At 39.0% G+C, this 57,671-nt stretch carries 47 protein-coding genes (2 of these 47 running past the window's edge); 21 read left to right on the forward strand and 26 right to left on the reverse strand.

The features are described from left to right. The 3 genes from FL972_RS08880 to FL972_RS08890 form a co-directional block, all read left to right on the forward strand. A protein-coding gene (locus FL972_RS08880) for a glycoside hydrolase family 113 (RefSeq protein WP_250161326.1) crosses the window boundary here: on the forward strand, window positions 1-983 show its 3' portion. 40 nt of this gene lie to the left of the window's left edge; only the last 983 of its 1,023 coding nucleotides appear in the window; the start codon falls outside the window, past its left edge; the stop codon is at window positions 981-983. A 102-nt stretch (window positions 984-1,085) separates the two neighbouring features. Then, window positions 1,086-1,298: a YgaP family membrane protein gene (locus tag FL972_RS08885; protein ID WP_144604897.1), complete on the forward strand. Its 213-nt coding sequence runs from the start codon at window positions 1,086-1,088 to the stop codon at window positions 1,296-1,298. A gap of 125 nt (window positions 1,299-1,423) precedes the next feature. Next, window positions 1,424-2,836, forward strand: coding sequence for a Gfo/Idh/MocA family protein (locus tag FL972_RS08890; RefSeq protein ID WP_144604899.1), 1,413 nt, complete (start codon window positions 1,424-1,426; stop codon window positions 2,834-2,836). Here FL972_RS08890 and FL972_RS08895 read toward each other — a convergent pair. The 4 genes from FL972_RS08895 to FL972_RS08910 all read right to left on the reverse strand — a co-directional run bounded on the left by FL972_RS08895 (window position 2,833) and on the right by FL972_RS08910 (window position 11,874). Beyond that, window positions 2,833-7,959 carry an adenylate/guanylate cyclase domain-containing protein gene (locus FL972_RS08895; protein ID WP_144604901.1) on the reverse strand — a complete coding sequence of 1,709 codons (5,127 nt, stop codon included), beginning with the start codon at window positions 7,957-7,959 and terminating at the stop codon, window positions 2,833-2,835. The genes FL972_RS08890 and FL972_RS08895 overlap by 4 nt on opposite strands. A 3-nt stretch (window positions 7,960-7,962) precedes the next feature. Then, window positions 7,963-10,155 carry a carotenoid oxygenase family protein gene (locus FL972_RS08900; RefSeq protein WP_144604903.1) on the reverse strand — a complete coding sequence of 731 codons (2,193 nt, stop codon included), beginning with the start codon at window positions 10,153-10,155 and terminating at the stop codon, window positions 7,963-7,965. A 175-nt stretch (window positions 10,156-10,330) separates the two neighbouring features. Then, complete coding sequence (locus tag FL972_RS08905; RefSeq protein ID WP_144604905.1) at window positions 10,331-11,167, reverse strand: 3-keto-disaccharide hydrolase; 837 nt, start codon at window positions 11,165-11,167, stop codon at window positions 10,331-10,333. Between the two features lie 2 nt (window positions 11,168-11,169). Beyond that, complete coding sequence (locus FL972_RS08910) at window positions 11,170-11,874, reverse strand: endonuclease/exonuclease/phosphatase family protein (protein WP_186300065.1); 705 nt, start codon at window positions 11,872-11,874, stop codon at window positions 11,170-11,172. A gap of 191 nt (window positions 11,875-12,065) precedes the next feature. Here FL972_RS08910 and FL972_RS08915 point away from each other — a divergent pair, with 191 nt between their 5' ends. Then, complete coding sequence (locus FL972_RS08915; RefSeq protein ID WP_144604909.1) at window positions 12,066-13,700, forward strand: DUF748 domain-containing protein; 1,635 nt, start codon at window positions 12,066-12,068, stop codon at window positions 13,698-13,700. A 62-nt stretch (window positions 13,701-13,762) separates the two neighbouring features. Next, window positions 13,763-16,021, forward strand: coding sequence for a helix-turn-helix domain-containing protein (locus FL972_RS08920; protein ID WP_144604910.1), 2,259 nt, complete (start codon window positions 13,763-13,765; stop codon window positions 16,019-16,021). Window positions 16,022-16,055: 34 nt separating this feature from the next. Here the strand turns inward: FL972_RS08920 and FL972_RS08925 are convergent, their stop codons facing one another. Next, window positions 16,056-17,696: a carboxylesterase/lipase family protein gene (locus FL972_RS08925; protein ID WP_144604912.1), complete on the reverse strand. Its 1,641-nt coding sequence runs from the start codon at window positions 17,694-17,696 to the stop codon at window positions 16,056-16,058. A gap of 83 nt (window positions 17,697-17,779) precedes the next feature. Here FL972_RS08925 and FL972_RS08930 point away from each other — a divergent pair, with 83 nt between their 5' ends. Beyond that, window positions 17,780-18,493 (forward strand): NUDIX hydrolase, encoded by a 714-nt coding sequence (locus FL972_RS08930; protein ID WP_091654129.1) that lies wholly within the window; start codon window positions 17,780-17,782, stop codon window positions 18,491-18,493. A 6-nt stretch (window positions 18,494-18,499) separates the two neighbouring features. On the opposite strand, the gene FL972_RS08935 is transcribed toward FL972_RS08930, so the two are convergent. Further along, entirely contained in the window at window positions 18,500-20,017 is a 1,518-nt protein-coding gene (locus tag FL972_RS08935) for a M20/M25/M40 family metallo-hydrolase (RefSeq protein ID WP_144604914.1), read from the reverse strand. A gap of 150 nt (window positions 20,018-20,167) precedes the next feature. Here FL972_RS08935 and FL972_RS08940 point away from each other — a divergent pair, with 150 nt between their 5' ends. Further along, window positions 20,168-20,872 (forward strand): class I SAM-dependent methyltransferase, encoded by a 705-nt coding sequence (locus tag FL972_RS08940; RefSeq protein WP_144604915.1) that lies wholly within the window; start codon window positions 20,168-20,170, stop codon window positions 20,870-20,872. 14 nt (window positions 20,873-20,886) lie between these two features. On the opposite strand, the gene FL972_RS08945 is transcribed toward FL972_RS08940, so the two are convergent. The 3 genes from FL972_RS08945 to FL972_RS08955 all read right to left on the reverse strand — a co-directional run bounded on the left by FL972_RS08945 (window position 20,887) and on the right by FL972_RS08955 (window position 23,243). Beyond that, on the reverse strand, window positions 20,887-21,663 hold the full coding sequence (locus tag FL972_RS08945; protein ID WP_144604917.1) for an NYN domain-containing protein: 777 nt from the start codon (window positions 21,661-21,663) through the stop codon (window positions 20,887-20,889). 130 nt (window positions 21,664-21,793) lie between these two features. After that, window positions 21,794-22,681, reverse strand: a complete 888-nt coding sequence (locus FL972_RS08950; protein WP_144604919.1) for a dienelactone hydrolase family protein — start codon at window positions 22,679-22,681, stop codon at window positions 21,794-21,796. Window positions 22,682-22,778: 97 nt separating this feature from the next. After that, window positions 22,779-23,243, reverse strand: a complete 465-nt coding sequence (locus tag FL972_RS08955) for a YehS family protein (protein ID WP_144604921.1) — start codon at window positions 23,241-23,243, stop codon at window positions 22,779-22,781. Window positions 23,244-23,352: 109 nt separating this feature from the next. Here FL972_RS08955 and FL972_RS08960 point away from each other — a divergent pair, with 109 nt between their 5' ends. Both FL972_RS08960 and FL972_RS08965 read left to right on the forward strand, forming a co-directional pair. Further along, window positions 23,353-25,545, forward strand: coding sequence for a B12-binding domain-containing radical SAM protein (locus FL972_RS08960; RefSeq protein ID WP_250161327.1), 2,193 nt, complete (start codon window positions 23,353-23,355; stop codon window positions 25,543-25,545). Window positions 25,546-25,611: 66 nt separating this feature from the next. Continuing rightward, complete coding sequence (locus FL972_RS08965; RefSeq protein WP_245756402.1) at window positions 25,612-26,193, forward strand: Pycsar system effector family protein; 582 nt, start codon at window positions 25,612-25,614, stop codon at window positions 26,191-26,193. On the opposite strand, the gene FL972_RS08970 is transcribed toward FL972_RS08965, so the two are convergent. From FL972_RS08970 to sdaAB, 10 genes are all read right to left on the reverse strand, one after another. After that, window positions 26,194-27,498: a polysaccharide deacetylase family protein gene (locus FL972_RS08970; protein ID WP_144604923.1), complete on the reverse strand. Its 1,305-nt coding sequence runs from the start codon at window positions 27,496-27,498 to the stop codon at window positions 26,194-26,196. It abuts the gene before it with no gap. A 100-nt stretch (window positions 27,499-27,598) separates the two neighbouring features. Continuing rightward, window positions 27,599-28,291 (reverse strand): SIMPL domain-containing protein, encoded by a 693-nt coding sequence (locus FL972_RS08975; protein WP_144604925.1) that lies wholly within the window; start codon window positions 28,289-28,291, stop codon window positions 27,599-27,601. A 138-nt stretch (window positions 28,292-28,429) separates the two neighbouring features. Then, on the reverse strand, window positions 28,430-30,655 hold the full coding sequence (locus tag FL972_RS08980) for a heavy metal translocating P-type ATPase (protein WP_144604927.1): 2,226 nt from the start codon (window positions 30,653-30,655) through the stop codon (window positions 28,430-28,432). A gap of 87 nt (window positions 30,656-30,742) precedes the next feature. Continuing rightward, window positions 30,743-31,303 carry a helix-turn-helix domain-containing protein gene (locus tag FL972_RS08985; RefSeq protein WP_144604929.1) on the reverse strand — a complete coding sequence of 187 codons (561 nt, stop codon included), beginning with the start codon at window positions 31,301-31,303 and terminating at the stop codon, window positions 30,743-30,745. A gap of 29 nt (window positions 31,304-31,332) precedes the next feature. Further along, the gene (gene madM / locus FL972_RS08990; RefSeq protein WP_144604931.1) at window positions 31,333-32,097 is read right to left on the reverse strand and encodes a malonate transporter subunit MadM; all 765 of its coding nucleotides are present in this window, start codon (window positions 32,095-32,097) and stop codon (window positions 31,333-31,335) included. Next, window positions 32,081-32,455: a malonate transporter subunit MadL gene (madL, locus tag FL972_RS08995; RefSeq protein WP_144604932.1), complete on the reverse strand. Its 375-nt coding sequence runs from the start codon at window positions 32,453-32,455 to the stop codon at window positions 32,081-32,083. The genes madM and madL overlap by 17 nt, the downstream gene beginning before the upstream one ends. A gap of 1 nt (window position 32,456) precedes the next feature. After that, entirely contained in the window at window positions 32,457-33,938 is a 1,482-nt protein-coding gene (locus FL972_RS09000) for an acyl-CoA synthetase (protein WP_144604935.1), read from the reverse strand. A 141-nt stretch (window positions 33,939-34,079) separates the two neighbouring features. Then, window positions 34,080-35,390 (reverse strand): efflux RND transporter periplasmic adaptor subunit, encoded by a 1,311-nt coding sequence (locus tag FL972_RS09005; protein WP_144604936.1) that lies wholly within the window; start codon window positions 35,388-35,390, stop codon window positions 34,080-34,082. Between the two features lie 3 nt (window positions 35,391-35,393). Continuing rightward, window positions 35,394-36,737 carry a TolC family protein gene (locus tag FL972_RS09010; protein ID WP_144604938.1) on the reverse strand — a complete coding sequence of 448 codons (1,344 nt, stop codon included), beginning with the start codon at window positions 36,735-36,737 and terminating at the stop codon, window positions 35,394-35,396. An 8-nt stretch (window positions 36,738-36,745) separates the two neighbouring features. Further along, on the reverse strand, window positions 36,746-37,423 hold the full coding sequence (gene sdaAB, locus FL972_RS09015) for an L-serine ammonia-lyase, iron-sulfur-dependent subunit beta (protein ID WP_144604940.1): 678 nt from the start codon (window positions 37,421-37,423) through the stop codon (window positions 36,746-36,748). Window positions 37,424-37,587: 164 nt separating this feature from the next. Here sdaAB and FL972_RS09020 point away from each other — a divergent pair, with 164 nt between their 5' ends. The 5 genes from FL972_RS09020 to FL972_RS09040 all read left to right on the forward strand — a co-directional run bounded on the left by FL972_RS09020 (window position 37,588) and on the right by FL972_RS09040 (window position 44,968). Then, entirely contained in the window at window positions 37,588-38,397 is an 810-nt protein-coding gene (locus FL972_RS09020; protein WP_144604942.1) for an aminotransferase class IV, read from the forward strand. A gap of 125 nt (window positions 38,398-38,522) precedes the next feature. Further along, window positions 38,523-40,166 (forward strand): sodium/sugar symporter, encoded by a 1,644-nt coding sequence (locus FL972_RS09025; RefSeq protein WP_091654103.1) that lies wholly within the window; start codon window positions 38,523-38,525, stop codon window positions 40,164-40,166. 3 nt (window positions 40,167-40,169) lie between these two features. Next, window positions 40,170-41,672 (forward strand): xylulokinase, encoded by a 1,503-nt coding sequence (locus tag FL972_RS09030; RefSeq protein ID WP_144604943.1) that lies wholly within the window; start codon window positions 40,170-40,172, stop codon window positions 41,670-41,672. A 30-nt stretch (window positions 41,673-41,702) separates the two neighbouring features. After that, window positions 41,703-43,016, forward strand: coding sequence for a xylose isomerase (gene xylA, locus FL972_RS09035; protein ID WP_091654100.1), 1,314 nt, complete (start codon window positions 41,703-41,705; stop codon window positions 43,014-43,016). Window positions 43,017-43,054: 38 nt separating this feature from the next. Next, entirely contained in the window at window positions 43,055-44,968 is a 1,914-nt protein-coding gene (locus FL972_RS09040) for a sialate O-acetylesterase (protein WP_144604945.1), read from the forward strand. A gap of 2 nt (window positions 44,969-44,970) precedes the next feature. Here FL972_RS09040 and FL972_RS09045 read toward each other — a convergent pair whose 3' ends face one another. Together FL972_RS09045 and FL972_RS09050 are read right to left on the reverse strand one after the other, a co-directional pair. Further along, window positions 44,971-46,032: an alpha/beta hydrolase gene (locus FL972_RS09045; RefSeq protein ID WP_144604947.1), complete on the reverse strand. Its 1,062-nt coding sequence runs from the start codon at window positions 46,030-46,032 to the stop codon at window positions 44,971-44,973. A 4-nt stretch (window positions 46,033-46,036) separates the two neighbouring features. After that, on the reverse strand, window positions 46,037-46,636 hold the full coding sequence (locus tag FL972_RS09050; protein WP_144604949.1) for a hypothetical protein: 600 nt from the start codon (window positions 46,634-46,636) through the stop codon (window positions 46,037-46,039). A 244-nt stretch (window positions 46,637-46,880) separates the two neighbouring features. On the opposite strand from FL972_RS09050, the gene FL972_RS09055 reads away from it, so the two are divergent. Both FL972_RS09055 and FL972_RS09060 read left to right on the forward strand, forming a co-directional pair. Further along, entirely contained in the window at window positions 46,881-47,444 is a 564-nt protein-coding gene (locus FL972_RS09055; RefSeq protein WP_144604951.1) for a hypothetical protein, read from the forward strand. 6 nt (window positions 47,445-47,450) lie between these two features. Next, the gene (locus FL972_RS09060; RefSeq protein ID WP_144604953.1) at window positions 47,451-47,954 is read left to right on the forward strand and encodes a hypothetical protein; all 504 of its coding nucleotides are present in this window, start codon (window positions 47,451-47,453) and stop codon (window positions 47,952-47,954) included. On the opposite strand, the gene FL972_RS09065 is transcribed toward FL972_RS09060, so the two are convergent. From FL972_RS09065 to FL972_RS09075, 3 genes are all read right to left on the reverse strand, one after another. After that, window positions 47,951-48,268, reverse strand: coding sequence for an antibiotic biosynthesis monooxygenase family protein (locus FL972_RS09065; protein WP_144604955.1), 318 nt, complete (start codon window positions 48,266-48,268; stop codon window positions 47,951-47,953). The two genes, FL972_RS09060 and FL972_RS09065, sit on opposite strands and share 4 nt — an antisense overlap. 6 nt (window positions 48,269-48,274) lie before the next feature. After that, window positions 48,275-48,871: a DJ-1/PfpI family protein gene (locus FL972_RS09070; RefSeq protein ID WP_144604957.1), complete on the reverse strand. Its 597-nt coding sequence runs from the start codon at window positions 48,869-48,871 to the stop codon at window positions 48,275-48,277. A 343-nt stretch (window positions 48,872-49,214) separates the two neighbouring features. Then, window positions 49,215-50,432 carry a serine hydrolase domain-containing protein gene (locus FL972_RS09075; RefSeq protein ID WP_144604959.1) on the reverse strand — a complete coding sequence of 406 codons (1,218 nt, stop codon included), beginning with the start codon at window positions 50,430-50,432 and terminating at the stop codon, window positions 49,215-49,217. A gap of 178 nt (window positions 50,433-50,610) precedes the next feature. On the opposite strand from FL972_RS09075, the gene FL972_RS09080 reads away from it, so the two are divergent. Both FL972_RS09080 and FL972_RS09085 read left to right on the forward strand, forming a co-directional pair. Next, a complete protein-coding gene (locus FL972_RS09080; protein WP_144604960.1) occupies window positions 50,611-51,858 on the forward strand; it encodes an NAD(P)/FAD-dependent oxidoreductase in 1,248 nt (415 codons plus the stop codon). An 87-nt stretch (window positions 51,859-51,945) separates the two neighbouring features. Then, window positions 51,946-52,557, forward strand: a complete 612-nt coding sequence (locus tag FL972_RS09085; protein ID WP_144604962.1) for a hypothetical protein — start codon at window positions 51,946-51,948, stop codon at window positions 52,555-52,557. A 39-nt stretch (window positions 52,558-52,596) separates the two neighbouring features. On the opposite strand, the gene FL972_RS09090 is transcribed toward FL972_RS09085, so the two are convergent. Beyond that, window positions 52,597-53,502, reverse strand: a complete 906-nt coding sequence (locus tag FL972_RS09090) for a ThuA domain-containing protein (RefSeq protein WP_144604964.1) — start codon at window positions 53,500-53,502, stop codon at window positions 52,597-52,599. 312 nt (window positions 53,503-53,814) lie between these two features. Between FL972_RS09090 and FL972_RS09095 the strand changes: the two genes are divergently transcribed. Beyond that, window positions 53,815-55,221 carry an NAD-dependent epimerase/dehydratase family protein gene (locus tag FL972_RS09095; protein ID WP_144604966.1) on the forward strand — a complete coding sequence of 469 codons (1,407 nt, stop codon included), beginning with the start codon at window positions 53,815-53,817 and terminating at the stop codon, window positions 55,219-55,221. Window positions 55,222-55,498: 277 nt separating this feature from the next. Next, window positions 55,499-56,446, forward strand: a complete 948-nt coding sequence (locus FL972_RS09100; RefSeq protein ID WP_144604968.1) for an aldo/keto reductase — start codon at window positions 55,499-55,501, stop codon at window positions 56,444-56,446. Between the two features lie 151 nt (window positions 56,447-56,597). Here the strand turns inward: FL972_RS09100 and trpF are convergent, their stop codons facing one another. Then, a complete protein-coding gene (trpF, locus tag FL972_RS09105) occupies window positions 56,598-57,218 on the reverse strand; it encodes a phosphoribosylanthranilate isomerase (RefSeq protein ID WP_144604970.1) in 621 nt (206 codons plus the stop codon). 102 nt (window positions 57,219-57,320) lie between these two features. Between trpF and FL972_RS09110 the strand changes: the two genes are divergently transcribed. Next, a protein-coding gene (locus FL972_RS09110; RefSeq protein WP_144604972.1) for a hypothetical protein crosses the window boundary here: on the forward strand, window positions 57,321-57,671 show its 5' portion. The gene runs 327 nt beyond the window's last position; only the first 351 of its 678 coding nucleotides appear in the window; it begins with the start codon at window positions 57,321-57,323; its stop codon lies off the right edge, out of view.

Genomic DNA, 57,671 nt, shown 5'->3' on the forward strand with positions numbered 1-57,671 from the left:
CTTCCTTTTTCTGGTTTTTTTCTTTTGATTCTAACCTTCCCGTATGGAAAGAAAAGTACAACGGCGTCTGCTGGGTAGGTAGTAGAAATCCACTACAAGGGGGAGAGTTTCAGGAATTGACTGCTAATGGTATTAATGCAATTTCTCAAACTCCATTTGGTTGGCAGTCAGAAATCAATAATCCCGAAATCAGGTGGCAGGTTGAAAATGATAGGCAATGGTGGGGAGAATCTGGTAGAGGAATCTCAGCTACGCTGGACTCTTCACAGAAGTTTAATATTCACAATATGCTCAAGCCGCATCTTTGGGCTCGTGGAAGTTGGCCGGGTGAGATTGAAATGACGAATGAAGCTGATTGGAAAATTTGGTTTGAAAATTATGAAAACTTCATAGTCGACTATGCCCGCCTAGCTGAAAAAGAGGGGATTCCAATGCTTTGTATAGGAACTGAATTGGAAAAAACCTCTCAAAGGGAAGCAGAATGGAGAAAAGTTATTCAAGCAGTGAAAAATGTCTATTCCGGTCAATTGACTTATGCTGCCAATTTCACGGAATATCAGCAAGTGAATTTTTGGGATGAATTGGATTTTATTGGAATCCAAGCTTACTTTCCTTTGTCTGATAAAAAGACTCCCAATCTTAAAGATTTGAAAAGATCTTGGGAAAATCACATTCAAGAAATTGAAAAGCTGGTTAGAAAAACCGGAAAACCTGTTTTATTCACGGAGATAGGATATTGTAATACAGTAGATGCGGCAAAAGAGCCTTGGGTTTGGCCGAATGAACGAAAAGAGATTGCCTTATCAGAAGATATTCAGGCCATGTGTTATCAGTCGTTTTTTGAAACTGCCTATCAAAAAGACTGGTTAGCAGGAGTTTATTTTTGGAAATGGTATCCTGAAGGAAAAAGGAGGGATCCTGACTTTACTCCTCAAGGACTTCAAGCCGAGAAGGTGATGCAACAATATTTTCTTGTTGACTGAATTCATTTCCTACTGTGACTTTTGTCATTTTTTTCATGTAATGGATAGGCTAGCTTTAATAAGCTTATTAAACAGTCCATTTCTAACCAAACTTCAAGAGTCATGAAAAAGAACATGGGTACCACAGATAGAGCAATCCGATTGACGATCGCCGCCATTCTTGTCGCTCTCTACTTCTCAAATTTTATATCCGGAATCATTGGAATTGTGGCAATTGTGATTGCTGCTATTTTCACTTTAACGACCCTAGTTGGTTTTTGCCCACTATATACATTGGTGGGAATCAATACCTGCCCAAGAGCAGAAAGTAAATGATAATGCGTAATAGTTGGGCGAAAAGCTAGAAGCCATGCTTCTAGCTTTTTTCTTTTGGGAATTTTTAGATGAACTTTTTTGAAAATTTTAGTAAATAGTATTTTCAAAATCAATAAAATCAAAAAATGAAGAATAATCCCAGAAGAGAGTTTTTGAAATCCACAGGTCTTTTTGGATTAGGCTTGGTTGGTGCAGGGTCAGCTTTGGCACAGGAGTCTAAAATTTTACCTTTTGAGGCTCAATATGGAAAGCAAAGAAACCAGGCTTTCAATATGTCTGGTTACGCTGCTCCCAAAATTGACACTGTGAGGGTGGGTATCGTGGGCTTAGGCATGCGTGGCCCTGGAGCTGTGGATAGGCTTAGTAAAATTCAGGGAGTTGAGATAAAAGCCCTTTGCGATCTTTTACCTGATCTTGTTGAAAAAGCGAAGGAAATGCTGAAGGGAACACCGCATCAGCCTATTTCCTACTCTGGAAATGTATATTCCTGGAAAGAAATGTGCGATCGGGAAGATTTAGATTTGATTTACATTGCTACACCATGGGAGTGGCATACACCTATGGCAGTTTATGCCATGGAAGCTGGAAAACATGCGGCAGTTGAAGTCCCAGCTGCCAGAACTTTGGATGAATGTTGGCAGTTGGTAGAAACTTCTGAGAGAACAAAGAAGCATTGCATGCAATTGGAAAACTGCTGTTATGATTTCTTTGAACTGATGACTTTAAAAATGGCTCGTGAGGGATTTTTTGGAGAGGTTGTTCATGTGGAAGGCGCCTATATTCATGATTTGCTTTGGTTGAACTTTGACAAAGACAAAGGCTACCAGAATATGTGGAGACTACGGGAAAATTACAGAGATGGAAATCTTTATCCTACCCATGGTCTAGGTCCAGTTTGCCAGATTCTTAATATCAACCGTGGAGATCAAATGGATTATTTAACTTCATTGAGTTCTAATGATTTCCAGATGAAAAAGAAAGCTGAAGAGTTGGCTCAAGAGGATCTTTTCTGGGCTGAATTTGCATCTAAAAATTACCGAGGGAATATGAACACAACCATGGTAAAGACGAAGCATGGTAAATCAATCATGATTCAGCACGATGTAACCTCACCAAGACCATACAGTAGATTACATGTGGTAAGCGGAACAGAGGGATATGCACAAAAGTACCCTCAACCTAGAGTTTCCAAAGGTCATGCATGGATGAAGGAGGAAGAGATGAAAGAATTGGAGAAAAAATACACTCCTGAGATTGTTCAGAAAGTGGGTGAATTAGCGAAAAAAGTAGGGGGCCACGGAGGAATGGACTTTATGATGGATTGGAGACTAATTGATTGTTTGAGAAATGGATTGCCATTGGATCAAGATGTATATGACGCGGCACTTTGGAGCTGTATCAGTCCATTAAGTGAGTGGTCTGTGGCCAATAGATCCAATTCCATTGATGTTCCAGATTTTACGGGTGGAAGTTGGAAAACCAATGAGCCAGTTAAAATAACTTTAGAAGGAGGGGGAAATACCCAAGTGCGGGTTTAAGTTTCCACATGACCTTGAGTACGGGGATGGTTGACAAAATACATGTTCATCATCCCCTTATTTTTTACATCTATTTCACCTCTAAATTCACATGCGTAGGTATTTTTGATCTCATTGAAAAAGTCCTCGGAGACATTGATTTTGCCAGTTTCAGAGTTACTCTCCATTCTCGAGGCGATATTGACAGTATCTCCCCATATGTCATAGGCAAACTTTTTGTGCCCAACTACACCTGCTACAACAGGACCCAAGTGAATACCTATGCGGATCTGAAATACAGGTTTGTTATGCAATCTACTTTTTTCATTGTATTGATCAGTGAATTTTAAAATATCCCTTGCAGCTTCTAATATGCGCAGCGCATGGTCCTCGCTTGGGATAGGAATACCTCCTGCTGCCATGTATGCATCTCCTATGGTTTTGATTTTTTCCAATCCGTATTCATCCATAATCTCATCAAAACGAGTGAAGAACACTTGGAGATTTTGAACCAATTCATCCGGACTCAACCTTTGAGCTATTCTTGTGAAGTCTTTGATATCCACGAACATGACTGAGACTTTTTCATACAGTCTTGCAGAGGCTTTGCCTGTTTTAATCAGTTCTGTTGCTATTTCTTTTGGAAGAATATTGAGCAAAAGGGCATCACTTTTTTGTTTCTCTTCTTCTAATTCCCTTGTTCTCTCCTGAACCAACTTTTCCATATTCTCATAGAGCAAAGCATTCTCAATGATTCCTCCGATTTGAGCAGCCATCAATCTCATCAAAGAGATTTGATTTTTTGAGAAAGCATTTTTTGTCAGAGAGTGAGTTAGGTAAATGATACCTGAAATCTTAGACTGATTGATAAAAGGAATACACAGAATTGATTTTAGCCTTTTGGACTTTACAATTTCATCGGAATCAAAAGGTTTGGTTGTAAATGCATCTTCAATCAATAGAGGCTCTTTACTCGCTTTAGCATAATTGATTATTGCGGGACTGACTGCTTCAGTTTCATCCAGATCCTCTTTAGGAAAATGGGTGTGAAGTTGGTGGTTTGCCATGGTTGACACCTCCAAAATCCACTTTCCATCCCGATTGATAAGAAAATGTCCTTCCTGTGCGCCGGTATTTTCCATGGCATAGGTAATTAGCTTTTCCAGGAGAGCTTCTAATTTGATTTCACTCACCAGTGCTTCCATGGTCTTCACCAGGGTTTGAGTGTCAATTTGTCCAATTTCTGTGGATGAGCTTGAAAATTCGTAGCGACTGGCTTTAGAGGAAGTGGAATCGTCCTCTTCATGAAGAAGGAAAATGGACTTTGACACACACCCAATTCTTTTCGCCTCTGCAGCTGCCTGATTACTCCAATATTCAGACTTAGGATTCTTTTCTTTTTTGAAAAATTGACTGATCAACTCAGCAAACAGGATGTAATATCGAGTATGCTTTAATTCCTTTAAATTTTCTGCACTTACCTCCAGCTTTTCATAATCCAACTGCTTGGTTTCATAATACTCTAAACTTGCCTCAAAAATATTCAAGTAAGGAGTGTAGCAGACTGGGTTAAGTTTGGAAAGTGATTTTAGGTCATCAATGGTTTCCTTAATCATTGCCTTTAAATCAGAATCCCGGAAAGTGGAACTTCCAATCTGAAACATCAGAAATACCGCATTGAGGCCACTGTTTATATTGTAATAATGGATAAAAAATGAAGTGGGTTGGTCTTTGCTATGTCTTGGCAATTTGTCAAAGTAATCGAATGCTTCGCTATACTTGCCAAAAAACATCAGGGTAGAACCTATATAACCATAATAAGACATCAGAAAAATATGATTGGTCTCTTTTAAGGCGATTTTATAGTTGTCCTCCAGCTTTCTTGGTAATTCTTTCAGTGCCTCGTTGATATTTTTACTTTCTTCCAAATAAACTGCCAGGCATTTTTCGATTATTTGGGTGATTGCCGCCTGATTGGCAAAGTTATATTGGATGGCAAACTTTTCTGTTTCCATTGCCTCCTTATGCTGGGCTTCGTAATCATCACCGACATGAAACTTCAGTGCTGTTCCGAAAAATAAATTCCAGCAGGCATACTCCATATTTCCATATTCCAGCCCCTTCAAATATCCCTCATAGGTTAAAGGAACACTGTCTACGATGTTCTTTTTGATATGGGAGGTAAATGAGACATACATCATATTGATGGTTGCCGCGTACTTCATTCTTTCCGGACGGGTAAGGAGTTCCATGGAGTTTTTTACCACCTCATATCCGTCTGATGGCTTTTTAAGGGCAGTTGTCAAGATCAATCCGTAGGAAGCTATTCCAATTACCGATTCAGGCCCCATTCCTTTTTTCAGAGTAAGTTGAATCATTTGGAAAATTAGAAGCGGATAAGTTGATATGTTGACGAAAAAGTAGGAAGACAGGGATGCCAATAAGAGCTTGAATGTAGCAAGCGCCAAAGGATCTGTGGCCTCAGGAATGTCTTTAATTTTACTCAGTTTCTTCCTTGGGAGTAATAATTGGATTTTGATAGCATGGAAAATAACCTGGATTTTGGATGCTTTATCCGGGATGTGGATTCCAACTTCTTTCAGTGCAACTTGGGCAACTTCAACAGCTTTTTTGGGTAAATTAGCGAAACCCAAGCATCTTACAATCACTTCATTGACCAATACTCGCTTGACTTGGTCATCCGCTATCTGAAATGCTAATTTTTCAAATTTTGCCTGCTTCACTGGGTCCCTTAGAAGATATGAGTACTCCAGTGCGCCTAAGTAGAGTTCAAATTTCTCCTCATTACCCAGCTTATCATCCAATAACTCAATTCCTTTCTCGGTAAAGCTTAAAGCTCCTTCAAATGAGGCTGATTGAGCAGATTTTCTTCCCGAATCCAATAAGAGCCAGCCGATTTGTTCCTTGTTTTTGGCTTTCAATACCTCCTTGTACCCAATGGAAAAATGAAGCCCGATTTCAATAGGTTTCTGGGCAATTTCTGATTGAGAAAGTTTATTTAAATAAATCTGACCAACTTCAAAATGAAATTTACTTTCTTCAGTTTCCTCTAATAATGCATAGACAGCTTGCTGAATTCTTGCATGTGCAAAGCGAAAACGTATGTCTTTATTGGTTTCTCCATAGTATTCTGGAATATACTTATAATCATTCCCAACAGGAATCAATGAGCCTTCCTGAATTAATGGCCATAAATATTGGTGAATCTGGGTCATATGCTGCCCGGTGATCAGGGATAACTGAAAAAGAGAAAACTCCATCCCAAAAACAGAGGCAACTTTTATAACTTGAAGTGCTTCCTCTGGTAATTCCCGAATTCTTAAAAGCAATAAATCGACAATATCTTCACTAAGGTTTTGGGCATTGATTGTTCTTATATCCCAAGTCCATTTATTACTGTCATAGTCAAATTCTAAGAGCTTTTTGATATAAAGCGATTCTAAAAATTTATTCAATGAAAAGGGATTTCCCTTGGTTTTAGAATAGATCAGTTCCGCAAGACTGGCTACTTCCAGTGACTCCAATTTTAGGGTGTCGGATATGAGCGCTCCCACATGATTCAAGCTCAATGGGGCCAAATGCAGCTCTTTGATAATCAGATAGTCCTCATCCAGATTATTGGACTTGATGGATTTGATGGCTTGGGTGAATGGATGGAATTCATTGGTTTCATTATCCCGATAAGCCACTAAAATCATCACATGAGAGAGACTATAATTATTGAATAAACTTTTCAATAATTCTATAGAAGCATCATTGGCCCATTGGTAATCATCTAAGAATAATACCAGGGGAGTATCTTCTGATGCTAAACTTTGCAAAAAAGCATTAATCGTAAATTGTATCCTTTGTTGGTTTTCATAACCAGTCAAGTTTACCAATTGAGGTTGAGGGGGAAGAATATGCTTCAGATTGGGAGCCATTTCCAAAATGATTTGTCCCAAACCCTTCAAATCTTTATTGAGCTTTTTTGCCCAATGAGCCTGCACCTCTGTAGTTTCTACCAAAAGCCACTCAGCAAATTGCCGAAAGGCTTTAACAAAGGCTAAATAGGGGGTTTGCCTATCCAAAACATCAAATGCTCCGGATAAGAAAAGTCCATTTTTCACCGAACTCTCTTTGTATAATTCCTGTGAAAGAACGCTTTTTCCTACTCCGCTAAAGCCACCAATTGTCATTAAGACTTTCTTTCCCTCACAAGCAAGTTTAAAATGCTTTGATAGCTCTTTGATTTCTTTTTCTCTCCCGTATAGCTTCTGAGAAATATGAAGTTTAGAGGCAATATCAGTGAGACCCGGCTCGAATTCAGGTATTTTTCCTGAAGCCTTCCAATTTTCTAAAGCGAAATTTAGATCTGCCAATAAACCAGGTATGGACTGATACCGTTCTTCTGCATTTTTTTCCAAAAGCTTGAGTACTATTTTGTCCAAAGCCTCTGGTATGTCCTTATTTATTTGACTAGGCGGTACAGGATTGATTGCAAGGTGACAATGAATCATAGCCAAAAGGTCCGAGCCCACGAAAGGAGGCTGGGAGGTAAGCATTTCATAAAAAGTAGCCCCCAAAGCATAGTAATCACTCCTTTGGTCCAATTTCCTATTCATTCTCCCCGTTTGCTCTGGAGATATGTATTCTATCGTTCCGGAAATTGTAGATAATGGCTCGTATTGTAATTCTATATTTTCAATAGAGGACCCAAATTCATAATCGATTAACTGACAGGCAGAAAGGTCTTCAGCTACAATGATATTTTTTGGATTAAGATCATTGTGAAGTGCTCCTTTGGAATGTAAATCCTGAACTTCATGACATAGTTTGATTGCCAATTCCAGAAAGCTTTTTGTGTCAAGTGATCCTTTTTCGAGTGCTTCTTTTAAGGTACTTCCTGGGATGAATTCTCGAACCATTACCACTCGGCCATTATAAAGAATTACCTGAGAATTGACTTCATTATGACTGGATCTACCGGAAATCATAGCCTCATTATGAAGTCTGCCCAAATCGCCGGTTAGATCTTCTTTTAGCAAGATGGTGTCACCAGATTCACTTTGACCTGTAAAAAGTTTACTCCTATGGCTTTCATAGTGCAGTTTTAACTGTTGTATTTGAGGGATTTCTTTCACTTTTTATTCAAAATGTGGATAGATATTTTTTTCGAAAAAGTCTTCCAGAAATTTAGTATCGGCTTTGATTTTTATGCCTTGGATTACTTCTCCATAATCCTCCCTAACCGGGATTTTATAGCTTTGATCTGTGGTAGATGCCTCAGGCATCCAAGAAGTATGAAGCGTAAAACTAAATTTCACTTCTTCGTTTTTCATTTTGCAAATTGGACCCTTTGAGATCGAAGTGGCATCAAAGACCCAAAATTCACTGCTATAAGTCCAGCCACCTTCGGGAATTTCAGTTCCTACCTGAACCGGGCAAAATAAATAGCCATCTAATTCTTCTGGAATACTTGGGTCAGGAGTTTTGCGGGGAATAAAATGAACCCCTCTTATATAAGTTTTTTTGGCACATTGATAATAATCTTCAGTCTCCATGGTCTCGAGATTTACTCGAGTAATACTGAATGGCAATTCTCTCTTAGTTGCCTCTTTGATGTCATCCAGAGAAAGATCCCGATGCGGATAATCCTTGTAAAGATTATAAACAAATTTGGTGAGCAAGTTTGAGTCAGTACCATCACTGACATACCAAAATTGTTTAATGGTCGGTACTACCTTGTCTGCAGAAAGAATATCTCTATAGGTATAAAGCACGATAGTCCAGGTATTTGGGCCTATCACATCTTCTTTCCACTTTCCAGGTTCTTCTAATACTTTGCTTTTTTCCTCTAACACCTCCAGTGAATTGCTATCAATTCTCCACTTTCCCAGTCTACTAATATCCATACTGCCTACTGCGAATAGTGAGTAGTAATTAGGATCGACAGGCTTGTTGTCCAAAGCTCTTTTATCGAAAGTTCTAACCCATTCAGCGATACAAGTTGCAGCATTATGAACTCCGTAAAGAGTGATAACTCCATCTGGATTTGCATAATCGCAGCTGTAATGGATAGTTTCCAAAGGAATCGGCTCTTTCAGTCTATAAGCAGTCAGTTTTTCTTTGGAAGGATCCATATCTTTCCTTTTGACAAGGTAGACAGTGGTAAAGGCTTCCATTTTTACAGTGCTTAAACGTCTTATCAACCTTTCTATCACCTTGCTTTCCGGGAATGGATTATCAAAAAGTAGGTCCATCGCAAACTTAAAAGAGCAATCTGTTAGAATGATAAAATCCTCGGTGATTCCCAATTGATGCATGCATTCATAAATGGCCAGTTTATCCCCAGTCTGGTCTTCAAGTTCCCAGCGCTTCATAGGACCGTTGCCATCCCATGCAAGTAAAAACATGAATACATCTCCTTTTGGCTCATCATTGTCATGAGGTTTTCCATCGACGTGATGATTTAGGTTGGTGAAAAAACCTTTCACTTCTTCATTCACATGATCGTGGTCGGGATGATCAACCAGTTTATGCGCCAGAGCTTCTAACTTATCTTTAAAAGACTCTTTATTATGCCTTAAATGATGAATAGTTTGCTCCATGTGAGTAAAGGAACCTTTATCTCTGGAGTAATTGACGGTGTAAACCTCCTTGGTAAGCGGATCAAATACGGGGTGCGCTGAGGTTTGGGCAATTCCAAAAGGCCAAGGAACCATGGGGGGCTCCGCGGTCATCCATTCAGTGCTTTTGCCCATTGGGGTAATAATTTCCAGACTTTTGGGATCCAGTAAATAGGGCCTTCCAACATCATAGGTGGCCATCAAACTTCCCTGTTTCTGCCCATTGAATTTGACAGGCTGAGTAGCTGTGTTCAGTTCGTTTCTAGAGCCGAAAACCATACTCATTCTAGTGATTCCCATATTATGGAAACCCATCAATCCATGATGTTTAGTCCCTTGTTTTGTTGCTTCATCTGCATAAAAACAAGGTGTTTTCATCAATTTGGTCTTAACCTCTGGGCTTGATTGGTTCAGATTGACCTGAATAACCATACCGTCTCCATTCATTATAGGTGAACCAAATTCGGGATTATTCTTTCCTTCTTCTGTTTTTTCCGGGAAAGGAAGGCCTTCGGAGTTAACTGTTCCTACAGGAAGTGAAACATGAAAAACCCCAAAAATATTCGCTGGAAGTTTCCCTTCAATTATCTTTAATTCACCAGTGATTTCTTTCCTTGAAGCTTTCAATAAGGGTTCACCTTGAATCGCCTTTATTTCAGAATTTTTCTTAAAAAAATTCAAAATGGCATTCCATGTCTTTTTCAAAATCATTAAATAATCAGGCTAGGTAAAAGTAAATTAATCATTATAATCTACTTTTTTTTAGCTTCTTAGCGAAAAATTAAATGAAAATAGTTTGATTTTCTTGACAGAATAGGTAGTTCGTCCAAGTTGAAAATCTCAAAAAATTACAATAACTGTCAATTCTGAATCGATTTGATTGATTTTAGCGTAAGGCCTTAGTTACCAGCTCTTTGATTTTAGTACGGTCATTTTGATAATCAGCTAGGTCAATTAGCTCAATTTTTCGAAAATCAATGGGATGGCTCTCACTTTGAAGAGCTATATAACCAGCTTTTAGAGGGGTTCCATCGAGTTTAATCAAACTATCTAAGGGACTAACAATCCCTCCTCCAATCTGAGGTTTGTAGTAGGAAATAACGGTGTCTTTTTCCACCAAATGATGAATTTCTTCATCTCCCAAAACTATCAAATAGGCCTGAACCCATTGATCTCCATGATATGTTTTGGAAGTGGAATTGATACAATGAGGAGTGAATAAAGTATCTGCCATAACCACATGGGTTCCCGGAGTACATAGATTACAAGTGCTTCTTTCATCACTGCCATTCCCACCCAAAAATTGTGCTTCGATAGATATTGGAAAATCCTGATCTGTTAAAATAGTACTCGGATCTTGGGAGTGTAGCATGGCTCCACTATTTCTGTATGCCCAATTTTCACCTTCCGGAGCTTGATCTCCAACAAACCTATATTCTACCTTAAGTAGGTAATAAGAGAAAGGTTTTTTGAAAAAAATATGCCCATATCTTCTTTGAAAAGCATCATATGCGTCATATCGAACTTGAAGCAGTCCATTATTTACCCGAAAGGTCTCTCCGAAATTATCATTCAATTCGTACCCCCTGATTTTTATATGCCAATCCTCTAAATTCTCTCCATTGAAAAGGGAAGTCCAGATTATATCTTCTTCACTTTTTTCACTGCTCTGGCAAGAGAACAAAATGATTGAAAAAGCAAATGCTAGGTATTGAAGTCTCATTTTTATTTAAATCTAAAGGTGGCGATTATTGGATAGTGATCTGAAAAGGGCTTATTTAAAACCTCATAAGAGATCAGTTCCAGTTTCTCAGGATTATACCAAATGTAATCTATTCTCCCTGTATAGGATTCGGATGAATAAGTTGCTTGAGTGTTTTTCGCCACTTGACCTGCATCAAGCCAATTTTCTGGGATGCTGTGATATTCCTCAGAATCAGGCTTGAAATTTAAATCCCCCATCCATAAGATCACATCCTGTCGACCTTGAACAAAGTTCAAAATAGAAGCTACTTGTGCCAATCGATTTTCAGGATATTCATGACAAAGGTGAGTTCCTCCGACTAGCCAGGTTTTCTGATCAATGTTTAATCTTGCCCATGCCACCGATCTGGGTTCGCCACCCTTGGGAGTTGGAAGTAATTGGGTTTCGAAATCTGCACCTCTTTTTACTAAAATACCTTCACCATATCCTCCATCTGAATAATCCATCGCCTTTGCAAAATAGCCCTGCATGCCCGTTTGCTTGGCCAGTTCTTTGACCAAATCGGTTTTTTGCCCATAGATGGGGGTTAGTCTATTCGTCATGCTATCTACTTCCTGAAGAGCAACTATATCAGGATTTAATTCATGGATCAGATTGGCCAAGCTATCTAGATTAGGCTTTCCCCTTTGGTAAGGATTTTCTCCATGGTAAATATTATAGGTCATTACCTTTATATTCTGTGGATATCCCTGGAGGTTCATAACTCCACAAAAAAAAATAAATAAAAGAAAATGAGGAAGTTTCATTGATTGAATATTAGTGCTTTGAATCGTGCATGAAATCAAGATAAGTCTTTAATATAAGCTAAGTAGTACATAATCGAATAACTCCTTATATTTCTCTTAATTTTTAGTAAATGAAAAAAGCTGTACTCTTCTTCATCATTTTCACTGTTGGTATAGGTTTGGCCTTCTTTGGCCTTGATTTTTTGTTGGCCAAGAAAATCGATAAACTGATTAATGAGAATCCGGAAAGGCAATATGACCTGCTTTTTGAAAATGTTGATGTCAATATTCTGAGAGGCAGAGTAGAGTTGAAGCATATTTTGTTGGACCCTTTAGAGGAGGGATTGCCAGTTGAAATCACTGGTTCTGTAGAACAAATAATATTTTCCTCACTCAGCATTTGGGATTTGATTTTCAACAATGCCGTGGACATAGGAGAGATCAAGCTGATCAATCCCTCTTTTAGACTGATTAAAATTGACTCACTTTCCAATTTGCAGGATAATTCAAAAGCCTTTCAGGATCTTTTTGGGGATTTAATATCCAGAGGGATTGTCAGGGATTTCGTCTTAGAGGGAGGCAAGGCAGAATTATTGATTCAGGAAGACAGCCTGAGATCCTTTGGGTTTTTTACAGATTTATTTATTCATGCTAAAGGTTTGAAAACAGATAAAAGAATTGTGACTCATGTGGTTCCTTTTGAGTTGAATCAGATTCAAACAGGGCTGAAGAATTTATTTTTACAAATGAACTCCAAGCAGTCAATAAAGATTGGAGCCATTGATTTTGATTTTTTGAATGAAAGCTTATCATTTCAAAATGTTGCAATGCGGTATGATCAGGAGATAGAAAAAATTTCTTTTGAAAAAACATATCAAAAAGACTTGATAGAATTTGAACTGAAGGAGTTGAATTTTGTGGGTTTAGATGCAGAGAGTGATTTGTATGGGAACTGGTCTATCATTGCAGATAAAATGATTTTGGACTCCTTGATTTTCACAGATGTTAGGAATAAGAATAAACCTAGAGAGAAAGAGATCAAAAAGCCGATGTTTGCAGGGATGCTTTCAGGTATTCCTATTCCTCTTCAAATTGATACCCTTCAAATTCGAAATAGTCAATTGACCTATATTGAAATCCCCGAAGGTCATTCAAAAGGACCAAAGATTTCATTTGAGAAATTCCATGCAGATATATATGGGGTAATTAGCATAGATTCACTTCGAAGGTCCAAGGAAATGACTATGGAGGTGAAAACAGAATTTTTAGGACAAACTCCCATACAGGCAAATTTTACTGTTCCATACAATCAGGAGCTTTTCAAAATGAATCTCAACTTAGGAGCCATGGACTTAACTATTTTAAATCCCATCATTGAGCCAATGGCGGCATTGAGAGTGGAATCAGGAAAGCTCCGCAAATTGAGCTTACAGATGGATTCTTGGGAAGTAGCATCCAACAACCAGATGGTCTTTGATTATGAAGGTCTCAAGCTAGAAGTGCTAAAAGACGGCACTTCCAAACAAAAAAACTCTTTGCTCAGTGTCATAGGAAACATTGCGATTAGGTCTGAGAACCTACCCGAAAAAAAGAATTATCGAATCGCTAATTATCAAACCAAAAGGAATGTATACCGCAGCCCTTTCAACTTTATTTGGGAAAGCACCAAAGGTGGCCTGCAGGAAATTACCCCCGGTGGGCTCACCAAATTGCTGACAGGAAGAAAAGATTCTGAAGGAAAGCAGGAAAAAAATCAGAAAAAATAAAGCTTTTTGCTTTCCGTCACATTTTGTCAGAGAGGAATACTAGGACTTTTATAAATTTAGGCATGAATCAAGAGTCCAATGAAAAGCTGGAACTGGCAGCGAAGTTTGTTAACAGTACAGCAGCCCCCATTTTTTTAACAGGAAAGGCAGGAACGGGAAAGACAACTTTCCTCAGAGAACTTGCCGTCAAAACCCATAAAAATTATGTAGTCGTAGCACCTACAGGGATTGCGGCCTTGCAAGCTAAAGGTGTGACCATACATTCCCAGTTTTTACTGCCTCTAGGAAGTTTCTTACCTGTTAAAGAACCTGAAGGGAATTACACGGATCAATATGGATTCTATACTCAACATACCTTGGGAAGAAGACATCCTTTGAATAAGATCAGAAAATCTGTATTGAGATCTATTGATCTACTGGTAGTCGATGAAGTCAGTATGCTACGAGCAGACATTTTGGATGCTATCGATTATAGAATGAAAAGTGTCAAGGGGAATTTTAATCAGCCCTTTGGAGGAGTCCAGGTCTTGTTGATAGGGGATTTATATCAATTACCTCCCATTGTAAAGGATCATGAAATGGCAATTTTGGGAAGATTTTATTCCAGCATGCATTTTTTTGAGGCCAAAGCTCTTAATCAATCCGGCTTGGTTTATCTGGAACTGGATAAGATTTTTCGCCAGAGAGATGAGGTTTTTATCAACTTACTGAATCATCTCAGAGATAATCAGCTAGACGCAGAAGATGTCAGATTATTGAATAAGCACTTTCGAACTCAGGAGGAAATCAAGGAAGAAAAGGATTGTATTACCATCACTACCCATAATTACAAGGCAGATCAGATTAATCAGAATGAGCTCAATTCACTTTCTGGGCCTTCTTTTTTTTACCGAGCTGATATAGAAGATGATTTCCCGGAATCCTTGTTTCCCTTGCCAGAAAAACTCGAATTGCGAGAAGGAGCTCAAATTATGTTTGTCAAAAATGACAGCTCAGGCTTTTCCTCCTATTTCAATGGAAAGTTGGCAACCGTTACAGAACTCAGCGATAATTCCATTACTGTGATTATGGCCGATGAAACCGAGGAATATACTCTGAGAAAGGAGGTTTGGGAGAACAAGAAATATCTTGTGAATCCTCAAACAAAAGAGCTTGAAGAGGAAGTCGTAGGAACATTCTCCCAGTTTCCAATCAAACTGGCTTGGGCAGTAACAGTGCATAAAAGTCAAGGCCTTACGTTCGACAAGGCAATCATTGATGTAGGAAACGCCTTTGCTCCAGGTCAGGTATATGTGGCTCTTAGCCGCCTGAGAAGCTTGGATGGATTGATCCTCAGAAGCAGAATTCAAAGCGGCTTGATTTATTCGGATCAGCAGGTGGTTAATTTCTCCCAAGGAGCCAAAACCCATCAAAAACTGGATGAGGCCTTGGAAGTTCATCAGCGAAATTACCTCCAGCAACTTTTGGAAAACACCTTTCAGCTAAGGCCTATTTATAAAGAGATCAATGATCATCTATCCGGTCAGGAAGGAAAGATGGAGTTCGCATTAGAGCAAATGCAACAATGTCTGCCTTCTATTCGGCAATTGATTCAATTGGAATTGGAAAATACCGAGAAGTTCTCTAGACAGCTCGTCTATTTGTTGTTTGAAAAAGACCAAGACAAATTAAGGGAAAGGTTAGAAAAAGGAGTAGCTTATTACAAAGGTCTCTTTTTGGATATTCTAGAGAAGCTTGCACTTCAGTTGGTGTTGGTTTCGAATTTTTCTAAAACAATGGCATATCAAGAAGAAGTGGAAGCTATAGAGGAGATGTTTATTCGAAAATATCTGGAAATCAATAAGATAAAAAGGATAGTTCAGGCTGTTTTAGAAAATGATATTCCTGGCAGGATGGATGATATCGAAGATAAGTTCAAAGGCTTGAGAAGACAGTTTTATGAGAAAGCAAAGGACTTGGCCTCTGATAAATTGAAAGACATCAAGTCAAAAACCGGAAAGGTAAAAAAGGGAACTGCACAGCCTAAAAGACAAAAAGGAGATTCTCAGGAGCTTACTTTTCAGCTTTTTGAATCAGGAAAGGGAATAGCAGCAATCGCATTGGAGAGAGGGTTAGCAGAGTCTACTATTAAGGGTCACTTGGCTGATGGGATTGTTTTAGGAAGAATTGAATTGGAAGATTGCCTTCCCGGTGAAACTATCATTGAGATTCTTGCCAGCATGGAAAAATTCAAAAGCATGAAAGAGCTAAGGGAGCATTTCTCAGGGAAATATGATTACGGAACCTTAAAGATGGTCATTGCAGGAAACAAGACTGTATAAAAAAGGGAAGCCATTTGACTTCCCATTTTCAATCTTAATCCTTCTTGCTGTAATATCGATCATGAAATTGATAGCGTGCTTCAACATTCGATTTCTCTTCTTTAGAAGTCACGTCAATAATAAGATAAGGAGGATTAGAAATATTGCCTCCCATTGAAGACCATTGAGCTAAACCTTCGCCATTCGGATTTCCAGTTTTGATAAAGTTGGCGAAATAGCTTTGCATTTGATTGGATACTTTATAATCCTCGGCAGTCCAAGCATATTCTTTGACCAGGGGGAGATTACCCATTGCATATTCTATTTCGCAAGCATGTGGTGCTCCAAGAGCCTTTGGGGCTTCCTGGCCATTTCTTTCCATAGTTCCTCCCGCCAATCCTGGCATTAAGTTTTGATCTTTTAGAGGAGGTCTTAGCTTGCTGTATAAATACCGATAAACCGGCTGATTTGAATTTTTAGCATGTAAATCCAGCCATTTCCATGTACTGTAAGAAATAAACCTATCTGCTGCAAGGTTGGTTGCTGCCCATTCGACTTCTGCAGGAGTATTATGGGGATGAAGTTTCAATACCTCTTCCCATTCTTGAGGATAGGTTTCTTTCACCTTTTCAATAAAAGCTTCTTTGGTAAAAGGCTTGCCCTGCATAAAGGCCATACCTGGAATTTCAGCAGAATTCCAACCTGCCAATAAAGGAACTTGCGCCTGTTCACCAGCTTCAAAAATTTCAGGGAGTGTTTTAGGAAGGAAGTATCCATCGATTGTCACAGGAAATCCGAATCTTTTGGATTCCAAAAACATCTCATACAATTCGCGGGTGGAAAGGGATCTAAGCTCTTTCAGTGAGCTTACTCCCGCCTTATCAGCAAATTCTTTTCCATTAGCTTCTGCTTGTGTTAATGGCATTGGAGCCAGAGTAGGATGAATTCCTGCGCCACTTTCTCCAATTGCACCTGCGATCAGATTTTTTGAAAGGGGAGAGGCCATCTGATAGCTTACTGAGATTGAACCAGCCGATTCTCCTGCAATTGTCACTTTTTTGGGATCTCCACCGAATGAAGCAATATTATTTTGAACCCATCGTAAGGCCATATTTTGATCCATTAATCCATAATTGCCAGAACCTTTGTAGGATGTTTCTGCACTCAATTCAGGGTGAGCAAAGAACCCAAATATTCCCAACCTGTAGTTGACTGTAACAACGACAATTCCTTTTTGAGCCATGCTCTCTCCATCATATCTTGGCTCAGATCCGTCTCCGGCAGAAAATCCTCCTCCGTAGAAATACACCAAAACTGGGAGATTTTTACTGTCTCTTTTAGCTGGGGTCCATACATTTAGATACAAACAATCTTCGCTGATTCCATCAGAGCGAAAATTCATATCGCCAAAAATGGGAGCTTGAACAGCTCTAGGACCAAATTTTTTAGTCTCCCTAATTCCAGCCCAAGCTTTGGCAGGTTGAGGAGCTTTCCATCTGAGGTCTCCGATAGGGGCTTGCGCAAATGGAATACCTAAGTACTTTTGTATTCCTGTCTTGGTATCATACATTCCTTCAATAACTCCTGTTTCAATTTTCGTTTGAACATCAAATGAATTGGAGGTTTGTGCTTTGGCACTGAATGAATGGACTTGGATGGATACCATAATCAAAAAGAAGGCTAATTGAGTTTTCATAGCATTGATTATTGTTTCATTATGAAACAATAGTACTTGCTATTTGGCTTATTTCCTATTTATTTGAATAAATTTTGTAAAGCATGGCTAGTCCGCACCTAAATCAGTATCTGCCCCATATCGCCTACGATTCTGTGGTATTTGGTTTTTCAGGGGAGAAACTTAAAATTCTCATCATGGAATATCACAACACAGGCTGGTTTGCTTTGCCTGGTGGTTTTGTGAAAATAGATGAACCTTTGGATGAAGCGGTTAAGCGAGGGCTGAAGGAGAGAACAGGACTTGATGAAATTTATTTGGAGCAATTTCACACTTTTGGTTCTTTAGAGCGGGTTCAGCCAGAAGTGATGAAAAAGATTCTAGAGGCTCAGAATGGAGATATTCCAGATAATCATTGGTTGTTGGATCGCTTTATTTCCGTCTCTTATTATGCTTTGATAGACTATGAAAAAGTAGAGCCTAAGCCTGATGCCTTATCAGATTCTATTGGATGGTATGGAATAGACGAAATTCCAGATTTAATTTTTGACCATAGCTTTATTGTTCAAAAAGCCTTAGAACATTTAAGGGCACATCTTGATCAAAAGCTGTTATCAGTAAACTTACTTCCTACACGCTTTACCATGAAAGAGCTTCAGAATGTTTATGAGGCTATTTTGGGAGAAAAATTGAATAGAGCTAATTTCCAACGAAAAATGCTAAGCTTAGATATTTTGGAAAGGCATGAAAAGCTCTTTTCAGGAGGCTCTCACAAAGCTCCATATCTATACAGCATTAAAGGAAAGAGCAATTCTTAACCAACCTTATTGCAAAGGCTGGGTAAGAACGCTAAGAATTGTTGTGATTCCTTCTCTATAATTCCCCAGTCTGATATTTTCATTGGGGCTGTGCTGATTATTATCTGCATTTACTGTGGGGATAGTCACAGCCGGTATTCCCAATGCATCTACGAAAGGAGAAATTGGAATACTTCCACCAGAAATTCTGATTTGAATAGGCTCTTCCCCGAAAGCTCTCACCATCGCTTTTCTTAACCATGCTCCAGCCTCTGAATTCATAGGGGTTCTAAATGCTTGGTATGAAATGGTATAATTCATTCTCAGCAATTTGGGATACATCATCCTTTCCTCATCTGTAGGTTCATCGCTGATGATATGAAATCCTTGTTTTTTGATGTGATCTTGAATTAAGGCAAAAAGCCTTTCGGGATCGGATTCTGGAACCAAACGCATATCTAATTCAGCCATTGCTGTTGCAGGTACTATAGTTCTGGCTTCAGGACCTACCCAAGCAGATTGCATCCCTCTGATATTTAAGGATGGATATTGGATGCTTTCTTGATAGCTTTGGCCTACCTGGTCAGTTCTTCCTAGACCCAGACGTTTCTTGATAGCTGCCTCATCATCAGGGACAGCCTCAAGTATGGCCTTTTCCTCAGAACTAAGATTAATTCCATCGTAAAATCCAGGAATAGTGACTCTTCCATTTTCATCTTTCATACTTGCCAATAGCTGCGCAAGAAGAAAGCCGGGATTGGGTGCATAATTCCCATAATGTCCTGAATGCTGTGGTACTTTTGGACCATAAGTGGTAAGAGTCATTTCAGAGATTCCTCTTGCTCCATAGCTTAATGTTGGCAGGTTCGAGGTATGTCTTGGTCCATCCATAATCAGCATCAAATCTGCACTCAGTTTATCTTTGTACTGCTTAACAGCACCTGGTAGTCTTGGAGAGCCTTGTTCTTCCTCAAAATCCAAAATAACCTTCACATTGTAATTGGGTGAGATTCCATTTTTAGATAGAGCATCCCAACCTGTCAAAAACATGGCAAAAGGTCCTTTATCATCTGAAGTGGATCTTGCAAATATTCTCCAATCAGGATCGTATTCATCTAATAGTTTCGCCATAGGGATGATTTCCCATGCCCCTTTGTCATTTTGAACCTTAAGTTCAGGAACGTAAGGGTCTTTTTGATGCCATTTACTTCTATCCACAGCCTGCCCATCTATGTGGAAATAAAAAAGCACAGTTTGAGTTGCCCCGGGTTGATTCTTTTGAGCCAATAAAAGCGGAATTCCTCCTGTATCTAATCTTTCTGAGCTCCAAGCTCTTTCACCAAACTGTCTTTCGCACCATAGAATATTGACTTCTATTTGCTCAGGATAAACCGCATCGTTAGGCATAGCCACTATTTCATTTAAGAGCTTGACGCCTGATTGCCAATTGTCAGATGTCATTTGCTCTAGCTCACTTTGAGATGGAACTTGGGCAATGATTTTTGAGCTCAAGAATAAAAACAGGATGAATATTGTATTTTTCATAGATAGAAGCTTTGCTGGAAATTAGATAAAACTATGGGTAGGAACAAGTGGAAAAATTGCCAATGGTTATTGGAAATACTGTAAAACAGTTATCGAGATTCAAACATGCTAAGCTTTTCCTTGTTCTTTTTAAAATTACAAAAGCTTAAAATGAGATTTATATCAGCTCTCTGTTTTCTAATGATGGTTTTTTCTCCTGCTTTTTGCCAGGAAAGTTCATCCTATACATACCAATCACCAAGTAGGGATGGTTCGGGTAAAATTTACATGGGTCGTGAAATTTCCCTGATTATGGGTTTTCAGGGAAAAGCCTGGCTAGAAAGAAACAGTAGAGAGCAGGAAGAAAGTGTTTCTTTAGCTATCAAAAATCTTCCGGTAACAGAGGAAAGTGTGGTTGCGGATATTGGAGCGGGTTCGGGCTATTATACTTTTCGTATCGCTCCAAAAGTACCAAAGGGTAAAGTATACGCGGTTGAAATTCAAGATCCAGCCATAGACTATCTCAAGTCAAAAAGTAAAGAACTAGGCTATAGTAATGTGGAGGCAATAAAGGGAAGTGCCACCTCACCTAATCTTCCGGCTAATTCAGTGGATTTAGTGATTATGGTAGATGTTTATCATGAATTAGAGTACCCTAAGGAGATGCTGCAATCAATTCGAAAATCTTTAAAGCCCGATGGGAAACTATTACTGATTGAGTATAGGGGAGAAGATGCTTGGATTCCAATAAAACCTTTACATAAAATGACGGTAGATCAAGCAAAGAAAGAATTGGAGGCTAATGGGTTTAAATTCATTGAAAACGGGAAATTCATGAAAATCCAACACTTCCTGATATTTGGGAAAGAGGATTAGTGATTTTTGAAATTCTAATTTTTCAACTTGACTAAAGGATAATTCAACCCATTTACTTCATTTCTAACCACTATATATTTATCTAGGCTTTTGAATAGTTCGGTCAAGTTTCTAAATCCATAAGACCTAGGGTCAAAGCTTGGGTCTATTTTTCTGAGGGAAGCACCGATTTTAGCAATGTGAATTTCTTCTTCTTCATCTGATGAAATTTCAAAAGCACGATCAATAAGATGCATATCCAAATTGGATGAGAATTTCTTTTTTCTTGAATCTTCCTGATTCGAATTAGGCTTTTTGGTTTGTTCTGATGTTTTTGAATCTCTGTTGCTTGTATCCTTTTCATCTTCCACTTCATCGCCCAGATTTTCTGCAAAAGTGAAAATCTCACATGACTGTACAAAAGCCTGTGGAGTAAGTCTACGACCTATTCCCATGACAAACATGCCTTCTTCCCGAATTCTTTTTGCAAGTCCAGTATAGTCTGAATCGGATGATACAATACAGAAGCCATCTACCGAATTGCTATGCAAAATATCCATCGCATCGATGATCAAAGAGCTATCTGTAGAGTTCTTTCCTGTGGTGTATGCGAACTTTTGAATAGGACTAAAGGAATGTAGGTTGATGACCTCTTTCCATGAATTCATTTGGGGAGTAGTCCAATCACCATAAATTCTCCGAATGGTTGCTTTCCCGTATTTAGATACTTCTTCCAAAATTTCTTTGATCAATTTGGCTGAGGCGTTATCTCCATCTACGAGGACTGCAAGATTTGATTTGGTATCTCTCATTAAAAATGTGTTAGAGTTTTATTTAAACAAGTAATTCTAAGTTATATAAGACTGTTTTTACCCAGGTAGTTCCATAACTAGTAATGAAAAAGGGCGAATCTCGCCCTTTCTCTGAACTGGTTTATGGAGTTTATTTGAGTTTTTCCTTAAAAAAGGCGATGGTTCTCTCCCAAGCCAACTGAGCAGCTGCCTCATCATATCTTGGAGTGGTATTATTATGAAATCCATGGTTGACACCCGGATACATATGCATGGAATATTCAACATTATTGGCTTTTAGGGCTTTTTCATACTCTTCCCATCCAGCATTGACACGCTCGTCCAGTTCGGCATATTGAACTAGTAATGGTGCCTTGATCTGAGCTGCTTCTTCGGCTGATGGCTGTCCTCCATAAAAAGGAACTGCCGCACCGAGATCAGGAAGTTTCACTGCCATCATATTAGAAATCCAACCGCCAAAACAGAATCCAACTACCCCAACATTTCCATCACAATCCGGATGGTTTTTCAGGTAATGATAGGCAGCGATAAAATCCTCCAGCATACTATCCCGATCTCTTTTCCGCTGCATTTCTCTGCCTTCATCGTCATTGCCTGGATATCCGCCCAAAGGCCATAAAGCATCGGGTGCTATGGAAATAAAACCAGCCACAGCGCATCTCCTTCCAACATCCTCAATGTAAGGGTTTAAGCCTCTGTTTTCATGAACGACTACAATTCCCGGGGATTTTCCAGCTCCCGATGGCTTGGAAAGCAACCCTCGGATTTCGCCTCCACCCTTAGGTGAGTTATAGAGAACGTAATCTGAGCTCTGCATCCTGTCATCATCTGGCTGAACTGTTGCAGTGGTAATGTAATCAGGCATCATGGTGCTCATCAAAGTGGCCAACGTAATCCCACCTACTGCATAAGCAGAAAGCTTTTCCACGAAAGTCCTTCTATCCAGTTTATTGTGTGCGTAATAGTCGTAAAGGTCAAAAACTTCCTGAGGTATATCCTCTTTCTTTAATTTATCCATTATTCCAATTTTGGGTGTAGCATTAAGTTGCGAAAAAAGGAAATAGAATCCATGAAAAAGTTGAATCACTCATCAAAGTGAGGGATAAGTGGCAAAATCAATCAGTACTTCTAAATTTCAATTGTAGCCCCATGAGGAAATTTCTCAGAATCTGATCCTTGCATACTCGGTATTGGTGTTGGTCTGGTTTTCTAAAAAAAGCGCTCAATTCATGTTTGCTGATCCGGAATTTTCTTAACTCAAAGACATCCAGCATATCCTGATCTTTCATGCTTAAGGCTATCTTCAGTTTTCTTAATATCATGTTATTATTCAGGGATTTCTCGGCTGCGGGAGTTTCACCATCCTTTTGACCTCTTTTCAAAACAATAAATCCATTTAGAAAATGAGCCAACTCTTTGTCATATATCTGTTTGTATTCAGGATCATCTTCTTTTTTAAGCCAGTTGCTGACTTCCTCTCTGGTGCTTTCCAGCCCCCCTTTTTTGAAAAGATCAATCATTTCAAAATCATTAAAATCAAAAGTGAATCGAAGGGTTCTCAGAATATCATTATTACTCATAAATCGCTGCTTGTTTCAAATCACTAAGATACTTACAAAAATTAGATGAGGTCTTTTAAAGTGAATTTGCTTTCCAATTGATCTTTTCCCGAAAAATCAGTAGATCTTTGTGACAGCAACTATAAAAAAAAGAGTGACTCAAGTTTTATTTATAACTCCTCCTTTTACCCAGCTGAATACTCCCTATCCCGCTACGGCTTACCTCAAAGGATATTTAAAAACCTTGGGATATGAATCCAAGCAGATGGATTTAGGTATTGAATTGATCTGGAAAATTTTTTCAGTGGAGGGCTTAGGACAGATTTTTCATCAAATTGAACAAAGCCAGATTGAACTGTCTGAAAATTCTGCTAGAATCCTGAGGCTTAAGAAGAAGTATTTGCAAACCATTGATTCTGTTATTGCATTTCTTCAGGATAAAAACCCGACTTTGGCATACACCGTCGTAGAGGGTGATTTTCTTCCTGAGGCTTCCCGCTTTGAGCAAATGGATGATATGGAGTGGGCTTTTGGAACCTTAGGGATTCGGGATAAAGCCAGATACCTTTCCACCTTATACTTGGAAGATATAGGAGACCTGATTACTGAGGCGATAGACTCGAATTTTGGATTTAGTAGATATGCAGAAAGATTAGGCTTGAGTGCGAGAGAATTTGACGAAATGGACGAGGCACTCAAGCAACCCAGTGGACTTTTGGATGAGTGGATGTGTCAAATTTTAGACGCCAAAATCAAAGATGTCAATCCAAAATCAATTGCCTTTTCTGTTCCTTTTCCGGGGAATTTATATGGAGCTTTAAAATGCGGTCAGTTTATAAAAAAGGCTTATCCTGATATCAAAGTATGGATGGGAGGGGGATACCCCAATACAGAGCTAAGATCCTTGAAAGACCCAAGGGTATTTGATTATATTGACTTTATCACTTTGGATGATGGAGAGGCTCCTGTCAAGTTGTTATTGGAATATCTGGATGGCAAAAGACCAGTTGATGAATTAAAAAGAACATTTATTCGGCAGAGTGGTGCAGTGAGATTTATAAATAATTCTGCTGTAAAAGATATTCCCCAGCGAGAAACCGGAACTCCAGATTACAGTGACTTGCACTTGAGAGAATATCTCTCAGTGATCGAAGTGGCTAATCCCATGCATAGGCTTTGGTCGGACGGAAGGTGGAATAAGTTGACTTTGGCGCATGGTTGCTATTGGGGTAAATGCACGTTTTGTGATATTTCTTTGGATTATATCCAACGCTACGAACCCATCAATGCCTCCATTCTTTGTGATAGGATAGAGGAAATCATTGCTCAGACTGGTCAGAATGGATTTCATTTTGTAGATGAAGCTGCACCTCCAGCTTTGATGAGGGATCTCGCTATTGAAATTTTACGAAGAGGCCTATCGGTAGTTTGGTGGACCAATATCCGCTTTGAAAGCAGTTTTACCGCTGATCTTTGCAAGCTCTTACGGGCGTCAGGATGCATAGCAGTATCAGGCGGGTTGGAAGTTGCTTCGGATAGGCTATTAGAGCTTATAAAAAAAGGCGTGACAGTTGGGCAAGTGGCAAGAGTTTGCAATCACTTTACCCATTCAGGGATTATGGTTCATGCTTATTTGATGTATGGATTTCCTACTCAAACTGCCCAGGAAACCATTGATTCTCTGGAAATGGTTCGACAGCTGTTTGAAAGTGGGGTATTGCAGTCAGGTTTTTGGCACCGATTCGCCATGACTGCTCACAGTCCAGTTGGCTTGGCACCAGATTTATTTAAAGTGAAAAATGCTGTTTCAGGACTGGGTCGCTTTGCTAATAATGAGTTGCAGCATGAGGACCCAACGGGAGCAGATCATGATCTTTTTGGAGAGGGATTGAGGAAATCACTCTTCAATTACATGCATGGAATAGGATTTGACGTTCCGCTTCATCAGTGGTTTGATCATCAAGTACCTTCAAGCAGTATTCCCAAGAGATATATAGAAAAAGAGCTTCAGGAAGAGCAGTTTCTTTTGAAAGATCAGCAAAGAATAATTTGGATAGGTGAGCAGCCTGAATTAGTGCCTTCAGAAGAGGAAGGTTTTGCTGAACTCATTTTTTCAGGTAAGAAAGAGGATTTTGCCTTGGAGTTACCTGAGGAGTTTGCGGAATGGGTTTACTCTTTTTTGGAGAATGTCGGCTATCAAAATCAGCTTCAAAGGCTGAAATCTATCAAGGAGGATTATGAAGAAAAATTGGGAGATTTTTCCGAATTGGCCGAATCTGAAGTTTGGCAAATATTAAGGGAAAATGGGCTTTTGATCTTTTGATATCTAATTATAGGTTGATAGTTTCGGAGAATTTAATTTGGTTTTCTGCCGAGAAAAATTGTTAAATTGACTCAATATTTAGCCAACATGGAAGAAGAGATTTACCAAAATGTAAAAACTGAGAAAACATCTCGTGAGAGGCAGACCTTTTATAGAGTTACTTTTAATAACAATTCTCAACTTTTGAAAATAGCTGATAACAAGGCAAATATTATCATCAGTATCAATGCATTAGTGATTTCATCTATGGTAGCCCTGGTTGGATACGGATCAGTTTCCAATCAAATAGACATGTCCAATTTGGTGATGTTAATCCCTTTGGTAGTTTTTATTCTTACTTCATTGACATCTACTATCTTGGCTGTTCAGGCAGCAAAACCAAAGATAGTTGGCAAATCAAACCAATCTGTTGAAAAGCGATCAGTCATTTTCTTTGGCTCCGTCTCAGAATTTACCAAAGATGAATACTTGAGAGAGCTCAATGAAACTTTGAAATCCAAGGACGAAATTCAGGATCAAATGTCCACTTCCTTATACTACCAAAGCATGGTGCTCAATCATAAATACAAATTGTTGAGACATGCTTATCAGGCATTTATTTTAGGATTAGTGATCGGAGTAATTGCCTTATTGCTACAGATATTTTGATTAATCTACCCTGTTGAATTCGATAGAATTACCTAGCTGCAAGTTGTAGCTGATGTACTTTCCTTTTTCATCCTCTTTAATCTCTATTTTCTCTCCGCTATTTCCTAACTCAACATTTTTCCAGTTAGAAGGAAGATAGGTCTTCAGTGTAAGTGGAATACTGTAGATAGCGGGGTCTAGTTCAGATTTTAGTGAAATTTGAATCTTTTTGTCCGATTCAATACTAGTACTGATTTCACTATTCATTCTTGCTCTCAAAAACTTGGTAACATCCCGGAAGGTGGCGATCCATAATTGGTTTTCATTTGCTTTCATGTAGGAAAAATATTCCACCAGTTCATTTCTTGTTTTAGGCTCCCAACCTAGGTTTTCTACACCATGAAAAACTAAAACCAACCAAGTATCATCGTGCTTCATGACTGTGTCTACCCAAGATTTCATTTCACCAATTCCGATTCTGCTTAAAGGGCCTCTTTGCCATTGCACATATTCTTTATTTGATTCGCCCGGAGTCATTTTGCTTCCTCGGTTAATTTCCTCCAACCAATCTTCAGGCATTCTATTTCTCAAAGAAGGATAAATCTTATGAGCATATTCCATTACGCGTTCATTCTCCGTTCCATAAGGCCCCTCCGCACTAAAGATTGATTCTTCTCCTATAAATTTGAGGAGATCAGCTTTACTTTGCTCCAACTCATACAGCATGTTTATTTCGTCAAGAACTGCTAACCTGGGGTGAGTAACAGTGTGTGAGGCTATCTCATGTCCCTGTGCGGCATAAGATTTATACTGGTCCCAAGTAGTAGTATCTTCCACATTGTTATGAAATACCACGTCATTGGTGTTTTTCATTTTGCCTTCCCGTATTTTTTGGTAGCCTTCATCCAGTAGAAGATATGCTTCTTTTACTTTTCCTTGCTCGAATAGAGAACCAACTCTAGCATGATAATCCTCCGCCTCAGAGGTGCCTGTGAATGCAATTAGAGAGGCTCGCTCAAAGATATTAGTTGAATCAGTGGGGGTATTGGCGGTTTCTGTAATTATTTCTTTGGGGTCTCTTCCTAAGAATTTTCCTTTACCTGATCCATCTACTTTTCCTGTAATGATGTAAAATGTCCCAGGAAGCCCCAAACTATCCATGATAGGTTTGGCGATGGTAAATTGATTGATAATCCCATCATCGTAAGTGACTGAAATTGCTCCTGATTTATCATCAGGCCATTTTGTGATCTCTGTTGTTACAGTGATGTTGTTTTGACAAGCAAATAGGCCAAAGGCAAATAGAAAGAATATTCCGTAGCGCATGGTTTGATAGGGGTGATGTTTCGAAGTCTAATATCCTCAAAATGATATCAAAGGTCCAACCGCTGATCAAAAAGAAAAAGCCGCTTGTGGCGGCTTAGATTTAATAAGTGTATTTGACATAAACTCTCCGATTAATCTTCTGACTATCCGGAGCCAGTTTTATTTGGGATTGCTCGCTGGCTTGATCTGCCATGATTCTAAACATAGGACCTGGGCTAGGAGGAGAGTCCACAGTCACATGGTAAACAGAAATATTTCTTATCCCCAAAGTTTCTGCAATTAGGAGAGCCCTGGACTGTGCATTTCTCAAAGCATCGGTCAATAAGGAATTCTCCAGTGATTTTTGAGCAGTTTCTGATACCTGAAAGCTTAAATTAAAACTCATATCTCCTGATTCTTGGATAGCCTCTGCTATTTTTTGCAGGTCTTCATTTTTACTTCCGGTGACAATCCTGAGTGTCTGTCTGGCAACATAACCACTGTCTCTGGAAACCCCACTTCGGTAAATTCTATTAATGTCTACAGAGTAATTGTCTGCTATTAATTTGTAGTCCTTAATCTTGGCTTTTTTGAGAAGATCTGCCAAGCGTTGAGTTTTGTTATTGAGGATTTTGGTGGCATCACTGACTTTCATGCCTTTTTCTTCAAGCATAATATTAAAAACTGCCTCGTCAGGGGAAATAAGTCTTTCTGCAAATCCTTCAACCTCAATCAAAGGAACTTGCTGAATTTGTTGGGCGAATACTTGAAAGCCAAAAATGGCGGCAAGTAAGGTCAATGCTATCTTTTTCATTATTTCTTCATTTAAGTAAAAATGGCTTATTACAATAATTACTTCCAAAACGCGGTCCAAAATTCATATGCTACAGGAATTGCTCATTTAAAAGAAGCGTTTTGACAAATTTTAAGAAAGCCCTGATTTAATCATATTTCAATTTAGTTGAATTCTTTTAAGTCTAAGACTATTTAATACTACTGATACGGAACTGAAGGCCATCGCCGCTCCAGCAATCATTGGGTCTAATAAAAAACCATTGATGGGATAAAGTAATCCTGCGGCGATAGGTATTCCAATGAGATTATAAATAAAAGCCCAAAATAAGTTTTGTCTAATTCCCTTTACAGTCAGATGCGAAAGTTTAAAGGCCTGAGGGATTTTTTCCAAATCTGATGTAATCAATGTCATTTTGGCTACATCCATAGCAATATCAGAACCATGACCCATAGCAATGCTGATATCCGCCTGGGCAAGAGCTTCCGAGTCGTTGATACCATCACCAACCATCGCAACCACCTTTCCCTGAGCCTGAAGATTTTTAACATATTCAGATTTATCAGATGGAAGTACTTCCGCGCGGATATTTGTGATAGAAAGTTCCTTCCCAACTGCTTCGGCTGTTTGTAGGTTGTCGCCTGTTAGCATGTGAACTTCTATCCCTGATTTTTGGAGTTGATGGATTGCGGACTTTGAACTGGTTTTGATTTGATCTTTTATTCCAATAATGGCCAAAACTTGATTGGAATTCGCAAAATAAACCACAGTTTGAGCTTGATCTTTCCAAGAATTAGCTTCTGATTTCAAATCGCCATCCAAAACAATATTCCTGTTTTCTATCAAGCGCTGGTTTCCGACATAATAGGTTTCTCCATTATGAATAGCTTTGATTCCGAGCCCAGTAATACTTTCAAACTGAGCGATTTTAGTACCCTGAATTTCTTGGGTTTTTAAATAGTTGACAATAGACCCCGCAAGTGGGTGCTCAGATTGAGATTCAATAGCAAAGAGCAATGATAAATTTTCCTCTGTGACATCCTCAGTACGAAGCCATTTGATATCGGTAACGCTAGGTTTTCCTACTGTGATGGTCCCTGTTTTATCCAAAACCAAGGTGTTAACCCGATGGCCAATTTCAAGACTTTCTGCATCTCGGATGAGAATATTGTTCTCTGCTCCTTTACCCATCCCAACCATGATGGCTGTAGGGGTGGCCAATCCTAAAGCACATGGACAAGCTATGACCAGAACAGCAATAGAAGTTAATAAAGCATGGGTAAAGGCTTCATCATCTCCAACTAGCATCCATATGGTAAATGTTAGCATGGAGATCGCAATGACTGTTGGGACAAACACTCCTGCAATTTTATCTACCAGCTTTTGAATAGGTGCTTTACTTCCCTGAGCTTCCTGCACCCTTTTGATGATTTGGGCTAAGAGAGTGTCAGAGCCTACTTTTTCAGCGATAAACTGGAAGCTTCCTTTTTGATTGATGGTTCCTGCAAAGATTCTATCGCCAGTTTTCTTGGAAACCGGAATGGGTTCTCCACTGATCATGCTTTCGTCAATGTAGGATTCACCAGATGATAATTGGCCATCTACAGGTACTTTTTCGCCAGGTTTAACCAATAAAACATCACCTTCCTGCACCTCTTCTATGCCTAGTTCTACCTCGTTTCCATCTTTAACAAGGTGAACTGTTTTGGGTTGGAGACCCATAAGTTTTTTCAAAGCTGAAGATGTACTCGATTTGGCTTTCTCCTCTAGCATTTTTCCAAACGAAATAAAGGTGATAATCACCACTGCTGCCTCATAGTAAACATGGGCTTCCAGGCCTCTTGAAGTCCAGAATTGAGGATAAATAGTATTGAAAAATGAAAAAAGGAAAGCTATACCGGTACTTAATGCGACAAGCGTATCCATATTAGCCTTGCGATGTCTGGCCTGCTTGTAGGCATTGATAAAAAATGTCTGGCCAAAGTAAAATAGAACTGGAACAGAAAGAGCCATGCTAATCCATTTTCCGGGTTCCCAGGACATAAAAAACATACCCAAAATGAAGACAGGAATACTCAGGAAAGCGGATCCTATGGTTTGTCTTCTGGCCTTCTGATATTTTTTATCCTGTTCCTCGTCTACGGATTTCTGGAGATTTTCAGAATCCAAAATTAATCCATAACCGACTGCTAAAAGCGCTTCATGCAATCCCTGAGGACTAACTTCACCTGAATACTTTACTTGGACCGTGTTTGTGGCAAAATTTACAGAAGCTGATTGTACACCTTCAGTATGTGAAAGGATAGTTTCAACACTGGAAGCACATCCCGCACAGGTCATGCCCGTAACTGGGAAGGTTGATTGATGTATTACCGTATTTTTCATGCTTCAAATGTCAGATAATAGTTAAAAAAACAGCTTATAGAATTTTGGCAGTTTTTATCAAAATTTTGACCTAGTTGCCTTTTCTAGTTAAATGCTATCCAAAGAAATCCTCGAGTTTTTTCTGGAATTTTTAAATTCACTGGGCGTCATTCCTGTCTCCTTTTTAAATTGGGAAGAAAGGTATGAGGAACTACTATAATCCAGCTGATAGGCGATTTCGGAGAGATTCAATTCTTCATAGGAAAGAAGTTCTTTCACTTTTTCAATTTTCTGTTTTGAAATATATTTTTCTATGGTAATTCCTTCTACTGAGGAGAAAAGCCTACTTAGATAACTGTAATCATGTTGTAATCCGCTGGAAATTAATTGAGAGAAATTTACTTTTCTTTCTCTCTCTGCCTGATGAATTTCTTTGATGATTATAGCTTTGATTTTAGAAATTAGGATGGATTTGGGTTCCTCCAATAATTCAAAGCCTAATCCTGACAAATCACCAGCTAGCTGATTTTTTGACGAAGTTGAGATTTCTGAATCTAAAGTGACAGTTCCTAACTGAATGCTACTGAATGGGATATTATGCTCTTGCAACAGACTTTTAACTGCCTCAATGCATCTGTGGCAAACCATGTTTTTAATTCTTAATTCCATTTTATCTAGAATTCTTGATCCTTTAACAATCAGGAAGCTGTTAATAATTCCAGAATGAGGTAGAAAAGAGAAGGGCAAAGTAAACAACCTAAGCCTGTATAGAAGGTAGCTGAAACTGCTCCATAAGGAACAAGTTTAGGATCTGTTGCTGCTAGACCTGCTGTCACTCCACTTGAAGTCCCCATTACTCCTCCATAAGCTATAGCCGCGGTAGGGTTATCAAGCCCGATTCTTTTGGCAAAAATGGGAGTCAAAACGGTGACAGCGATAGTTTTTACAACTCCCGTTGCAATGCTCAGGGCAATTACTTCGGAACTAGCTCCCAAGGCTCCTCCCGTGACTGGTCCAACAATATAGGTACATGCCCCGGCACCTATTGTACATAAACTGACAGCATCTCGGTATCCAAAGGTCCAGGCAATGAGTACTCCTGCAATAAAAAATACCAATGTACCGGTGATAAGAGATGCAAGGCCAATCCAGCCGCTCTTTTTGATTAGAAAGAAACTGGCACCCATGGCTGTAGCAACGATGGTAAAGTCTCTAAACATTGAGCCTCCCAGAAAACCAACTCCTTTAAAAAGCTCTAGGTCAGCAAGACCCTTGTTTCCATTTGTAATCAAACCTCCCAAATATCCTAAGCCCAATCCTGCAAAAATTGCGATTGCAGAGCCAGGAATTCTACGCTTGAAAATTGCTCGACTTAACCAATCCGAAACAAAATAAAGGAGCCCAATCAGTAAAAATGCTAGAATCAGCCCATTTTGATCGATTACTTTAAATAGTTCCTGCATCGGTTCTAGGCTTGAAGTTTTCAATCAAAAGCTTGAATGCAAAAAAGGCTAGAATCACTGGGATCACTCCAGCTAAAATGGCCAATATTCCTGATGATAAGGCTGATCTCACGTTGAGGCTAGCTGCCATGGCAATTACCACAGGTATATAAAGCTTTCCCCAGAAATTAATACCAAAGGTCATTTCTGAATCCAGAAGATTTCTTTTCGTTAACCGTTCTTTGCAGAGCAATAAAATAATCATGGCAAAGCCAACTCCCCCTACATTTGCATCTATACCCAAAATAGAACCTAATATTTCTCCTGCCCACTGGCCCATCAAAAATGAAAACGCGAGTAAGGCTAATCCATAAATCATATCAGAAGAGTTTTTTAAGTTCGTTTTTGGTCACTTTACCCATGGCATTTCTCGGTAAATCTTTGAGCTGTATGTAGTTTCTTGGGATTTTATAAGCGGGTAGTCGTTCTTTCAGCCAGAATATTAGTTCTTCTTTTTGAATTGACTCCGAGCAAACAATTCCAGCGGCTACCAACTCTCCCCATTCTTCATCCGGAATACCTATTACTCCACAATCTTTGATCACAGGATGTTTACGAAGCACTTCCTCTATTTCGAGAGCTGATATTTTATATCCACCGGATTTGATGATATCCACGGAATCTCTCCCTAGTAATTTATAATATCCATCTTCGATGGTAGCAATATCTCCGGTCTTGAACCAACCGTCTGAGGTAAAGGCTTTATTTGTTGCTTCTGGTTTCCTCCAGTATTCTTTAAAAACGCAGGGGCTTTTTACCTGTATTTCTCCCGAGTCCCCGAGTTCTATCTCATTATTGTTTTCATCCACAATCCTTATTTGAACCTCTGGTAGTGGGAAGCCAACATGACCGGCTCTTCTTTCTCCCTGGTAAGGATTACTTAAGGCCATTCCGATTTCAGTCATTCCGTAACGTTCAAGCAAATAATGCCCAGATAAGCTTTTCCATTTTTCCATTACTGAGACAGGTAGAGCGGCTGATCCTGAAACCATCAGACGGAAACCCTTCATTTTCTCCTTCAATTCTTTTTGATCCGATTCTGATAATGATTCAATTGCTTGAATGAGTTTGAAATACACTGTAGGTACAGCCATGAAAACATTGATTCTTGTTTGGATAAATGCTTTCAAGACCTCTTCTACTGAAAATGGATGAACAAACTGAATACAGGCACCTGACCACATGCAGCAAGCTAAAACATTGATGATTCCATGTACATGGTGAAGTGGTAAAATCCCCAGAGTATAATCGTTTTGACTCCAATGCCAAGCCTTTACCAATGTTGAAATTTGTGCTTCAATATTAGCATGAGTAGTTAGCACGCCTTTAGGAAGACTGGTGGTGCCGGAAGTGTACAGGATCATAGCACCTCGTGTCAAGGAGATTTCAGGGAGATTTGTGCTATGGGATTTATTTTCGGTTAAAGACTCAATATTTAAACTTCGAATGTTTCCTTTTTCTACAATCGGAGTTAAGATTTCCTGATATTCATTTCCAAAAAGCAAAATTTCTGCTTCTGTATCATCCATTACATACTGCAAGGAGGGAAGAGGGTAGCTGATGCAAAGCGGAACAGCAATACCACCAGCCATCCATATAGCCCATTGGGTTTTGACATAATCAAACCCAGGAGAAACCATGAATGCCACGCGAGTCTGATTCAAATCAGATTGTCCCTGAAGTAGGATGCCGGCTAAATTTTGGGCCTCTGTCAATAACTCTTGGTAATTATAAGAGCCTTTAGCGTCAATGATGGCGATGTTGCTGCTAAATCTCTCAGCGTTTTGGAATAGGGTGAGCATTTGAGAAAATTCTTTTTTCCAATATAGGAAGTACTTTACTGATGAAAGAAACTTTGAACACCCTAAACTTCCGCCATTGGAAAAATCAGGCATAAAAAAAGCTCCGATTAATACCGGAGCTTCAATTAATAAGTACTGATGTTATTTTTTAACAGCAGGTTTCGGACCTTCTTGCTTGCTTACTTTATCACCGTCCTTCAGTTCTTTGCTCACCACGAAATATGGACCTGAAATGACTTGATCTCCTTCCTGTAAACCTTCCAATACCTCAATGTTTTGGAAATCAGAAATACCAGTCTTGATTGTCTTCATTTTCGCCTCTCCATCTTGCATCACAAATACCAATTCACGCATTTTGGTAGAACCGTCCGCCAAAGTATCCAATTGATCTTCTCTTGTGGTAACTGCAGAAAGTGGAAGGGACAACACGTTTTCTTTTTGATTGGTGATGATCTCCACAGCGGCTGTCATCCCTGGTCTAAACGGATATTTGTTTCCAGCTGCAACCAAATCAGCATAAGAACTATTGAGAATTCTGATTTTCACTTCGAATTCCGTAACTGCATCTGCTGAAGGTTTGGTATTCGCTGTGTTTGCAATGCTAGTTACTATTCCTTTGAATTTTTTTCCTGAGAATGAATAGGCATCTACTTCAATAATGGTCGTATCACCCTTGCTCAATCGAACAATATCATTCTCATTTACATCTACCCTTACTTCCATTCTGGAAAGGTCAGCTATGGTTAGCATTTCAGTACCCGCCATTTGCTGTGTTCCAACAACACGCTCACCTTTTTCTACCAAAAGATTGGATACAATTCCGCTAACCGGGGAATAAACGTTGGTTAATCGTAAATTTTCAGCCGCTTCGTTTACAGTAGCTTGAGAACTTTTCACAACAAATTCTGCAGCCACTACGCTTTGCTTTGCTGCTTCTAAGTCTTTTTGTGCTGTGATGTAATTCGCCTGAGCCTGCTCAAATTCGGAGTCTGAGATAGCCTTTTGCTCATAGAGTTTCTTTTGTCTGTTGTATTCCAGTTCACTTCTGGTATACTGTGCTTCTGCTCTCTGAAGACTTGCTTTAGCCTGTGCCAAATTGGCTAATTGCTGGTTCAAGTTTGCACGGCTTCTATCTAGTGCTGAAACAAAATTATCAGGTCTGATTTTCACTAGAAGTTTACCGATTTCTACAGAATCACCTTCAGCGACATTAAGTTCTATAATTTCACCGGCAACATCCGGGCTAAGGTTTACTTCAATTTCCGGCTGGATTTCTCCGGAGGCACTTACCTTCTCAATGATGGAATTTTTTCCAACTGAAGCTACTTCTACATTGGTGACTTTTTCCCCACCAATCCATCCTGCCGCACGGCCGATGATTGCAAAAACGATGATAACACCTACTATTCCAAGTAGGTAGTAAAGGAGTTTATTTGATTTTTTATTAGCCATGGCTTAGTTAAGGTTGATAGGGTTTCCTAGATAGAAATCAAGGACTTTTACTCTGAAAATATAGGTGTATTTAGCGTTCAATAAATCGGCCTGAGCATTGAAGTAATTGGCTTGAGCCACTTGAAAATCAACTGAATTTATAGCGCCTAGATCAAATCTTTGCTGTGCTATTCTAAATGATTCCTCCAAGCTTTTCACTCTAGTCACAGAAGCAGAGTAGGATTGCTGAGCAGCCAAAGCTGAAGTGTATGCTGATTCAATATCCTGTCTCAATTGATTTTTAACTTCTATTTCAGTTACTTCAGCAAGTTGCCTCTGTACTCTTGCTCGCTGAAGAGATGCTTTATTGCTTAATTGAGAAAAGATGGGAATGTTCAATTGCAAATTCACAGACTGAGAAAGGTTGTTTTCTATCTGAGTGGTGAATGCATCGGGTTCTCTCCCAGGGATTCCTCTGTCCACATAGTTAGAGAAAACATTGGCTCCAATACCTAAGGTTGGTAAAAAAGCTCCTCTTGCTGCTTTTACTCCATATTCTGCACTTTCAATATTTTTCTCAGCTGCTTTTAATTCTGGCATAATTGCTAAGGCACTTTCATAAATCTGAGAAGGATTTTCAGTTGCCATTAGAGATTCGTTGATTTCGAATTTAGGTTCAATTACCTCGAATTCATCCGTGAAAGGAATTTGCATCGCTTGGGCCAGATTTAACTTTGCTATCCTAAGCGAATTTTTTGCATTGATTACTTCCAGTTCATTAGTAGCATTTTGAGCTTGTAAATCCAATTGATCTGAAAGGGGAAGAGAACCAGCCTCCACCAAACGAGTGGTTCTTGCCAGCTGATCCTTAGTTGTTTTCAATTGATTTTCAGCAATATTCACTTGCTCTCGGTTGAAGACAACATTGACAAACAAATTGATCACATTTAGGGTGATATCATTTTTGGTTGCTTCAATATTGTACAAACCCGCCTCGATGTCAGCTTGTGCCTGATTGATTGAGCTGTTGATTCTTCCTCCAGCAAAAATACTGACATTGGAGTTGGCGAATAAGTTGATGTTACCGATCCTTTGGGTTTCAAAGAGGTTAGTAACCGGGTTGATGGATCTACCCCATCTATATCCTGAGCTAGCGCCTGTCTGGAATGAAGGGTATCTGCTTCCTTTATTTTGAAGAAGTGTGGCTTCATTGCTAAGTTGGTTCAGTTCTGATCTTTTGAGGGAGAGGTTGTTCTCTAAAGCAATTTGAACAGCTGTTTCCAGGTCATAGGCTCCGGAAACATCTTGGCTCATTGCAGAAAAATAACAACCCATAACCCCAATAATACTAAGTATAAACTTTTTCATGTGGTGAGTTAAAGGTCAATATCTGGTATATAAATTAATTCTTTTATCCAGGGAAGTGATTTAAGGTATTCTATAGTAATAGAGTTAATTCCGGAATCCATTTCAATTACGTGGCAGGCCAAGTCGTTTTTACCTTTTCTAGACACCGACATTGTTGCAATATTGGCTTTTTCCTGAGCTATAACTGAAGAGATGAAAGCGATAGCACCTGAAACATCCTGCGCTTTGATGATTAATGTATGCATCTGAGCAGAGAAATTGGCAACAAAACCATCTACCTCTGCAATGTTAATCACCCCTCCGCCTAAACTTTCCCCAACTACTTCTATTTTCTTATCTCCTTTAGTTAAAAGGAGTTTTATTGTATTGGGATGATGTACAGATGAATTACCGATCGATTTAAACTGGTATTTAAAATCTGTTTTCTCTGCAATTTTTAAGGCATCCTTTATTCTCTCATCATCGGTTTTAAAGTCCATTAACCCACCAATGATCGCTCTATCACTGCCATGGCCTTCATAGGTTCTGGCAAATGAATTATAAAACACAACTTGCGCTTGATCTGGCTTGGAGCCAAGAACTCTAATAGCAGCTCTTGCTATCCTTACAACTCCTGCCGTGTGCGATGAAGATGGGCCAATCATTACAGGTCCTATCATATCAAAAATGCTACTTTTTCCAGCCATTGCCCGAAATATCCAATTTTGGTGCTAAAGTCAAATCTATTTGTAACTATCGCCTAAAATTGCCAATTAATGGCCATTTTAGAGGCATATTATTTCTCAATTCTTAATATTTAACTCCATTCTAAATAGACAGTTTGGAATAATGTCCGATTACGTACAAAGCTATGAGCGATTTTGAAACAGTTCTTTATAAATCATCTGATTCTGAGACATGGCTATCCGATCCCATGGGAAGGATTCCCAATCGGGCCATGTATTTTGGAGATGGTCTTTTTGAAACAATGGTCTATGATGGAGAGCAAATCAGGTTTTGGGATTACCATTGCCAAAGGCTTTCATCCGGCTTGACTTTACTAGGATTTGAAGATTTTAAAGTTCCGGCAACAGAAATGACACATTTAGCGGATTTTTACGGAAGTGGAAAACCGCTTAGAATAAGGTGGACTGTTTATCGAGAGGGATTGGGAAAATATAGCCCTGAGAGTAATTTAGTGTCTCAGGTACTTCACTTTCAGCCTTTTCATCCAGCACCGAAGTTGAAAGAAATTGCCGGTTTTTCTGAAAGTATATTTCTGGTCGGAAATGCTTTTTCCTCACTTAAAACAATTTCAGCGCTTCCCTATGTCCTTGCCAATCAAGAAAAGGTAAAAAAGGGACTGGATGAATTGATTTTAATGGATAATACTGGAAATATTTCTGAAGGTAGTACATCCAATATTTTTTGGATGAAGGATGGGAGGATCTTCACGCCATCTCTATCGACGGGTTGTATTGATGGTGTGGGAAGGAAAGTTTTAATTGAAAAATTAGCTCAAATGGGATTTGAAGTAAATGAGGGAGAGTTTGGACAGACTGACTTATTGAATGCTGATTTGGTTTGGGTCAGCAATGTCACGGGTATCAGTATGATCCATCAAATTGAAAATCAAAAATTTGATCCAAATCTTCCTGATTTTCTGGAAAACATTTTATGATTCTTGCTTAAAATGAAAGAATAAAATGAAGACCTTTCTTCTAAAATCTTATATTTATCGCTTTAATCAAACCAAACACCTTTTTGTATTAAAGAATTAACCATAAAACCCAACCTATTTAAATTATGCTCTTAGAACCCTTAGACCTGGCGGTATTTATAGGATACTGTCTATTGATTATCGGAATGGGGCTTTTTGTTTCTCAAGAAAAAAAAGGTCACGTAAAAAACTCCTCTGATTACTTTCTTGCTTCTAAAGCACTCCCTTGGTGGGCAGTTGGAGCTTCTTTGATTGCTTCCAATATTTCCGCGGAACAATTTATAGGGATGTCTGGATCAGGCTTTGCCCTTGGTCTTGCTATTTCTACTTATGAGTGGATGGCAGCAGCGACTCTCTTAGTGGTAGCGATATTCTTTTTGCCAGTTTATATCAAGAAAGGTATTTACACCATGCCAGGATTCTTGCTGGATAGATATGATACCAGAGTGCGTACTACCATGGCCATTTTCTGGCTTTTATTGTATGTTTTTGTCAATCTTACCTCAGTTTTATATCTAGGCGCACTAAGCTTAAATACCATTCTGAATGTTCCTTTGGTTTACGGAATTATAGGTCTGGCTTTGTTTGCGATGATTTACTCCATTTACGGAGGATTAAAAGCAGTTGCTTGGACAGATGTAGTACAAGTGGTATTCTTAATTGTGGGTGGCTTAGCTACCACCTATATCGCGCTTCAAATGGTAGGCGGAGGAGATGCTTGGGAAGGCATTGGCTTATTAAGAAAAGAGGTTCCTGGACATTTTTCTATGATTTTATCGAAAGGGGAAATGATGATTCCTGATGGTCAGGGCGGAACAAGAGATGCTTATCTTGATCTTCCGGGAATTTCAGTCTTGGTTGGAGGTATGTGGATTACCAATTTAAGTTACTGGGGATTTAACCAATACATTACCCAAAGAGCATTGGCCGCAAAAAGTTTGGATGAAGCTCAAAAGGGGATGATTTTCGCAGGTTTCTTGAAATTGTTGATGCCATTGATCGTGGTTATCCCTGGAATTGCAGCCTTGGTTATTGTCAATAATGGTCTGGATGCGACATTCATAGAATCCATGAAAGATCCGGGTACTGGCTTGATCAAATCAGATAGAGCTTACCCTACTTTATTACAATTACTCCCAGTTGGTCTAAAGGGCTTGGCCTTTGCTGCTTTGACTGCTGCCATTGTATCATCTTTGGCATCTATGGCTAATAGTACCTCTACTATTTTCACCATGGATATCTACAAGAAGTACTTTGGTCAAAATGCATCTGAGTCCAAGCAGGTTTCTGTAGGAAGGATTACGGCAGGTGTAGCATTCTTTATTGCTGCATTGGTAGCACCAGCATTGGGTCAACTGGATCAGGCATTCCAGTTCATTCAGGAATATACCGGATTTATCAGTCCTGGAGTTTTCGCTATTTTCTTCTTCGGAGTTTTCTGGAAAAAAACCACTTCCAATGCAGCCTTGGTGGGCGCAGGATTAAGTATTCCATTATCCATAGTTTTGAAAGTAGTGTTCCCTGCTTTACCGTTCATCGATAGAATGGGTGTGGTATTCTTGATACTTGCCGCCTTGATGATTATTATCAGTTTGGTAGAAGGAAAAGGAAAAGATCATCCAAACAGCATTGAAATCAATAAGGCATTGTTCAAAACTAGCCCAGGCTTCAAGATTGGGGCATTCATCATTTCTGGAATCATTGCCGCTCTTTACATAGTATTCTGGTAAGAGATGAGAAAATTATTATTAGGACTTGATTTAGGCAGTTCTTCTGTCAAAGCCTCTCTTTTGGATGCCGATACAGGGAAATCTTTAATATCAAAGGCCTTCCCGAGCCAGGAAATGCCCATTGATTCACCTGAATCAGGATGGGCAGAACAAGATCCTGAAATGTGGTGGAAATATGTGGTGCAGGCTAGCAACTTTGTAATTAAGGAGGCTCAAGTCAAAAAAGGTGAGCTTCATGGAATTGGAATTGCCTATCAAATGCATGGATTGGTTTTGGTTGATAAAGACCAGAATGTCCTACGATCCTCCATTATCTGGTGTGATAGCCGAGCTGTTTCAATTGGAGAAAAAGCTTTTCAAACAATAGGGGAGGAATATTGCCTTTCTCATTTGCTTAATTCTCCGGGTAATTTTACTGCATCCAAGTTGCGCTGGGTAATAGAAAACCAACCCGAGTTGGCAGCAAAAATTCACAAAATGATGCTGCCTGGTGATTTTATCGCCATGAAATTGACTGGGGAAATTCTAACTTCTGAAACGGGTCTCTCTGAAGGGATTTTCTGGGATTTCAAGAAAAATGGAATAAGTAAACAGGTACTTAAAAACTATCAAATTGCTGAGTCTTGGATTCCAGAGGTAGTTCCTTCTTATTCATTGCAAGGAAGGGTGAATTCCAAGGCTTCCCAACTCACAGGAATTGAAGAAGGTGTTCCTGTTTCTTACCGTGCGGGTGACCAACCTAATAATGCATTTTCATTGCAGGTTCTAAAGCCCGGTGAGTTGGCTACTACAGCAGGGACTTCCGGTACCGTATACGGGGTATGCGATACACCTTTATATGACCCAAAGTCAAGAGTAAATACTTTCGTCCATGTGAATCATACAGAAAAAAAGCCTTCATACGGCGTTCTTTTATGTGTCAATGGAACTGGTATTTTAAATAGCTGGGTCAAAAAGGCTATGGGAGCTTCCAAAATAGATTATGAAGAGATGAATCAATATGCCTATTCTGCAGGAATTGGGGCTGGTGGATTGACTTTTATCCCTTTCGGAAATGGAGCTGAAAGAATTCTACAGAATCAGCAGCTGGGAGCACATCTGCTTGGTCTTGATTTACTGAAACACGATAAAAGGCACTTAATGAGAGCAGCCCAAGAGGGCATAGTTTCAGCTTTGACTTTCGGGTTTAGAATTATGAAAGATATGGGATTGAACCTTAAGACAGTCAAAGCTGGTAAAGCAAACATGTTCTTAAGCCCTGTATTTAGGCAAGCGTTTATCCACATGAATCAGGTCAGCTTGGAGCTGTATGATACCGATGGGGCTCAGGGAGCTGCTAGAGGAGCTGGAATCGGAGCTGGTGTTTATGGATCTGAAACCGAAGCTTTTCAAGGACTGCAACTGCTTGAGACTTTCGAGCCTAATGAGAATTTCATAGAACCATATGAGGAAGTTTATTCCCGTTGGCATAAGTGCCTGGAGGGAATCCAAAAAATGGCCTTATAATTACTGAAGACAAACCTAAATAAACCTATTATGACGAAAACCTATTTTAAAGGGATTGACAAAATTTCCTACGAAGGAAAAGAAAGCGACAACCCATTGGCCTTCCGTTATTATGATCCTAATCGAATGATTGGTGGAAAAACGATGAAGGAGCATTTCAAATTTGCTATAGCTTATTGGCATTCCTTCTGCGGAACAGGTGGAGATCCTTTTGGTCCTGGAACAATCAGCCATCCTTGGGATGCGAATCCAGATCCTATCCAAAGAGCAAAAGATAAAATGGATGCTGCCTTTGAATTTATTACCAAAATCGGAGCTCCTTATTATTGTTTTCATGATATCGATCTGATTGATGAAGGAAACTCTTTGGCAGAATATGAAAAACGCATGGAGATCATTTCTGACTATGCACTTCAAAAGCAAAAAGAAACAGGGGTAAAATTACTTTGGGGTACGGCTAATGTATTTAGCAATCCTCGCTACATGAATGGAGCCTCGACTAACCCAAATTTTGATGTAGTGGCATGGGCAGGAACCCAAGTGAAAAATGCGATTGACGCTACCATTAAGTTAGGCGGTGAAAATTATGTTTTCTGGGGAGGAAGAGAAGGATATATGTCTCTGTTGAATACTGATATGAAAAGGGAAACTGAGCACTTAGCCCAATTCCTTGGCATGGCTAGAGATTATGCAAGAAAAAATGGTTTCAAAGGGACCTTCTTTATAGAGCCCAAGCCGATGGAGCCAACTAAGCATCAATATGATTACGATTCAGCAACTGTTATCGGCTTCCTGAGGCATTTTGGTTTGGATAAAGATTTCAAGTTAAACATCGAAGTTAACCATGCTACCTTGGCTGGACATACTTTTCAACATGAATTGCAAGTAGCAGCTGATGCTGGTATGCTCGGAAGTATAGACGCCAATCGAGGAGATTATCAAAACGGTTGGGATACTGATCAATTTGCCTTGAATCTGCAGGAATTGACTGAGGCCATGTTGGTATTGTTGACTTCAGGTGGTCTGCAAGGCGGAGGAGTAAATTTTGATGCTAAAATTCGTAGGAACTCGACGGATATGGATGATTTATTCCTTGCACATATTGGAAGTATGGATGCTTTCGCTAGAAGCATGATGATTGCACAGGACATCCTGGAAAAATCAGATTACCTAGAAAGAAGGGCTCAGAGATATTCCAGCTTTGATTCAGGCAAAGGGAAAGATTTTGAGCAAGGTAAATTAGGCCTAGAAGATTTACGAAACTATGCTGCTCAAGTAGGAGAGCCAACCCAAATCAGTGGTAAGCAGGAATACTATGAGAATTTATTGAATCGTTTTATTTAAATTAAAGAGGCAATCGCCTCTTTTTTTATGACCAGACTATGAGAAATATACTTGCACTACTTCTTATTACCTTTCTGTTTTCCTGTACAGATAAATTTGAATCTGTAGTAACGCTTCCCTCTGTTCTAAGTGATGGAATGGTTTTGCAAAGAGACAAACCGGTTACCATTTGGGGAAAAGGAATCCCAGGAGAAAAAGTACGAGTAAGTATTGCGGGGTCAATTTCCAGTGGAAAAGTATTGCCTGATAGTACCTGGAAAGTGAGTATACCTGCCAATGTAGCTGGAGGTCCACACATCATGCAGGTAAATCAGCAACAAGTCAAAGATGTGTATTTCGGGGATGTTTGGCTTGCCGGAGGACAGTCCAATATGGAGTGGCCTTTAAAGTCTGGGGTGATTGGTGGCAAAGAGGAATATGAATCAGGAGGAATTCCTTTGATTCGTTTTTTTAAAGTTGAAAAATCATATGCAGCTATTCAGAGATCAACAATTCCACCTGCTGAATGGAGGAAGGCAGATAGTTCTAATTTGATGGATTTTTCAGCCATAGCCTGGTTTTTTGCGAAAAAAAATCATCTGGAAATGGGTGTTCCGGTTGGAATTATAGAGTCCAATTGGGGAGGAACTCCTGCAGAAGGATGGACTAAGGCAGAGATTTTGGCTGAAATGCAAAATATGTCCTATTCAGAGGAAGCATTGGATATGCAAGAAAATCAGGAGAAATGGGAGAGGGAATTTCAGGCAAATGAAAATCGGAGAGAAATGAGGGATATGATGGTTCATCATCCAGACTCAATATCGGCAAAGGATGTGTCATCTGTTTCATACAACGATTTAAGCTGGAAGAGAATTAACCTTCCAGCAGATAATCCTCTTTCAGATATCGCATGGTTGAGAAAATCATTCAATCTGACTAAGGTTTCTGACCTGGAGCTTATTTTACCTGCAATTGATCAAATGGCTTTCATTTATGTCAACGGCAAACTGGTTCATCATAAAGACTGGGGCTCAGTAATGCCAGATGTTAAAGTTCCGGACGATCTTTTATTTACCGGAAAAAACGTGATCACAATTAGAGTCATCAATACTTGGAACAATCAACCGAGAATTGGAGAAAAAGGTATGATGTATCTCCTTCAGGATGGTAGAAAAATAAATCTAGAAGGAACTTGGGCATATTCCAATGATTTGGTCGAACCTAAACTTCCAGAGGTAAAGTGGTATAACTGGAAGCCGGGAGCGATGTACAATGCTATGATTCACCCCTTGGTGAATTATACTTTAAGAGGGATTATTTGGTATCAGGGTGAAAGTAATGCAGGTAGAGCGGGAGAATACCAAGCTCTGTTTTCTACTTTGATTTCAAGTTGGAGAACAGCCTGGAATTCTAAGGAGTTGCCGTTTCTCTTTGTTCAGTTAGCGAATTTCATGGAAAGAAAGGAAATGCAACCAGAAAGCAACTGGGCAGCATTGCGGGAAGCTCAGCGAAAAACTTTAGAACTTCCGAAAACCGGAATGGCTGTAACAATTGATATCGGAGAAGAAGATGATATTCACCCCCGAAATAAAAAAGATGTCGGGGAAAGGCTTTGGCTACAAGCAAAAAGGATTGTTTTCAATGAACAAGTGGTGGCTTCGGGGCCTGAGATTAAATCCATTGCCAAAGATGGAGCGCATTTAACTTTGACCTATGAGTCCACCGGTGAAGGCCTGACTCTAGTGAAAGATGGAGATGTATTAGGCTTTATCATCAAAGACCAAAATGGCAAGTGGCATCAGGTTAAGGGACAAATTGAGGGGAAAAATCAAGTGAAAATTCCATTGGAAAGTGGAATAGAACCTATGGAACTACGTTATGCATGGGCTGATAACCCTGAAGTCAACTTAATCAACTCAGAAGGACTTCCTGCGATCCCATTCCAGAAAATAATGGCTAAGAAAGAGGAGTAACCCTATTTTTCTTTCACTTCTTGAACTTGCTGCATTTGATTGACTAATTCCGCATATTCTGGACGTGAAGGTATTTTAACCACGTTTTCCAAAAAATCAATGCTTTCAAAAAGGACTCCTTCCCAATCTTTGGAGGTAATGGAGCTGGCTATTACATGGTCTCCTGCCTGAGGGAATGCTACTTCTCTCTTTAGGGACTCTGGAGTGGATACCTGTTGATACATCTCGAGCATTTTGGGAACAGACACCACAAAATCCTGCTCTTCTGCACTTTTATAATAATAGCCTAAAAATAAAGGCTGATTTATCTTTTTGAACGTGCTTTCATTCATCATGCTGTATAATAATACAGCTAAACTTTCATAAGCGTGGATATGGTAATCTTCAGACCAAAAAGCAGCTTTATCACCTTTTCTTTCCTGATGAATAACACTGTTTTCCATCATGGTTTTTTCCATTAGAAACTTTGACCAAGGCTTAAAAAGAGGCTCTAGCCTACCGCCATTATCCCTTACAGCTGGGGAGTAAAGCATGATGGCTTTAATATCTTCTTGCTGACTAGCTAGGAGTAGCGTCAATGCTCCTCCCATGGAAGTGCCAATTACAATTACTTCATCTCCCAAGCTTTTTCCGATTTGATAAGCTTCACCTGCAGCATCAGCCAGTTTTTGAGCACTTATGTACTCCATACCGTTCTCTCGTTTGATACCATGCTCAGGTAATCGGGTTACAAAAAGGTTGGCCCCAAAATGGTCTGCTAAAAATCTATGCACAGGATCACCTTCCATAGGACTGGCTCCAAACCCGTGAATATATACGATAGAGTAGGGTGTTTTTCTTTTATTGGCGCTGTCAGCCCAAATGATGTATGCCTCATTTCCAGCTTTCAATCCTTTTACAGTATCCTCTCTTTGTTGAATATATTCAGAAAGCTCATTGACGCGAGTAGGAACCTCAGGGAATTGGATTTGTAATTCCTGCTCTTCCACTTTTGGGCCCAGCATATAGACTATGGCAATAAGCATTGCAGTGGCAAAAAGCCCAAGGAATATTTTACGAAGCATATCTCTAGTTCAGTTTCAAAATTGGAGAGCTCGAATTTACGACGATTTGGTTACCATTTTTCAGAAATAAAAAAGTCCGTGTTTTCAGTTGTGAGTTATTGGAGATGTTACCCTTATAACTAAGCCCAATCAACCTGTCGAATTTTTTAAAATCTCTGATCTCCGACAATCGAATACCTTCAAAATTTTCAAATAGATAAGAAATATCAGAACCAGCCTGAAGTTCGCCATAGGACTCTGTCAGGGTGATAGCGATGTTGGAGATATTTCTAAAATCATAGATCGGCAAGCAACTTAAGGCAAAGGCTCTTCCAAGCTGAGAACTACCTGTAGAGTTCTCGGATAATAATTCAGGTTCTAATTCTAGTACCACTTGGAAGTCTTTTGAATTAACGGTATCTGTTGATTTGGAGTAGGTATTATTTATGTAGGGTAGGTACAGCACTTTGAGATCTATTGCATTAGCTGCCCGCGGTGGTGGACAAGATTCGTATAAATCAGGTAATTGCTCTTGAACACAGGAAGACCCCACCAAAAAAGCTAAGTATCCAAAACACAGAATCAAAGTGCTATTGATAGATTTTGAGGTAAATAGTGTTTTCATAGCAAGTGATAAGATGCTTTTAAAGAAAATAAATCATTTTTATTTGAATGTCAGAATCCTAGATTGAAGCATTCATTATATATACTTAAATATCTGAAAATGAGTTTTGTAAAATATGAATTAAATATACTCAGAATCGGGCCGGAATTAAAAATCCTTTTTGGTTAAGTGATAGAAATTAAATTTCTGGAAATTTTGATGTATCGATTTACTAATATTGCCGTATAAGCAAAAAAGTACAATCATGAAAAGAGCCCTATTATTTTTCCTGTTCCTCCTAGTATTCAATTTTGTCAGCGCACAGGAACCTGTACCTTCCCGTTCTGTATATGTCGAAATCGGTGGGCCGGGACTTCCATATAGCTTCAATTATGATTTTCGATTTGATAAAGAAAGAATGGATTCCTGGGGAATGAGAGTTGGGATGGGAGGTTATAAAACTTCTGATAACGATTCTTTTTTCTCCATACCATTGATGGTCAATAGGCTTTATGGAAAGGGTCCTCATTATTTTGAGTTAGGATTCGGTGCCACTTTTTTTGCCTTTGATACCTATGACAATTCTTATTGTATCGATGGTTTTTTCAATCAAAACGGAGAATATATATGCAGACAAACCTCTTCTAATTATTACAGCTTTATTTTAGAAGTGGACGGTTCTCCTAGTGTAATGGGAACGATGAATTTTGGTTATAGAAAAGTCCCTGTGGATGGAGGTTTTACTTGGAAGGTCAATATCAACCCAATATTTAACAACAATGGTTTTTGGCCACTCTTTGCAGGAATAGGAATTGGTTATTCATTTTAAAAGATTATGAAAAAATTTGTATTAGTATTTTTATTTCTTTCTCTGATTGGACATTCTGCTTCCTACGCCCAACAAACAGAGAGAGAGCAAGGCAGAGGAGTTTATTTTGAGCTTTTTGGTAGTGGCCTTACCTATTCTATCAATTACGATCAAAGGTTTGAAAAGCGATTTGATGGATTGGGCTTCAAAGCGGGTCTTTCCTACATTGGAGTAGATGGCACCTCTGTGGCAACTTTTCCCTTAGGATTAAATTACCTGCTTGGGAAGAATGGAAAATACTTTGAAATGGGTTTAGGTGGAACTTACTTGGCGGGAGCCGATAGATCAAATACCTTTTTCTCAGGAGATAGCAGAACGACGGGAGATGGATTTGTGGGGAATTTGATTCTAGGCTATAGAAGTGAACCTCAAGATGGAGGATTTTTGTTCAGGGCCTCTGTCACGCCAATGTTTGGATCAGGGTTTTTCTGGCCCTTTTATGCTGGTTTCAGTTTTGGTTATGCTTTCTAAATTTCAAAACCATAATCTCTCTCAACCCTACAAATTCTTGTTTTATAGCATTGATACCATTTGAGTTTGCCTAAAGTTTGGGCCTCTAGGTGATCTAGATTCTGCTTCCAGATTTTGATGGATTCCAAGTCCTTCCAATAACTTACTGTGATTCCTACTTCATTTCTTGCGCTTTCGTGCCCAAGATATCCTGCTTGCTGACTAGCTAAGTTTACCATCAATTCTGACATTTCTGCATAGCCTGCTGTTTCATCGCTTAAAATCGAAGAAAAAATCACTGCATAATAGGGGGGAGTTGGAGTCTGAGCTAGCATCTGTATTTATTTTTCGTATTCCATATAGTTTTTAGTTTTTTGGAAAACCTCGTTCCCAAAAGTCTGGCTTACTAAATGCAAAGCCAAATCAATTCCGGCAGAAATTCCTGCGGCTGTAAAAAGCCGATCCCCTGATTGAACAAATCTGCTTTTTCGGATAGGAATAGAGGTAGGGCTTAACTTTAAAATATCATCATAAACCTCATGATGGGTACAGAATTGCTGTTGATTCAGTAAGCCAAGTTTGGCAGGTATCCTCACACCAGAACAAACAGTCATGGTCCACTTTGAGGATTGGATAAGCCTATTTAGCTGATTTAGGGAATCTTGATTTTTAATCACCCTTTTACTTCCGTCTCCACCTGGGATTACTAAAAAATCTAATTGCTCAACTGAATCAAATGATTTAGCTGGTTTCACTGTCAGATTGCCAATGGTTGTTAGGCTGTTTAAGGAATCTCCTATGGTAAATACCTCGAGTTTTTCTTTACCGATAATTTCACTCGCTACTGAAAAAACTTCAAATGGTCCTGCGAAATCAAGAACTTCCACATCCGGAAAGATGTAAACACCCAAGCTTAATTTTTGTCCTGATTGAGCCATATCTGATGAATTGGAACTAATAGAATTTTAGAAATTGAAATGAAGTTAATCCTGATTTTATGTTCTGATTAATTTTTGAGAGTTTCTTCTTTTGATATGAATCAAATAATTATTTCTACTTAATCAAATTATAAAAACCCATCGTAATTTTGTATGCAAGACGAGTAATTATTTTCCAGGAGCAAAATATTATTTCGTTTACTGTATTCTATTTATCGTAAAGATAAGATCTCATAGGGTTAGTTGATTAAGAGTACAAACCAAATAGGGCTCCTTCCCTGAAAAAGGAATAGTGATTTTTGTTTATCACCAAGAGCCCCGGCCTAAAACCGGGGCTTGTTTTTTATTTACCCAAGCTTTCCAACACCATTTTAACCAGCTCCGCCTTGTCTTCATTAGGTATCCATCTGGCGACTATGAGTAGATCATTTTCAGGATCCACATAAATCATGTTGGTTCCAGCTCCAATATGTAAAAAGGCAGATTTTGGAGCTGCAGGAACTTGTTTCAAGTCTTCGTTCAAAAAGTAATTCATGAAACCATAGGAAGGATTGGCCGGAGTAGGGGTCTTTGATTTTTTGATCCATTCAGGAGCTATCAATTGTTTTCCATTCCAAGAACCATTTCTAAGGGTTAAATAGCCAAATCTCGCCTGATCCCAAGCGGAAAGCATCATTCCACCACCCCAATGAGACCCACCACTTACTGATTGAATAATTTGACCATCTATTATTACAAAAGAGTTTTCATAGCCCGTCCAGCGCCAAGTATCACTGGCGCCTATCGGGTCCATAATTTTTTCTTTCAAGACAGTTGGAAGTGGTTTTCTCCATATATTCAAAAGTGCCAATGCCAGTACATTTACTCTTGTATCATTGTATTCATACACAGATCCAGGTGTGTTTTGCGGTCTCGCTCTTTTTTTGGACACTCCTTCACTGGGTCTATCAGCCCAATCAGGCTTACCCCATAAGCTTCCTTCCCAATCTGAAGTTTGTCTCAATAAATGATCCCATGTAATGGTTCTGTTGTGTTCCGTGTCAAAAAGCTCAAATACATCCTCTTCAAAAAAATGATCAGACTTGTTGACCATCAATTTGGCGGGTTCATAGGGATAAATCGGAGCCATATAAGGATAGACCAGATCATTTTCGTCTGCAATTAATCCTTCTTGAACAGCTAATCCTGCAGTGGTAGATAAAAAGCTTTTGGCAACTGAAAATGTCAAGTCAACTCTATCTGGTTCACCCCATTGACCGACTACATATCCTTTGTAAATGATAAGACCTGTAGCAGGACCTCTGGTTTTCATAGGACCCACAGGATAACCGAATGGTTCGCGACCAAAACCAGATTCATAATGGGCTATTTTTAAATTAGGATTTGCATCGCTTTCATGAGATTTGGCAAATTGAATTGCCTCAGCAATTTTGTCCGAATTCATACTTAATTCGGAAGGAGATTTTTGCTCCCATGCGCCCTTTTCGGGGAAATAAACTTGGGCACTGGATATTGTGGAAAATAAACAAAGGATCAGGGCAGTAATGTAGAATTTTGTCATGATTGGATGATTTATTGCGATTTTACCAAAAAAAGAAAGTAAAGCCTCACCGTTGATGTATTTGAGGAATATGGTATCAAAATTAGATCATATCAAACTCTTTCTTTTTTCCTTGGTTAAATTTCTGAACTTTATAAGCAAGTAGATTAGAATACACATTGTTTTACCCAGCAAAAAAATGAAAGAGAAAAAAATTTACATTATTGGTGCAGGAATATCAGGATTGATTGCCGCTTTGGAATTAGAGAAGGCAGGATTTTCTCCTGTAATATTGGAATCAAGCGATCAAGTTGGAGGTAGAGTTAAAACTGATGTGGTAGATGGATTTCTCTTGGACCATGGGTTTCAGGTATTGAATACTGCTTATCCCGAGGCCAAGAAATATCTGGATTTTCAAGCGCTTCATTTGAAGACTTTTGATCCAGGGGCAGTAATTCTTAATTCGAAAGAGTCCTATATCATTTCAGACCCAATGAGAAACCCATTGAAAATTATGGGGATGGTTTTTTCTAAGGTTGGGACCTTTTTGGATAAAGTGAAAATGTTTGCTTTGACTCATGAATTGAAGAAAAAGACCAACGAGGAAATTTTTAACACTCCAAGTTTACCCACCCTTCAGTATTTGAAAGCGTATGGGTTTTCTGATCAAATAATTACGAATTTCTTCATTCCTTTTTTCAGAGGAGTTTTTCTCGAAAAACAATTAAATACCTCCTCCAGAATGTTTGAGTTCGTGTTTAAAATGTTTTCCCTTGGTCATGCGGCCGTTCCTGAAAAAGGAATGGGTGAAATACCTAAACTCTTGCGGAAACAGCTAAGCACAACTCAAATCTATTTCAATACTGCAGTTAAGGAAGTTCAGGGAAATGCAATCCATTTAGAAAACGGTGAAACCTTATTAGCAGATAGAATCATCATAGCTGTTCAACCTGATAAAGTGATGAAGCAGCTTCAGGGGCAGTTTGCTGCTCCTAGAAAAGTGATAAATATGTATTTCTCTCTACAAAAATCTTTCTTGGCCAGGCCTATGATAGGTTTATTAAATGAGGGGAAGTATGTGAATAATGTTGTGTTTATGGATGATGTTTCAGATGCATACAGTGGTTCTGATAGGTCATTATTATCGGTGACTGTTTTAGAATCTGACTTAGAAGAAAAAGAGCTAGTAAAAGCTGTTCAAAGTGAGTTGGAGGCTGTTTCTGGCATCAAGTCAGAATATTTTAAGCTGATAAAAACTTATCAAATAAATTATGCTTTGCCAGTCTTGGATGATTTGAAATATACAATTCCATTTACTGAATGTAAGATTACTGATCATGTCTTTTTAGCAGGAGACTACTTATTAAATGGTTCAATAAATGCAGCTATGACTTCGGGAAGAATTGCCTCTGAGGCTGTTGTACATTCTTATATGCCAACTCATTAAGTATACTTTGGATCATACTTTTTTCGGTTTTTATATATATTATATATTTCTTTCCGTAACTTTTGAGAGTTTAAATCACCACCCTCAATGAACTCTAAATACCTCAAACTTGAAAAGGATACCATTCGACGGCATATATTGCTGATTGGTATCCTTTTTATATTCTCGAATTATACATTAGCTCAAAGCTTGGTGAAAAGCCAAATGGATCAGTTGGACTCCATCGTTAGGCCTGCTTCCAATTCAGTTGGATTCTCAGTCGTAAAAGATAGCGACCTGGCCAATTTTAAATCCTCCCTTGAAAGCCAATTGAAATCTATTGAGGATGAATTGGCCCAGATTTCCAAAAAGAATGATTCCCTTCAGTATTTGGTGGATTTGGGAAAAACAGAGTCTTCTAACGAGGCTCAAACTGAACAAAAGCCTGTATTTGCATCATCCAGCGATTCGGACCTACCAATTCCCCTTCCTATTTTTTATGCGATTATAGTAGTATTAATCATTTATGCAGGATATATAAGCCTTCGTTTTTTTTCAAATCAAAGCATCCTAAGAACTAATGAGGAAAGGATTATTAATATTGAAAAAGAGTTTGAAGCGCATAAAAGAAGGGCTGTAGAAAGGGAGAGAAAGCTCAAAAGAGAATTGATAGACGTCAAAAGAGATCAGGGGATCGAACCCGAGGAGGACGAAGAATAGATTGGCCTAAAAGTATTGTTATAGGTTAAATTCCTTTCCTCAATCAGGAGTGTCACCAACTACATATTGTAATCCATTAAGGAAAAACTCCAGAAGGTCCGGATTCTCAAAGCTTTGAGCGTTATGAGAGGCTGCTGAATACATAACTCTTCCTTTTCCTTCCGACTTGATCCAAGCCACATAGGTTTTTCCTGCAGTAAGTTCCTGGTTTTTTCTTTGATCTTTGATTTCAGAATTATTGAAAAATAGCAAAGGTTCGAAGGCTAATTCTGAATAGGCATTTTTGTAAAAATAAGGTTCATCCACATGAACAAATCCATTAGCAGGAAAATGCTTTACAAGAGGATGCTCAGCATCTTCTAAGTGAATATGGATAGTTTGCTGAGGAGGATGGTAGTCAAAACTAGCACCCACCAATTTGCTAAAATCCATAGAGTTATTTTGAGTAGTTACTGCTCCGTGTAATAGGAATAAGCCGCCTCCATTTTTGACATAATCGATTAGATTTTGCTCTAACTCCATAGCCTTGCTCATGAGAGAAACGGAATCCTTATCCTGCACAATATTTAATTGGTCCCAAAATAAGTTTCTGTGTTCTGGTTTTGAACAGGTATTATTCATCACCACTGCATCATATTGGGCTAAATTCTCTTTCTCAAACTGGTTGATATCTATACTTTCTACAACCTCAAAGGCGCCACTTTTCTTACTGATAACTTTGATCATTTCTGTGGTATGTGGAATTACCCAATGCTGAAAGCCGGTGTAAAGTGAAAAAACCAATATTTTTTTCTTTTCTGAAAAGGGAAAATTAGTTTTAGAGGGAGCAAGTTTTTCTATTTTCTGTTGCCATTCTTCGGTAAGTGCTACTTCTTTCAAATCCTGACTTAGGGCATTAAGGGTAGCAAAAGCAGCAAGCGAAAAAGTCAAAATAAATTTTTTCATAGGGGTTGGAGAGTTAGAAGTCAATTAAATAATCTGATTATCCGCAATCATGCCAGTTGCCTTATTTTCCTTGATTGACCGGTTGGATACTTCGACTTCGCTCAGTACAGGCGACCGAAGACCGAAGCAATCCATTTAGCTGACAATAAGCCGTATTTGGTTGTTACTGTTAGGAAAGCGGATATCCATATTAATTAATATTCATGATCAGAGCCAACTATTTAATGGTGAACGGGTATTTTTTGTAAACAGTCCCGCCATTTTATGAACACCTAATTGCTTTTGGGGGTTATATACCTGAATAGAATTTTTATGAACATTGAAACAGAAACTTTTGAAGAGAAAAAACTAACAGTTGCCATCGCTGGGGCAGGAGGCTATATCGGTCGATGGTTTATTCACCAGTTCAAAGATAAATACAACATTATAGGCCTTAGCAGGAGAAAGGTCAAGCACAATCCCAATCCTGAAGTAAAATGGAGACAGGTAGAGCTTTATTCCATTACTTCTACAGTGGATGCTTTAAAAGACGTGGATGTGGCGATTTATCTTGTTCATTCTATGAATGCATCCACGAGATTGAATCAAGGCAGTTTTGAGGATACGGATCTATTATTGGCAGATAATTTTAGCAGAGCTGCCAACATTAATCATGTCAAGCAAATCATTTATCTGGGAGGTTTATTGCCTGATGAGCCTGAAGAAAAACTGTCTCGTCACCTTCGAAGTAGATTGGAAGTAGAGCAAACTTTAGGTTCCAGAAAGGCAAAACTAACTGCTTTGAGGGCTTCTATTATCGTAGGACCCGGTGGATCGAGCTTCGACATGATCAAGAATCTGGTTGATAGACTTCCCGTGATGATGTGTCCCAAATGGACTGAGTCTGAAACTCAACCCATTTCTTTAAGAGATACTTTAGACATCATGGACACTTGTATTGGGAATCCAAATGTTTACGGGAAAGCTATAGAAATTGGCAGTCCTCAAGTGATGACTTATAGAAGTATGCTGGAAAGGACAGCTGAGGTAATGGGGAAAAAGCGCTTTGTCTTTTCAGTTCCTGTTTTTTCTTTAGGCCTTAGTAAATTTTGGGTTGGACTTTTTGGTGATAGCCCACCACAATTGGTTTCACCCCTAGTGGAAAGCTTGATTCATACGCTTACAGTTTCTCCAAATTTGGCGTTTAAAGAGAAAAAAATTGATTATCTCAGCTATGAAGAGTCTGTCAGCATAGCATTGAACTCCAAGGAAAAACCGATTTTACCCAAATTCTATAAGAAGAAAGGTGTTAAGAATACGGTAAGAAGTATTCAGCGTATGGCGAATAAAAATGGCCACACAGCCACCTGGGTAGGAAATCGATATAATATTTGGTTGCCCAGTTTTTTTAAGTTTTTGATTAATGGAAAGACGACAGAAAGAGGCGATGTTGGTTTTCATTTGCTTTGGGGGAAAAAGCCCATGCTGCAATTGACCATGATTCCTGATAGAAGTGATCAAGAAAGGCAATTATTTTACATTACAGGAGGATGGCTTGTAAAACGCTTTGATTATGGATGGCTTGAGTTTAGAGGAGTTTTAGGAGGGAGGTATATTATCACAGCTATTCATGAGTTTGTTCCCAGGTTGCCTTGGTTCATTTATGTTAATACCCAAGCAAGATTTCACCTATGGGTTATGAATCGATTTAAAAAATATTTAGAAAGAAAAGAGGATTAGCACGTCTTTATCCCTCTTATATTACGTAAGAAAAATAAGGCTCAGAAATCGCTCTCTTAATCAGTATTAGATTTTAGCGCAAATTGTCAAAAACGATTGTAGAGATATCAATATTTTGATTTTCCAACGACCTCAAATAAATCAACACAAATGAAATGCCCATGAGGAAAAATCTCACACAACTTGTCCCGTCCACCGCGGCGGATCGGGAGGGGGATGCCCCGATAAATCGGGGTAGGACATTCCATGAGACCTTTGAAACACAAATTATAAACACATGAAATCAGTGAATTTTATAAATGGAGATTCCATTCCCCTTCTTGGACTGGGAACTTGGAAAAGTAAACCGGGAGAAGTTAGGAAGGCAGTTTTTTGGGCAATCGAGGCTGGGTATAGGCATATAGATTGTGCAGCGATCTATGGCAATGAGAAAGAGGTTGGACAAGGTTTAGCAGACGCTTTCGCTGCAGGTTTGGTTAAAAGATCTGATTTGTTTATTACCTCCAAATTGTGGAATGATAGCCATCGCTTCGAAGATGTCGGACCTGCCTTGGATAAAACGCTAAGCGATTTGCATTTGGATTACCTGGATCTTTATTTGATTCATTGGCCCATAGCATTTAAACATGGAGTAAGTTTTGCCTCCCACAGAGAAGAGTTTTATACCTATCAGGATGTCCCATTGACCCAAACCTGGGAAGCTATGCAGGAACAGAAAAAACTAGGAAAGACCAAGCATATAGGGGTTTCAAATTTCAATCAAAAAAAACTAACTGAGTTGATCAGCATGGATGGACAAAGACCTGAAATGAATCAGGTAGAAATGCATCCTTTTTTACCCCAAATTGATTTGGTAGAATTCTGTAAATCCAATGGAATTCTTATGACTGCTTACTCGCCTTTAGGCTCACCAGACTCCAGAGGTGAAAAACATCAAAATGATCCTGTTTTGCTTAGCAATCCAATTGTAAAAGAAATTGCGCAAAGACATAATATATCGGAAGGACAGGTTTTGATAGCCTGGTCAATACAAAGGGATGTAGTGGTAATTCCAAAGTCGGTCAACCAAGGGAGAATTCAGGAAAACTTTCAAGCCTCTCAGGTAGAGCTGACGAAGCAAGATGTAATGGAATTGAATGAAATAGGGGTTTCCCATCGTTTTGTAGATGGCTCATTTTTTACAGGTCCTCAGAGTCCATACAAACTGAGTGACCTTTGGGATTAAAAAAATAAGAGGCTGTCTCAAAAGTGCAATTTGTCACATTGAGCGAAGTCGAAATGTAGGCCACAACGATAGGAATGGCCTTCGACTCCCTGTCTGACGTCAGGCAGGCGCTCAGGCTGACATTAGAGCTATTTATGAGACAGCCTCATTTTTAATCTTCTACTTCTAATTCTTCGAGTATATCTGCGAGTTCATCAAAGTCTTTCAGGCCGGGCTTTATTTCTTCTCCGCCTTCCAGAGAGATACCAAATAAGCCCAGATCGTCTACCAGTTTTTTTACATTGAATGCTGAAATACCTGAACCTAAGATAACTTGAATTGATTTCGCCAGAATTGATATGGTAGTCAATTCATCTTTACTCAGTTTTTCATGATCCGCTTTTAGTAATAAATAAACCCCTTCACTCTGAAGTTTTTCGGCAACTTGGCTTTCAATATGAGCTAACTCAGCAATATCTGCCTGAAAAATGAGATTTTTCCCAGTGTCTTTCAATTTGAGTAAAGTATCCAGCCGCTGATGTTGAATCCAAGTTATGTTCGGATATTTTTCCAGTTTCAATTGGATAATATCTGCTTCCTCTGTTTCAAATTCAGCAGCGAATTCCAATCCTGAAACCCAACCCGTAATTTCTTCATACTGAGTTGGATTGAGAAATTTCTGAGAACTCTCTTCCAAATTGAAACCCAATACATCCACATACATCCCTGCACAGTAACGGGCATCACTGAGGTTGGTAACTCCATCTATTTTTACAAAAGTACTTAGCGCCATTTTTTTGAATTATTCCGCTAAGGTAAAAACAAAGGTCATTTTGACCATAGAGTTCAGCATCTAAAAGAGGATATTTGACTTATTCCTTCTATTTTTAGGTTGATGAAAATAATATCTACAAAAGCAATCTTTAGCTTTTTGATTCTATTCAGTTTTTTTTCCTGTGAAAGGGAGTTAGAAGAACCCATGCAAACTGTGGGTTTGGATTACATTTCTTTAAGAATTGGAAGTCAATGGGAATACGAGGTTTCTCAAACCATTTATTTTGGAGAAAATGATTCCGAGGACTCAAACTTTTTTTACAGAGACAGAGTTCGAACCGTCTTTATCAATGACGCGAAAGAGCAGGTTTTTATAATTCAAAGAAGCAAATCCGAAGACAGATCCAATTGGGTGAAGGAAAAGGATTATACACTCTTGGTGAGAGAGGGGAATATTGTTAGGACCATAGAC

Source organism: Algoriphagus algorifonticola (assembly GCF_007655305.1).
Taxonomy (GTDB): domain Bacteria; phylum Bacteroidota; class Bacteroidia; order Cytophagales; family Cyclobacteriaceae; genus Algoriphagus; species Algoriphagus algorifonticola.

Excerpts from the sequence above, each read along its gene's own strand:
- FL972_RS08885 (WP_144604897.1), top strand. The coding sequence starts at position 1,086 with ATGAAAAAGAACATGGGTACCACAGATAGAGCAATCCGATTGACGATC.
- FL972_RS08890 (WP_144604899.1), top strand. The coding sequence starts at position 1,424 with ATGAAGAATAATCCCAGAAGAGAGTTTTTGAAATCCACAGGTCTTTTT.
- FL972_RS08900 (WP_144604903.1), bottom strand. The coding sequence starts at position 10,155 with ATGATTTTGAAAAAGACATGGAATGCCATTTTGAATTTTTTTAAGAAA.
- FL972_RS08905 (WP_144604905.1), bottom strand. The coding sequence starts at position 11,167 with ATGAGACTTCAATACCTAGCATTTGCTTTTTCAATCATTTTGTTCTCT.
- FL972_RS08910 (WP_186300065.1), bottom strand. The coding sequence starts at position 11,874 with ATGACCTATAATATTTACCATGGAGAAAATCCTTACCAAAGGGGAAAG.
- FL972_RS08915 (WP_144604909.1), top strand. The coding sequence starts at position 12,066 with ATGAAAAAAGCTGTACTCTTCTTCATCATTTTCACTGTTGGTATAGGT.
- FL972_RS08920 (WP_144604910.1), top strand. The coding sequence starts at position 13,763 with ATGAATCAAGAGTCCAATGAAAAGCTGGAACTGGCAGCGAAGTTTGTT.
- FL972_RS08925 (WP_144604912.1), bottom strand. The coding sequence starts at position 17,696 with ATGAAAACTCAATTAGCCTTCTTTTTGATTATGGTATCCATCCAAGTC.
- FL972_RS08930 (WP_091654129.1), top strand. The coding sequence starts at position 17,780 with ATGGCTAGTCCGCACCTAAATCAGTATCTGCCCCATATCGCCTACGAT.
- FL972_RS08935 (WP_144604914.1), bottom strand. The coding sequence starts at position 20,017 with ATGAAAAATACAATATTCATCCTGTTTTTATTCTTGAGCTCAAAAATC.
- FL972_RS08940 (WP_144604915.1), top strand. The coding sequence starts at position 20,168 with ATGAGATTTATATCAGCTCTCTGTTTTCTAATGATGGTTTTTTCTCCT.
- FL972_RS08945 (WP_144604917.1), bottom strand. The coding sequence starts at position 21,663 with ATGAGAGATACCAAATCAAATCTTGCAGTCCTCGTAGATGGAGATAAC.
- FL972_RS08950 (WP_144604919.1), bottom strand. The coding sequence starts at position 22,681 with ATGGATAAATTAAAGAAAGAGGATATACCTCAGGAAGTTTTTGACCTT.
- FL972_RS08955 (WP_144604921.1), bottom strand. The coding sequence starts at position 23,243 with ATGAGTAATAATGATATTCTGAGAACCCTTCGATTCACTTTTGATTTT.
- FL972_RS08970 (WP_144604923.1), bottom strand. The coding sequence starts at position 27,498 with ATGCGCTACGGAATATTCTTTCTATTTGCCTTTGGCCTATTTGCTTGT.
- FL972_RS08975 (WP_144604925.1), bottom strand. The coding sequence starts at position 28,291 with ATGAAAAAGATAGCATTGACCTTACTTGCCGCCATTTTTGGCTTTCAA.
- FL972_RS08980 (WP_144604927.1), bottom strand. The coding sequence starts at position 30,655 with ATGAAAAATACGGTAATACATCAATCAACCTTCCCAGTTACGGGCATG.
- FL972_RS08985 (WP_144604929.1), bottom strand. The coding sequence starts at position 31,303 with ATGGAATTAAGAATTAAAAACATGGTTTGCCACAGATGCATTGAGGCA.
- madM (WP_144604931.1), bottom strand. The coding sequence starts at position 32,097 with ATGCAGGAACTATTTAAAGTAATCGATCAAAATGGGCTGATTCTAGCA.
- madL (WP_144604932.1), bottom strand. The coding sequence starts at position 32,455 with ATGATTTATGGATTAGCCTTACTCGCGTTTTCATTTTTGATGGGCCAG.
- FL972_RS09000 (WP_144604935.1), bottom strand. The coding sequence starts at position 33,938 with ATGCTCACCCTATTCCAAAACGCTGAGAGATTTAGCAGCAACATCGCC.
- FL972_RS09005 (WP_144604936.1), bottom strand. The coding sequence starts at position 35,390 with ATGGCTAATAAAAAATCAAATAAACTCCTTTACTACCTACTTGGAATA.
- FL972_RS09010 (WP_144604938.1), bottom strand. The coding sequence starts at position 36,737 with ATGAAAAAGTTTATACTTAGTATTATTGGGGTTATGGGTTGTTATTTT.
- sdaAB (WP_144604940.1), bottom strand. The coding sequence starts at position 37,423 with ATGGCTGGAAAAAGTAGCATTTTTGATATGATAGGACCTGTAATGATT.
- FL972_RS09020 (WP_144604942.1), top strand. The coding sequence starts at position 37,588 with ATGAGCGATTTTGAAACAGTTCTTTATAAATCATCTGATTCTGAGACA.
- FL972_RS09025 (WP_091654103.1), top strand. The coding sequence starts at position 38,523 with ATGCTCTTAGAACCCTTAGACCTGGCGGTATTTATAGGATACTGTCTA.
- FL972_RS09030 (WP_144604943.1), top strand. The coding sequence starts at position 40,170 with ATGAGAAAATTATTATTAGGACTTGATTTAGGCAGTTCTTCTGTCAAA.
- xylA (WP_091654100.1), top strand. The coding sequence starts at position 41,703 with ATGACGAAAACCTATTTTAAAGGGATTGACAAAATTTCCTACGAAGGA.
- FL972_RS09040 (WP_144604945.1), top strand. The coding sequence starts at position 43,055 with ATGAGAAATATACTTGCACTACTTCTTATTACCTTTCTGTTTTCCTGT.
- FL972_RS09045 (WP_144604947.1), bottom strand. The coding sequence starts at position 46,032 with ATGCTTCGTAAAATATTCCTTGGGCTTTTTGCCACTGCAATGCTTATT.
- FL972_RS09050 (WP_144604949.1), bottom strand. The coding sequence starts at position 46,636 with ATGAAAACACTATTTACCTCAAAATCTATCAATAGCACTTTGATTCTG.
- FL972_RS09055 (WP_144604951.1), top strand. The coding sequence starts at position 46,881 with ATGAAAAGAGCCCTATTATTTTTCCTGTTCCTCCTAGTATTCAATTTT.
- FL972_RS09060 (WP_144604953.1), top strand. The coding sequence starts at position 47,451 with ATGAAAAAATTTGTATTAGTATTTTTATTTCTTTCTCTGATTGGACAT.
- FL972_RS09065 (WP_144604955.1), bottom strand. The coding sequence starts at position 48,268 with ATGCTAGCTCAGACTCCAACTCCCCCCTATTATGCAGTGATTTTTTCT.
- FL972_RS09070 (WP_144604957.1), bottom strand. The coding sequence starts at position 48,871 with ATGGCTCAATCAGGACAAAAATTAAGCTTGGGTGTTTACATCTTTCCG.
- FL972_RS09075 (WP_144604959.1), bottom strand. The coding sequence starts at position 50,432 with ATGACAAAATTCTACATTACTGCCCTGATCCTTTGTTTATTTTCCACA.
- FL972_RS09080 (WP_144604960.1), top strand. The coding sequence starts at position 50,611 with ATGAAAGAGAAAAAAATTTACATTATTGGTGCAGGAATATCAGGATTG.
- FL972_RS09085 (WP_144604962.1), top strand. The coding sequence starts at position 51,946 with ATGAACTCTAAATACCTCAAACTTGAAAAGGATACCATTCGACGGCAT.
- FL972_RS09090 (WP_144604964.1), bottom strand. The coding sequence starts at position 53,502 with ATGAAAAAATTTATTTTGACTTTTTCGCTTGCTGCTTTTGCTACCCTT.
- FL972_RS09095 (WP_144604966.1), top strand. The coding sequence starts at position 53,815 with ATGAACATTGAAACAGAAACTTTTGAAGAGAAAAAACTAACAGTTGCC.
- FL972_RS09100 (WP_144604968.1), top strand. The coding sequence starts at position 55,499 with ATGAAATCAGTGAATTTTATAAATGGAGATTCCATTCCCCTTCTTGGA.
- trpF (WP_144604970.1), bottom strand. The coding sequence starts at position 57,218 with ATGGCGCTAAGTACTTTTGTAAAAATAGATGGAGTTACCAACCTCAGT.